This window comes from Streptomyces sp. NPDC090445, assembly GCF_044769385.1.
Classification (GTDB): domain Bacteria; phylum Actinomycetota; class Actinomycetes; order Streptomycetales; family Streptomycetaceae; genus Streptomyces.
Genome location: NZ_JBIVXV010000019.1, coordinates 56,451 through 111,856 on the forward strand (window position 1 = coordinate 56,451; position 55,406 = coordinate 111,856).

A 55,406-nucleotide genomic window follows, 5' to 3' on the forward strand; every position below is an offset into this window, starting at 1 on the left:
GCCGCCCGCCGGCTCCACCCACTCGCCGCCGATGAACAGCCGCTGCTCCTGCTGCCCGCCGGTCACCTGCTGCCCGCCGGTCACCTGCTGCTCACCGGTCACCTGGTGCTCACCGTCCTCGTGTCCCGGCCCGACCGGAGCACGGTCCCCGGGACCGCGCCCGTCACCCGGTCGTCCCGTACCGTCTCGACCCCGTTGACCCGCACCGACACGATCCCGACCGCCCGCGCGTCCAGCCGCGGGCTGTCCCCCGGCAGGTCGTGGACCAGGGTCGCCGGCCCGGCCTCGATCCGCTCCGGGTCGAACAGCACCAGGTCCGCATGCCAGCCCTCGGCGATCCGGCCGCGCTCGCGCAGCCCGAACAGCCGCGCCGGGTCGTCGGTCAGCATCCGTACCGCCTGCTCCAGCGGCACCAGCCGGCGGCCGCGCAGGCAGTCCCCGAGGAACCGGGTCGTGTACGGGGCCCCGCACATCCGGTCCAGGTGGGCGCCCGCGTCCGAACCGCCCAGCATGACGTCCTCGTGCTGCCAGGTCTCGGCGCGCAGCGCCCAGCTCGCCGGGTCGTTGTCGGTCGGCATCGGCCACAGCACCGTACGCAGGTCGTCGTTGGCGCAGATCTCCACCAGGCACTGGAAGGGCTCCTGGCCGCGCTCGGCCGCGATGTCGCGGACGACCCGGCCGGTGAGCCCCTCGTTCTCCCTGCTGTATGTGTCCCCGATGACGTACCGCCCGAAGTCGGCCAGGCGCCGGAACACCCCGGCCTCCCTGCTGTCGGCGCGGCGCAGCAACTCGGCCCGTACGCCGGGGTCGCGCAGCCGGGTGATCCGCTCGGGCACGGGCAGGCCGAGGACCTCGCCCCAGCCGGGGATCAGGTTGAGCGCGCAGAAGGTGCCGAGGGACATGTTCATGGGGGTGAGGATCGGCATCGTCAGTGCGACGACGCGGCCGCCGGCCTTGCGGGCACGCTCGCTGGGGACCAGCTGGCGCGGCACGCGTTCGGGGACGGCGGCGTCGACGGTGAGCACGTTCCAGTTGAGGGGGCGGCCGGCGGCGGCACTCATCTCGACGAGCAGGTCGATCTCGGCGTCGGCGAACCGGTCGAGGCAGCCGGCGACGATGGCCTCCAGCTGGGTGCCCTCGTGTTCGCCGACCGCCCGGGACAGGGCGATGAGCTCGGCGGGCCCGGCGTGCCGGGAGGCGACGGGCGCGCCGTCCCCGTCGGAGTGGGTGGCGGACTGGGTGGTGGACAGGCCCCAGGCGCCCGCGTCCATGGCCTCGTGGAGGAGGGCGACCATCTGCTCCAGCTGGGCGGGGGTCGGCCGGCCGCCGGTCGCATCCTCGCCCATGACGTGGCGGCGCAGCGCGCAGTGGCCGACCATGAAGCCCGCGTTGACGGCGATCCGCCCTTCGAGGGCGTCGAGGTACTCGCCGAAGGAGGACCAGGTCCAGTCGACGCCCTCCTCCAGGGCGGCGAGGGCCATGCCCTCGACCTTGCTCATCATGCGGCGCGTGTAGTCGGCGTCCTCGGGGCGGGCCGGGTTCAGCGGGGCGAGGGTGAAACCGCAGTTGCCGCCGGCGACGGTGGTCACGCCGTGGTTCATGGAGGGGGTGGCGTACGGGTCCCAGAACAGCTGGGCGTCGTAGTGGGTGTGCGGGTCGACGAAGCCGGGGCAGAGGACGAGGCCGGTGGCGTCCTCGCCGGTGCGGGCCTCTTCGGTGACGGTGCCGGGGGCGCCGATGACGGCGATGCGGCCGCCGCGTATGCCGACATCGGCGGTGTAGCGGGGGGATCCGGTGCCGTCGACGACGGTGGCTCCCCTGATGAGGTGGTCGAGCATGGCGGGTGACGTCCCTTCTCCTCTTCCCTGCTTCCCGGCTTCCCGATCGGGGATCCGGCTTCCGATTCCGTTGCCGGCCGGGGCGGGGGCAGGCCGCTGCCCGCGCGCCCCGGCCGGCTCCGCGGGGCCGGGGCCCCCGGGACGGCGGTCCGGGAAACCGCCGTCCCCGCTGCACCGCCGGTCAGGCGCCCGCGTCGGCGCCCTGGCGGAAGCGGGTGGTGCGGTGCACCGGGTCGGTGTCGATCTTCGGGATCACGTGCTCGCCGATCAGCTTGATCGTCGTCATCGTGTCCTCGTACGAGACCCCGGTCGGCAGGCCGAAGGAGAGCTGGTCGGCGCCCGCCTGCTCCCAGCGCTTGCACTGGGCGAGGACCTCGGACGGGTCCCCGCAGATCAGCAGCTCCTCGGCGATGAGCAGCTCGATGATCTCCGCGTTGTACTCGGGCAGGATCTCGGGCCACTGCGGGATCGCCTCGGGCCGCGGGAAGGTGTCGTGGTAGCGGAAGACCAGCGACTGGAAGCGGTTCATGTTCGCGTTGACCGCGATCTCGACCGCCTTGTCGTGGGTCTCGGCGCAGATCGCCGTCGAGGTGACCATCACGTTGTCGTTGACGAAGGCGCCGATGGCCTTCGCCTCCCGGATCGCCGTCTTGTACTGCTCCAGCACCCACTCCATGTCGGAGACCTTCTGGACGCTGAACCCGAGCACCCCGAGGCCCTTCTTCGCCGCCATCGCGTACGAGGACGGGGACCCGGCGGCGTACCACATGGCCGGGTGGGCCTTGCCGTACGGCTTGGGGAAGACCTTGCGCGGGGGCAGCGACCAGTGCTTGCCCTGGAACCCCTCGTATTCCTCCTGGAGGAACATCTTGGGGAACTCCGCGATGGTCTCCTCCCATATCTCCTTGGTGTGGTTCATGTCCGTCACGCCGGGCAGGAAGCCGAGGATCTCGTGGCTGCCGGCGCCGCGGCCGGTGCCGAACTCGAAGCGACCCTTGGAGAGGTGGTCGAGCATGGCGACCTTCTCGGCCACCTTCACCGGGTGGTTGACGGGCGCCAGGGGGTTGAAGATGCCGGAGCCGAGGTGGATGCGCTCGGTGGCGTGGGCGAGGTAGGCGAGGAAGACCTCGTTCGCCGACAGGTGCGAGTACTCCTCCAGGAAGTGGTGCTCGGAGGCCCAGGCGTACTTGAAGCCGGACTTGTCGGCCTGGATGACGTACTCGGTCTCCTCGATCAGCGCCTTGTGCTCCGCCTCGGGGTCGACCCTGGACCGCGCCTCAGGCACGTATCCCTGCACGAAGAGCCCGAATTCCAAGGGGGTTCACCGTCCTCGGTTTCTCTGATTCCCGACGGGGGTCTCCGATTCTGACGGACCGTCAGATTGGATGGGTCGACTCTTCCACCGCGCGGGTGGAGCGTCAATACTTGATGAGGCGTCAGGTGGGGCATGTCGGGTGCGGGACGTCGGGTGCGGGACGTCAGGTGCGGTGCACGCTCACGCCCGCCATCCAGCCCCCGTCGATGACGAACGGCTGCCCGGTGATGTACGAGGAGTCCTCGCTCGTCAGGAACAGCGCCAGCCGGGCGATCTCCTCCGGCCGCCCCACCCGCCCCAGCGGCACCACCCGCCGGTACAGCTCCGCCATCGCCCCGCGCGCCTCGTCACTCACGCCCGCCGGGTCCAGCAGGCGCGGATCGGTCATCGGAGTGTCCACCGCCCCCGGGCACATCGCGTTGACCCGGATGTTCTTCGCCGCCAGCTCCAGCGCCGCCACCCGCGTCAGCCCTACGATCGCCGCCTTGGTCGCCGCGTACGCACCCACGTACGCCATGCCCGCCAGGCCCGTGTACGAGGAGGTGTTCACGATCGTCCCGCCGTCCGCCGCCTCGATCTCCGGGGCCAGCGCCTTGATCCCGAGGAAGGCGCCGACCTGGTTGACCTGCACCAACTCCTGGAACTCCGCCAGCGGCGTCGCGGTCAGCGCGTTGAACCGCAGGATGCCCGCGTTGTTGACCAGGCCGTCCACCCGGCCGAAGGCCTCCCTGGCGGCCGCCACCGCGGCAGCCCAGTCCTCCTCCCGGCTCACGTCCAGCCGGACGTAGCGGACCCGGTCTTTCCCGACCGCCTCGCCGATCTCCTTGGCCACGGCGGCGCCCTGCTCGTCCAGCACGTCACCGAGGAGCACCCTGGCCCCCTCGGCGGCGAACAGCCGGGCCTCCTGCTCGCCCTGGCCGCGGGCGGCGCCGGTGATGAGGACGACGCGCCCGTGAAGTCTGCCGACGGCGGCGCCGGCGGCGGCGCCGGCTCCATCGCCCGCACCCATGCCCATGCCCATGCCCTTGCCCGTACCCATGCCGGTACCCATGCCCACGCCTGTGCCTGCGCCTGTGCCCATGCCTGCGCTCCTGGTCGCCGGTCAGTCGTTGAGGAGGGGCGCCACCTCGGCCCCGAACGCGGTGATCTGGTCGGCCAGCTCGGCCCGGTCGCGGCTGCGGAAGCGGACCTGGATCTGGTCGACGCCCAGCGCCCGGTACGCGCGCAGCGACTCGGCGAGCACCTCCGGCTTGCCGGCCAGGGTGCGGCGGCCGGTGTCCCAGGCGGGCTCGCCGACGTACAGCGCCTCGGTGATCGCACCGAACTCGAACGGCTCGGCCACCCCGGCCTCCTCCCGGAGCTCCCTGATCCGGGCGATCTGCGCGGGCAGCCGGTCCCGTGGATCGCCCTGCGGAAGCCAGCCGTCGCCGCGGACGGCCGCCCGCCGCACGGCGGCCGGCGAGGAGCCGCCGACCCAGACGGGGATCCGCTCCTGGGCCGGGCGGGGGCGCTGCCCGAGGTCCCGGAAGGAGAACCGCTCCCCCTCGAAGGCCGGGAACTCCTCGGGCCCGAGGGCCGCCCGCAGCGCGTCCAGCGTCTCGTCGAGCAGGGCGCCGCGCCCGGCGAAGTCGACGCCGAGGATCTCGAACTCCTCCCGGACGTGGCCCGCACCGACGCCGAGGATGAGCCGGCCGCCCGAGAGGTGGTCGACCGTCGCGTACTGCTTGGCGCTCAGCAGCGGATGCCGCAGGCCCAGGATCGCGACGTGGCTGAGCAGCCGTACGCGCTCGGTGACCCCGGCGAGGAAGGCGAGGGTGGCCACCGGGTCGTACCAGACGGTGCTCATGGGGCCGGCGAGGCGGCGCGGTATGGCCACGTGGTCGCAGGTGGCGACGTACCCGAACCCGGCCCGGTCGGCCGCCCGGGCGACCTCGGCGAGGTCGGCGGGACCGGCCGAGGCCTCCCAGGCCTCGGCGTACAGGGTGCTCTGCGACTGGATCGGGAGCTGCATCCCGTACACCAGCCGGCCCTCCGGAAACACGCGCGCCATACCGTCCCCCGCCTCGATGCTCAGTCCGGCTCGTCCGGGCGTCGGGGGCCATCGTCTTATCTGACGATCCGTCAGGCAATAGGGTGTGAGGGGAGCGGCGAGAAGCGGTGAGATGCGGCGAGAAGCGGTGAGATGCGGCGAGAAGCGGTGAGCCTTCGCCGCCGGGCCTCAGAAGCCGTGCGGGCCCATGACGATGACCGGCTTGGCCGCCGGGTCGAGCGTCTCCAGCACCTTCTCCATCGCCTCCTTCGCGATCCCGACACAGCCCTGCGAGGGGCCGTCGTGGTCCACGTGCAACCAGATGTTGCCGCCCTTGCGGATACCCTCCGGCTTCGTCGGGTCCAGCGGCGACACCCCGCGCTTGCGGTTGAAGTCGATCGCGACGACGTAGTCGAAGGAGCCCTCCAGGGACTCCCCCTCCACACCGTGGCCGGAGGCCGTGAACGCTCGGCTGCGGTCGTACGGCATCCGCGTCCCCGGCGGCTTCGGCAGCAGGCCCCCGGCGTCACTCAGCGAGAACACCCCAACGGGGGACGTGAGATCCCCGTACCTGCGCTCCGTGGACCACCCCCGGGCACCGTTGCGAGCGGGCCAGCTCCCGGCCAGGGCCCAGCCGTCGGCGGCCGTCGGCCGGGTGTAGAGGGCGACGGTGGCGTACGAGGAGTTCTTCGCCCTGCCCGTGACCAGGACGACCTGAAGGGACTCCGCCGGGATCTGCGCGCGGGTCCGCTCACTGATGCCGGGCAGCCCCTGCAGACCGCTCCCCCTGCTCTCGCGGGCGACACGGCCGTCGGCGGCGGCGGCAACCGCCGCAGGACGGTCGTCAGTGGTGCTGTGGGCACGCGCCTCGGCGTTGCCGGGCGCGTCCTGGACGGCATGGAACCAGGCCGCCGTGCAGGCCAGCAGGCCGACGGCCGCAACGGCGCCGACCCCGGCCCCGGCACGCACGGCCGCACGGGGCCGGGGGAAGCCGACTCGGGCGAGCTTGCTCATTCTCCCGACCGTACACATCGGAGGCCCCCCAAGACGGGGACGTCAACCTCCCGGGGGGTGTCGGGATGCCGAGGGTGACGCCAGGGTGGACCACACGACCGGAAGTCGAATGCTTGAGCGAGGGGGGTGGGGGCGGGGGCGGGGGCGACGGAGGCGACGAGCCCCAACCTGCAGGAAAGGTTGACCAGAGCATCATCCGGGCCGGTCAGACGCCCCAGATCGCTACACGCTCCTCATTCTCGGCGACTGGCCCCCGTCCGGGGCCGGTGAGCGCGGCAGATCGCTACGCGCTCCTCTCATCTCGGCGACTGACCGCCGTCCGGGGCTGGTGAGCGGGGCAGATCGCCACGCGCTCGTCAGCCCCAGGCGGGGGCCAGATGCCGAGAGATGGGAGGGCGGTTCGTGAGTCTCCATGCCGCTTGCGGTCGCCTTGATCACCTGGCGACGGACATCACCTCACGAACCGCCCCCCTCCCAAGCGGTCAGGGCTTGTTCAGATCCTTCCGCACGTGGTCGTAGAGGCTCTGCGCGGCCGGATTGACGACATGCTCACCGACCTTTTTCCCCGCCTCGAAGGCGCGCTGCCGCGCCGCACCGTCATTGGGGTGGCTCTTGGCGTTCTGGTAGGCAGCGGCCGCGCTCACGGCCGCCAGGGCCGCCCGACCCTGCGGTGTCTTCTGCGTCCAGGTGTAAACGCTGTGCGCGATCTTCACGATCGCGCCAGCAGCGGCAAGTAGGGGAATCGCCATGGTCCCTCCTTTTCCTCACGAAGGTCATGCCACGTCGGTCGATGTCCCAACCCCCTAGGGGATACCCGGAGTTGTCCCTAAGGGACCGAGAGTGCGCGGTTCGCGCGGCGACGTCGGCCACGAAGCGCCCCACACTCAGTCAAGCGACTACAGAACGGCGTAAAGGCTTGTAAACCGCCCCCTGCGGAGCGCGTAGCGATCTGGGGCGCCTCCCGGCCCCAGACGGCGGCCAGCCGCCGAGCAGCCGCCAGTACGTAGCGATCTGCCGCGCTCATCAGCCCCGGACGGGGGCCAGCCGCCGAGAAAAGAGGAGCGCGTAGCGATCTGGGGCGTCTGCCGCGCCCCGATGACGCTCTGGTCAACCTTTCCTGCAGGTTGGGGGCTCGTCGCTCCCGAGCCGGCCCAGATATCGGCCCTGGGGGCCGTCTTTCGTGCCCGCGCCCCCGGCGCCGGGCACTCATGGTGGCCTTGGAGGCATGGAGACGCCGCGAGGCGGAGCGCCGGCCCTGCTGCTCTGACGAGACCCGTCCGTTGACTTGTCCCCCCGGACACTCCTCCGACGCCGGGTGTGTGCATCCCGCTCGCCGTCGCCCCCGTCGCCGCCGTCGCCGTCGCCCGCCGGCTGTACGGACCCGTCGTACTGGCTGCCGCCCCTTCCGTCTCCCGTCGCGCGGTTGCCTTCCCCTTCGCCCCGCGGAGTTGTCGTCCCGGCGTTCCCTCTTGCCTCACGCGCGCCACGACGTACGCTCAAGCCGTGAGAACTCCCAGGCACGCAGCGCGCATTGTTGTTCTGGATCCCGGCGGGTCGGTGTTCCTGTTCCGGGAGGACAACGTCGAGGTCGGCATTCACTGGCTGCCGCCCGGCGGTGGGATCGATCCCGGGGAGACGCCCGAGGAGTGTGTGCGGCGGGAGCTGCGGGAAGAGACGGGGTGGACCGACCTCCTGCCGCAGCGGCTGCTGTGTACGTGGGAGCACGACTTCACCCACCAGGGCGTGCCCGTGCGCCAGCACGAGCACATCTACGTCACCTCCGGCCCCCGCCGTGATCCTGTGCCGGAGGATCCCGGGGCGCACTGGCGGTGGTTGTCTCCTGAGGCGCTGGCCGGGCTCGGGGAGCCGTCGTGGCCGCCGCGGTTGGCGGAATTGCTGGCCGAGGGGGTCGGGGAGCCCGTGCATTTGGGGCTCATCGGCTGATTCCGCCCCGGAGCCCCGTCCCTTTTCCTTCGCTTTTCCTCCGAACCTCCGCCCCTCAGCCCCGCGTCCCCGCCGCCCCCGCCGTCCCCCCGCCTCCCGTGGCGCGGGTGTACAGCGTGGCCGCGTAGTCGCCGAGGATCGTGCTGGTCGAGACGTCGTCGGTGTCGCCGCCGGTCAGGATGCCGATGATCTTGCCGTCGCGGGCGAGCCAGGCGCTGCCGCTCGTGCCGTCCGGGAAGTCCGCGCAGTCGAAGCGCTGCTGGGTCGGGGTTTCGCGGACCGCCCTGGCGGTGCAGGTGCGTGCGACCTTGCGGTCGCCGGGGTAGCCGGTGACGGTGACCTCCTCGCCGGCGCGGCCCGTGGTGTCGAGGGGGGCGCCACCGGTGACGTCCTCGATGTTGCGGCCCGAGGCGTCGGGGGCGAGGCGGGCGAAGGCGAGGTCGTAGTCGTCGTCGGAGCCGTCGGACCAGCGGGTGTCCTCGAAGACCTCCTCGATCTTCCAGGCGCCGTACGGGGCGGCCCCGTTGGCGTACGCGGGTGCGAAGACGGCGCCGCGGTCGGTGGCGTTGCCGGAGAGGAGGCAGTGGCCGGCGGTGACGATGAGGTTCTTGCCGGGGCTGCGGACGACGGTGGCCGTGCAGAAGTGATCACCCTGCAGGCCGCCCTCGAACAGGGCTCCGGTGAAGGCGGCCGGGGTGCCCGGCTTGGGTGTGTCGGAGGTGGTCAGCTGAGGCTGCTTGGGGGATTGCGTTCGCGAAGTCGGGCTCGGTGAGGGCTGTGCCGGGGCCGCCGCCTTGACCCGGGTTTCCGGCTGGCTTCCCGGATCCGGCACCACCTTGGTCATGGCGGCGGACGCGCCGATCGCCGCTATCGTGCACAACACCCCGGTCACCACGGTGCGCTTGTCCATCACTGCCGCCCCTTCAGCTTTGCTCTGGCGAAGCATGCCCTGATGGTCCGGTTACTCGCAAGGGGAGGGCCGTTCACCGTCCGCTACGGCACTGCCCAGAGCCCCTCCGGGGTCAGGCCCAGCAGTTCGACAGCGTTGCCGCGGACGATGCGTTCGACCACGTCGGGGGCGAGGTGGCCCATCTGGGCCTCGCCGACCTCGCGGGACTTGGGCCAGGTGGAGTCGGAGTGCGGGTAGTCCGTCTCGTACAGGACGTTGCCGGCGCCGATGGCGTCGAGGTTGCGCAGGCCGAAGGCGTCGTCGAAGAAGCAGCCGTAGACGTGTTCGGCGAAGAGCTCGGAGGGCGGGCGCAGGACCTTGTCGGCGACTCCGCCCCAGCCGCGGTTCTCCTCCCACACCACGTCGGCGCGTTCGAGGATGTACGGAATCCAGCCGATCTGGCCCTCGGCGTACATGATGCGGAGGTTGGGGAAGCGTTCGAACTTGCCGCTCATCAGCCAGTCGACCATCGAGAAGCAGCAGTTGGCGAAGGTGATGGTGGATCCAACGGCGGGCGGGGCGTCGGCGGAGGTGGAGGGCATGCGGCTGGAGGAGCCGATGTGCATGGCGATGACGGTGCCGGTGTCGTGGCACGCCTGGAGGAAGGGGTCCCAGGCGTCGGTGTGGATCGAGGGCAGCCCGAGGTGCGGGGGTATTTCGGAGAAGGCGACGGCGCGTACGCCGCGGGCGGCGTTGCGGCGGACCTCGGCGGCGGCGAGGTCCGCGTCCCAGAGCGGGATGAGGGTGAGGGGGATGAGGCGGCCGTGGGCTTCGGGGCCGCACCACTCCTCGACCATCCAGTCGTTGTAGGCGCGTACGCCGAGGAGCCCCAGCTCGCGGTCCTTGGCCTCGGTGAAGGTCTGGCCGCAGAAGCGGGGGAAGGTGGGGAAGCAGAGTGCGGACTGGACGTGGTTGACGTCCATGTCGGCGAGGCGGTCGGGAACCGAGTGGGAGCCGGGGCGCATCTGCTCGTAGGTGATCACTTCGAGCCGGATCTCGTCGCGGTCGTAGCCGACGGCGGTGTCGAGGCGGGTGAGGGGGCGGTGCAGGTCCTCGTACACCCACCAGTCGCCGATGGGGCCGGGGTCGCCCTTGGCGCCCATGACGGGGGCGAACTTGCCGCCGAGGAAAGTCATTTCCTTGAGGGGGGCGCGGACGACCCGGGGCCCGGTGTCGCGGTAGCGGGACGGGAGCCGGTCCTGCCAGACGTGAGGAGGTTCCACCGTGTGGTCGTCCACCGAGATGATCTTCGGGAAGGTCTCCATGGCCCTCACGGTAGCGTCAATCTGACGAACCGTCAGCTGGTTGAGGAGTGATCGGTTCGACACGGGCTGACGGGTACGAGCAAGACAGGGCAGACTGGCCCCTACACCGACGGAAGGCAGGGGGACGACAGATGGACGGCATACCGGCCATCCCGGCCCAGCGGAACCACCCCGAGGCAGCCCGGCACGCCCCCCGGACCACCCAGGCCGCCCAGGCCGCCCCCGGGCCCGGAGCCGTGCCCGCAGCCCCGGAGCCCGGGCCGCCCGCCACCGCCCCTGCCCCCTCCCCCGGCTCCCGCTTCGCCGTCCTCGGGCCGATCCGCGCCTGGCGCGGCAGGGAGATGCTCCCGTCCGGCACCCCGCAGCAGCGCGCCCTGCTCGCCGTGCTGCTGCTGCGCGACGGCCGCACCGCCACCGCACCCGAACTGATCGACGCCATCTGGGGCGAGGACCCGCCGCAGCAGGCCCTCGCCACCATCCGTACGTACGCCTCCCGCCTGCGCAAGGTCCTCGACCCCGGCACCCTGGTCACCGACGCCGGCGGCTACGCCATCCGCACCCCCGCCGGCACCCTCGACCTCGGCGTCGCCCGCAGCCTCGCCTCCGACTCCGAGCAGGCCCGCACCGCAGGCGACCGCGCCCTCGCCCGCACCCTCCTGGCCCGCGCCCTCGACCTGTGGGACGGCGAACCCCTCGCCGGGGTCCCCGGCCCGCACGCCGAGACCGAGCGCTCCCGGCTCGTCGAATGGCGCCTGCAGCTGCTGGAGACCCGCCTCGACCTCGACCTGGAGGTCGGCCACCACGCCGAGGCCGTCTCCGAGCTGACCGCGCTGACCGCCGCCCACCCCCTGCGGGAACGCCTGCGCGAGCTGCTGATGCTCGCCCTGTACCGCAGCGGCCGGCAGGCCGAGGCCCTCGCCGTGTACGCCGACACCCGCCGCCTCCTCGCCGACGAGCTCGGCGTCGACCCGCGGCCCGAGCTGGCCGCCCTCCAGCAGCGCATCCTGCGCGCCGACGCCGAACTGGCCTGCGCCGAGGCCCCGCCCCCCGCGGCGGCGCCCGCCCACGTGCGGCCCGCGCAGCTGCCCGCCACCGTGCCCGACTTCACCGGCCGCGCCACCTTCGTCAGCGAGCTCGGCGCCATCCTGTCCGCCGCCGACGGCCAGGTCATGGCCGTCTCCGCGCTCGCCGGCATCGGCGGCGTCGGCAAGACCACCCTCGCCGTGCACGTCGCGCACGCCGCCCGCCCGCACTTCCCCGACGGCCAGCTGTACGTCGACCTCCAGGGCACCGAGCCGCGCCCCGCCGAGCCCGTCGCCGTCCTCGGCTCCTTCCTGCGGGCCCTCGGCACCCCCGACACCGCCATCCCGGACACCGCCGACGAGCGGGCCGCGCTCTACCGCTCCGCCCTCGACGGCCGCCGCGTCCTGGTCCTCCTCGACAACGCCCGCGACGCCGCCCAGGTCCGGCCGCTGCTGCCGGGCACCGCCGGCTGCGCCGCCCTCGTCACCAGCCGGGTCCGCATGGCGGGCCTCGCCGGGGCCCATCTCGTCGACCTCGACGTGATGAGCCCCGAGGAGGCCCTCCAGCTGTTCACCCGGATCGTCGGCGCCGAACGCGTCGCCTCGGAACGCCAGGCCGCCCTCGACGTCGTCGGCGCCTGCGGCTTCCTCCCCCTCGCCATCCGCATCGCCGCCTCCCGCCTGGCCGCCCGCCGCACCTGGACCGTCTCCGTCCTCGCCGCCAAGCTCGCCGACGAGCGCCGCCGCCTCGACGAGCTCCAGACCGGCGACCTCGCCGTCAAGGCCACCTTCGAGCTGGGCTACGGCCAGCTGGAGCCGGCCCAGCAGCGCGCGTTCCGCCTCCTCGGCCTCGCCGACGGCCCCGACATCTCGCTGGCCGCCGCGGCCGCCGTCCTGGACCGGCCCGAGCACGACACCGAGGACCTCCTGGAGGCTTTAGTCGACTGCTCCCTCCTGGAATCCGCCGCCCCCGGCCGCTACCGCTTCCACGACCTCGTACGCCTCTACGCGCGTGCCTGCGCCGAACGCGACGAGCAGCCCCCGACCGAGCGGGACGCCGCCCTCGACCGGCTCCTCGACTTCTACCTGGCCACCGCCTCCGCCGTGTACGCGGTCGAGCGGCCCGGCGACCGGCTGCCCGCCCACCTCGCCGCCACCCACCACCCCGGCCTGCGCTTCGGCGAGCCCCGCGCCGCCCTGGACTGGCTGTACGCCGAGGCCGACCCGCTGCTCGCCTGCGTCCGCCAGTCCTCCGTACGCACCACCGGGCGCGCCGACGTGCTCCGCCGGGCCGTGGACCTGCTGTGGGCGGCCAAGGACCTCGCCGAGTCCGGCGCCAACTCCAAGCAGTACGAGTCCGCCGCCGCCGCCCTGCGCGACGCGGCCCGCGCCGCGAAGGACCCGCACACCGAGGGCCGCGCCCGCACCGCCCTGACCAACGTCCACCTCGTCGCCGGCCGCTTCGCCGAGGCCGACGACGAGGCCCGGCAGGCCATGGTCCTGGCCCGCGAGGCCGACGACCCGCTGCCCAGCTGCTGGGCGCCCAACGACCGCGGGATCATCGCCCTCTACCAGGCCCGCTACGCCGACGGCGAGCGCTACCTGCTGGAGGCCATCGAGAACTTCCGCGCCGACGGCAACCACATCGGCGAGGCCAGCGCCCTGTGCAACCTCTCCCGCATCCACGTGGAGCTGGGCAGGCTGGCCAGCGCGATCGAGCTGGCCGAGCAGGGCATCGCCATATACGACCGGATGGGCCTGACCCTGCGCCTGGCCAACGGCCGGTACGCCCTCGGCATCGCCCTCACCCAGGCCGGGCGGCTCGCCGAGGCGCAGACGCAGCTGACCGAGGCGCTGTCCCTCTTCCACGACAACCGGCAACCCCTGTGGGAGGGCGTGACGCACTTCCGGCTGGCCGAGGCCCACCTGGCCGCGCACCGGCCGACGCTGGCCGCCGCCCACGCCGAGCAGGCCATCGCGCTGCGCGGGATCGGCGGCGAGTGGCGCCGGGCCACCGTGCTGACCGTGCTGGGCAAGGCCCTGCAGCGGCTGGGGCAGCGGGACCGGGCGCGGGTGTGCTGGCGGGATGCGGAGGCCGTCTTCGAGGGCCTCGGGTCTCCGGAACTGGCCGAGGTACGGGCCCTGCTGGCCCCGGAGATCGCGGCCTGATCCCGCGGCGGCGATCGCCCGCCTCCCGCACCGGCGGGAGTTGAACGGAGGCGTTCATCGTTCGTTTATCGCCTTCCGCCACCATGGATGCATCGACTCAACCGCGTCGGGGGCGCGGGGAGTCCGCTGGAGGACCGCCCGTTCGGCGGTCCGCGGGGGAATCGCCGAACGGGCCCTAGCCATCCATCAGGAGATCCGATGACGACGAACGAGAACATCCTGCAGAACGAGAGCGACATCATCCCGCTCGACAACCACGCGTCGGGGATCGAGATCAAGCCGGTCGACGGCCCCGCCGCGGCGGACGCCGACATCACTCCGATGGACAACCACGCCTCCGGCATCGCCATCAAGCCGGCCGACAAGCCGGCTGCGGACGAGGAGATCGTCTCGCTGGACAACCACGCGTCCGGTCCGCGTCCGTAACCGAGCGGTCTCCGGTGCCGGCCGTCCCACGGGGGACACGAGGGACGGCCGGCACCGGGAACACGGGGGAACCACGGGGGAACACGGGGAATCAGGGGGGTGCGTCGGGGTCACGGGGGCCGCGGCGCCACCGCGGGGGAACACACGGGGGATCACGGGTGGCGCGCCGCCACGGGGGAAACGGGCGGCGCACCACCACGGGGGAGCAAGGCAACGGGGGAGCACAACGCAGGAACGGCGGCCGCGGTGGCCCGGAGGGGGAGCCACCGCGGCCGCCGCGTGCGTGCCTACCGCGCAGGTGCGTACGTACGGCGCAGGTGGGTGCGTACCGCGCAGGTGCGTGCGCGGCCGGAAGCGGCCGGCCTGCCCGGGGGCCCCGGTCCGTGGATACGCTGGGACCGTGTTCACCTCCCAGGGGCCGAGCCTGCGCGAGCTCGCCGTGCAGGCCTTCTCGTCGGTCGAGCGCGGCTACGACCTGCTCGCGCCGAAGTTCGACCACACGCCGTTCCGCACCCCGGACCGCATGCTCGACGCCGTCGAGGAGGCGCTCGCCCGGCACGAGGGCTCCTTCGGCTCCGGCCTGGACGTCTGCTGCGGCACGGGCGCGGCCCTCGGGATGCTCGGCCGGCTGTGCCGGGACCGGGTGACCGGCGTGGACCTGAGCGCGGGCATGCTCGCCGAGGCCGAGCGGCTGTACGGCGGAGACCGCGTCGACCTGCTGCGGGCCGACGCGCGGGCGCTGCCGCCCGGGCTCGCGGACACGTACGACCTGGCGGTCAGCTTCGGGGCGTTCGGGCACTTCCTGCCGGCCGAGCGGCCCGCCCTCTTCGGCAGTGTCCACCGCGCGCTGCGCCCGGGCGGCGTGTTCGCCTTCCCGATCGGGGCGCCGATCCCGCCGACCTCCCCGCTGTGGTGGGCGGTGGCGGGCTTCGACGCGGCGATGCGCGTCCGCAACGCGGTGTGGCGGCCGCCGTTCGTCATGTACTACCGGACGTTCCCGTGGGGCGGGGCCCGCGCGGACCTGCGGGCGGCCGGCTTCACGGTGGAGACCGTGCCGCTGGAGCCCTTCGGGCGCCGCCCGGACGGCAGCCCGCGCTGGCGGCTCGTCCTCGCCCGGAAGAACGAGCAGCAGCCTTAGCCGCGGACGGGCCGACGGGTCAGCGGGCCGACGGGCCGACGGGCCGACGGGCCGACGGGCCGACGGGCCGACGGGCCGACGGGCCGACGGGTCAGCGGGTCGACAGGTCGACAGGTCAGCAGGTCGACGGGTCAGCGGGCGCGGAGCTCCCGTTTGAGGACCTTGCCGCTCGCGTTGCGCGGGAGCTCGGTGACGAACTCCACGGCGCGCGGGACCTTGTAGTTGGCCATCTCCCGCCGGGACCAGGCGATCAGGTCGTCGGCGGTGAGGGTGGAGCCGGGGCGGCGCACCGCGTACGCCTTGCCGACCTCGCCGAGGCGGGGGTCGGGGATGCCGACGACCGCGACGTCGGCGATGTCCGGGTGCAGGCCGAGGAGTTGTTCTATCTCGGCGGGGTAGGCGTTGAAGCCGCCGACGATGAACATGTCCTTGATCCGGTCGGTGATGCGCAGGTTGCCGCCGCCGTCGAGGACTCCGACGTCGCCGGTGCGCAGCCAGCCGTCGGGGGTGACGGTGCGGGCGGTCTCCTCCGGGTCCTCGAAGTAGCCCTGCATGACGTGGTGGCCGCGTACCCACACCTCGCCCGCCGCGCCCGCGGGCAGGGGCCGGCCGTCGCCGTCGGCGATGCGGATCTCGGTGCCGGGGACGGCCCGTCCGGAGGTGGCGGCGATGACCTCGGCCGGGTCGCCGCGGCGGCACATGGAGACGATGCCGCCGGCCTCGGAGAGCCCGTAGGCGGTGAGGACGGTGCCGATGCGCAGTTCGCCGCGGAGCCGCTCGACGAGGCGGAGCGGGACGACGGCGGCGCCGGTGACGACGAGGCGGAGGGTGGAGAGGTCGTGGTGGGCGCGCTGGGGGTGGTCGAGGAGGGACTGGTGGAGGGTGGGCGGGCCGGGGAGGACGGAGATCCGCTCGGCGGCGATGTTGGCGAGGGCGGTGTCCACGTTGAAGACGGGCTGGGGGACCATCGTGGCGCCGCGCATCAGGCAGGCGAGGATGCCGGCCTTGTAGCCGAAGGTGTGGAAGAAGGGGTTCACGATCAGGTAGCGGTCGCCCTCGCGGAGTCCGGCGAGCTCGCTCCACACCTCGTAGCAGCGCAGGGACTGGGCGTGGGTGATGACGGCGCCCTTGGGACTGCCGGTGGTGCCCGAGGTGAAGATGATGTCGGAGGGGGCTTCGGGGCCGATCGATTCGGCCCGCCGGCGGACGGCCGCGGCGGGCACGGTGTCACCGCCGGCCAGGAAGTCCTTCCAGGTGCGGAAGTCCTCGGGGGCGTCGTCGGCGAGGACGACGACCTGTTCCAGGTGCGGCAGGCCGGGCAGCGGGCCGCGGCCGCCGGCGGGGCCCTGTGCGGCGGCCCGGCGCAGGGAGGCGACGTAGGAGGTGCCGAGGAAGGTGCCGGTGACGAAGAGCAGCCGGGCCCGGCTGCGCTGGAGGACGTACGCCGCTTCCGTGCCCTTGAACCGCGTGTTGAGGGGGACGAGGACGGCGCCCGCGGAGACGGCGCCGAGGGCGGAGACGATCCAGTCGGCGGTGTTGGGCGCCCAGACGGCGACCCGGTCGCCCGGTTCGATGCCGGCGGCGAGGGTGGCGGCCGCGGCGCGTTCGACGCGCTCGCCGAGCTGCGCGTAGGTCAGCCGGGTGCGGCCGTCGACCACGGCCTCGCGGTCGGCGTGGCGGGCGGCGGCCGCGCGGACCAGCCCGGCGATGCTGCCCCAGCGCAGGTCGCCCCGTACGTCCTCGCCCGTGGCTTCGGGGCCTGTCCCGTTGGCTGCCCCGCGCCCCGGTTCGCGCCCGGTTTCGCGTACGCCCTCGCCCATCGTCCGCCCTCCCACGACACCAGTAGCTGACTATCCGTCAGATTAGCTGTAGCCTTCGCGGCTGTCAGCACTGGCGCGGGCCGCGGAGGTGGCGGATGGCGGCAACACTCAAGGACGCTACGGCGATCGTCGGAATCGGCCAGACCCCCTTCGCCAGACACCTGCCCGAGTCCGAGAAGGAACTCGCCTGCCGGGCGGTCCTCGCCGCCCTCGCGGACGCCGGCATCGCCCCCTCCGAGGTCGACGCCTTCGCCTCGTACACGATGGAGGAGACCGACGAGGTCGAGGTCGCCAAGTCCATCGGCGCAGGCGACGTCACCTTCTTCTCCAAGGTCGGCTACGGCGGCGGCGGCTCCTGCGCCACCGTCGCCCACCTCGCCGCCGCCGTCGCCACCGGCCAGGCCACCGTCGGCGTCGCCTGGCGCTCCCGCAAACGCGGCTCCGGGCCGCGCCCCTGGACCAGCACCGCCGTCCAGCTGCCCACCCCCGGACAGTGGACCCGCCCCTTCGGCCTGCTCCGGCCCGCCGACGAGATCGCCATGCTGGCCCGCCGCTACATGCACGAGTACGGAGCCACCCGCGACCACCTCTTCAACGTGGCCATGGCCTGCCGCAACCGGGCCAACGAGAACCCCGCCGCGATCATGTACGACCGGCCGCTGACCCGCGAGATGTACATGACCTCCCGCATGATCAGCGAACCGCTCTGCCTGTTCGACAACTGCCTGGAGACCGACGGCGCGCTGGCCTGCGTCATCGTCTCCGCCGAGCGCGCCCGCGACTGCCGGCAGCGCCCCGTGTACGTGCACTCCGTCGCCCAGGGCCTGCCCGCCCAGCACCACGGCATGGTCAACTACTGGAACGACGACCCGCTCACCGGCCCCGCCTGGACCGCCGCCCGCCACCTGTGGAAGCACGCCGACTTCGGCCCGCAGGACATCGACGTCGCCCAGATCTACGACGCCTTCACCCCGCTGATCCTGCTGTCCCTGGAGGGCTACGGCTTCTGCGCGCGCGGCGAGGGCGCCGCCTACACCGAGGGCGGAGCCCTGGAGACCGGCGGCCGGCTCCCGCTCAACACCGGCGGCGGCGGACTGTCCGAGGCCTACGTCCACGGCTTCAACCTGATCAACGAGGGCGTCAAACAGCTGCGCGGCAGCTCGACCGCCCAGGTGCCCGGCGCCGCGACCTGCCTGGTCACGGCCGGCGAGGGCGTCCCGACGTCGGCGCTCCTGCTGCGCGCCTGAACCACACCCGAGCCACACCCCGAGCCGCACCCCGAGCCACACCCGAGCCACACCCGAGCCACCCCGAGCCACACCGCCGTCCGGGACACGAGGAGACGAGGGACCACCGTGACCGCAGCCGCCGAAGCACTGCTCCTGCCCGTCCCGGACGCCGACGGCGCCCCCTTCTGGGAGTACGCCGCCCGGGGCGAGCTCCGCGTCCAGGCCTGCACCGCCTGCGGCAGGCTCCGCTTCCCGCCGCGCCCCTGCTGCCCGCACTGCCAGTCGTTCGACTCCGAGTGGCGCCCCACCAGCGGCCGGGGCCGCATCTGGTCGTACGTCCGGCCGCACCCGCCGCTGCTTCCCGCCTACGCGGTGCAGGCCCCGTACAACGTCGTCCTCGTCGAGCTCGCCGACGCGCCGCACATCCGGCTCGCCGGGAACCTCGTCGCCTCGGCCGACGCCCCGCTGAACTCGGTGGACCCGGCCCGGCTGCGCATCGGCGCCCGGGTCCAGGCGGTGTTCGCCGACGCGGGCGGGATCACCGTGCCGCGCTGGATCCTGGAGAAGGCATGACGCTGCGGGTGGAGCGGGACGAGGCCGACGGGGTCGCGGTCGTCACCCTGGACCGGGAGCACCGGCACAACGCGATCGACCTGGAGACCGCCGCCGGACTGGCCGCGGTGTGGCGGGAGTTCCGCCACGACGACACGGTCCGGGCGGTGGTGCTGACCGGGGCGGGCGGGGCCGCGTTCTGCACCGGCATCGACCGGGACACCGCCGTCCCGCAGCCGGGCTCCCCGTACTCGGTCGACGACCCGCTGGCGGCGATCGGCCCGAAGGCGGCCGACCTGTGGAAGCCGGTGATCGCCGCCGTCAACGGCATGGCCTGCGGCGGGGCGTTCTACCTGCTGGGCGAGGCCGAGTTCATCGTCGCCTCCGACACGGCGACCTTCTTCGACCCGCACACCTCGTACGGGATGGTCAGCGCCTACGAGGCCGTGTACATGGCCCAGCGGATGCCCTTCGGCGAAGCCGCCCGGATGTCCCTGATGGGCACGGCCGAACGGCTGTCGGCGCGGCGGGCGTACGAGATCGGGCTGGTCTCGGAACTGGCCGCGCCCGCGGAACTGCCCGAGGCGGCCCTGCGGGCGGCGCGGACGCTGGCCGGCTTCCCGACGGAGGCCGTGCAGGGCACCGTACGGGCCCTGTGGTCGGCGAAGCAGGCGGCCCTGCAGCAGGCGCTGGCGCAGGCCCCGGCGCTGATCGCACTGGGCAACCTGCCGCCGGACCGGCAGGCGGCCCTCTTCGCAAACCGACGGACGACACCACAGCCCCGGGTGCGGTGACGCCGGCGCCCGGGACTGCCCTGACGCCGGCGGCCCCGGCCGCCTCCGCCGCGGCCGGTTCAGAACGGGCTGTCGAGGGCGGCGTGTGAGATGGCGGGGTAACAGTCCGAATCCAGGGCGAAGTTGAGCCGGCCGGCCCGTCCTGTCCCCCGGTCCCGCGTTTCAGGCCGACGATCTGCGGGGTCTGCGCCCTGCACCCCGGTCAGCCGCGTGAGTTTCCGGGCCACCGCCTTGCTCTGTTCCCGCGCCGGATGGGGGTCCATCCGCAGCGGTGCGTAGGCGAGTTCCTTGCCACTCGAACAGGCCGTGGGCAGTGCTGCCATCACCAGCACAGCAGCCGCGGCGACCCCTGTCCTCGTGCCTGCGGACCGGCGGAAACCCGCAGCTCGTCCGGTATCTGCCAGGTCTTTCACCCCTCCGTGCAGCCCGTCCTGTCCGGCTCCCGACGGCCGCCGAGGCGTCCGCCTGCGCTCCCCCGCGTACGCAGGCCGCTTGGCCGGTTCACAGTTGTCGTGCATATGATCGGCGCCACCCGACGGGGAGGCGCGAACATGTCAGATGAACTCGTTCCGGACCAACAGGTGGGCATGCGGCTGAACGGCGAGGGGCCGCTGGCCCCGGGCGCCACCGCGCCACCGCCACCGCTGCTGCAGTCTCCGAGCCTCACGCCACCGCCGCTGCTGAAGGCGCCGGGCGGGCAGGACTTCGCCTCGACGCCTGCCGAGAAGCAGGCCGCGGCCAACACGATCCAGACCGAACTCCAGCCGAACACGAAGACGGCCGCGGACCACGCGGACGACTCGACCGGCGCCGCCCAGAAGGGCTTCGACGGCTGGGAGACCGCCGCCGGCCTGAAGACGGTCGCGGAGACCTGGGACCAGCAGGTGAAGAACCTGATCGCCCGGCTCGAAGCGGAGAAGAACGCCCTGCGCGGCGCCTCGGGCCTCTTCGCCCGCAACGACGTCGGGCTGGGCAACAACTTCCTCGCCACGAAGTCGAAGCTGCACGGCCTGTAGGGGGATCCGAGCTGTGGCACTGAACTACCACGAGGTCCTGACCACGAACTTCGGCCTGCTCGGAACGGCCGCCGGCAAGTGGGAGACGATGGCGGGCGAGCTGAAGAAGGTCGAGACCCGCTACGGCGACACCGTCCAGAAGATCACCATGACCGAGAACTGGGCCGGCTTCAGCTCCGTGAGCGCCGAGAAGGGCTTCGCGGCCACCCGCTACGAGTACGCGGCGGCCCAGGTCCAGGCGAAGGCGATCGCAAGCCTGCTGCGCGATGCCCAGGAGAAGTTCACCGACCTGAAGAACAAGCTGGAGAGCGCCCGCGACGACGCGATAGCCGCCGGCATGACCGTCTCCGCGGAGGGGCGCGTCGCCTTCGACTACTCCAAGCTCACCCCGGGCGAGCGCAGCGCCTACCACCACGACCCCGACGGCCAGAAGACGGTCGCCGAAGCCGTCGGCAAGTGGCAGAAGCACATCGACGACCGGGTGAAGGTCGTCACCGAACTCGACCAGAACATCAAGGCCGTCCTCCAGACCGCCGTCACCGACAGCAACAAGGACGCCTTCGGCAAGGGCGCCGACATGTCGCTCAGCGGGTTCAACGCCGGTGCCACGGGCGATCTGAACCAGGCCCTGAAGGACGAGAAGGCCGCACAGGAGCAGGCGGCCAAGGAGGCGGAGGCGGCCAAGAACGGGCCGAAGTCCGAGGGCGGCCTCAAGATCACCGGCCCCGCCGTCGGCGCCTCGGCCAGCGGCCAGAAGTACGGCAAGGAGGGCTCGGCCAAGGCGTACGCCGACCTCTTCCACATGACCGCGGACGGCAAATACCAGAACGGGAACCTGACGCTCTCCGGTGTCGACGACATCACCCTCGGAGCCAGGGCCAGCGCGAACTACGGCATGACCCACGACGGCCTCGCCGGCAAGGCCGAGGTGTCCGCGGGCATCCGGACCCTGGTGGAGGGACGCGCCGACTACAGCCACTGGGGCGGGGCCTACGCGCGCAGCGAGGGGTTCGCCGGTGGGGAGGCCGCGGTCAGCGGCACGGCGCGGTGGGACAACGTCAGCGCCGGCGCGAAGGCGTTCGCCGGCGGCAAGCTCGGTGTCGCGGGCGGCGGGGAGGTCGCCGGCATCGGCGCCGGCGGCACGGCCGAGGGATGGGCCGGCGCGGGCGCGGAGGCCAAGGTGACCTTCGGCAAGGGTGACGACGGCAAGTGGCACGTCGGCGGCAAGGTGGGCGTCGCCCTCGGGCTCGGCGGCGCCGTGGGCGGCGAGTTCACCATCGACACCGACAAGGTGACCAAGGCCGCCGGCGACACGGCCGACTGGGTGGGCGACACCGCCGGCGACATCAAGGACGGCTTCGTCGGACTGCTCCACTGATGCACTTCTCAGCGGAAGGAAGGAGGGCCTGACAACATGCCCACGACACTGCCGATTCCGATCGAGTTCAGCCTGCCGGAGGGCTGGCGGCCCGCCCCTCCGGACGAGGTCGGCGCCCCGGGCGTGGCGTTCGTCGCCCTGCATCCCGAGCCGGATGCCGGGTTCACCGCCAACATCACCGTCGACGGCGACTTCTGGACGGGCGGGGAAACCCTCGCCGACATCGCCGAGGGGGCGGTGGAGCGGCTGCGCCGGGCCGCCGGGCCGGTGGTGGTCGCCGACCGCCGCGAGCTCGGCTCCGCGGACTCCCCCGCCCTCGGGCAGCGGCTGACGTTCACCGCCGTCGTGGCCGGTGTGCCGCGCGAGCTCGTCCAGTCCCAGGTCTACCTGGCCATGCAGGACGTGGCGGACCCGCACCAGCGCGTGGTGATCCGGCTGATCCTGACCGTCACCGCGACCCAGGAGGACAGCGTGCGGGGGGACTTCCAGGAATTCCTCCGCTCGGTCGGCCCCGACACGGGGGCCGGCGGCCGGGACGCGGGGGCCGGCGGCCAGGGCGCGGCGGCCGGCGGCCAGGGCGCGGGAGCCGGCGGCCCGGACGCGGGAGCCGGCGGCCCGGACGCCGCGGCGGGGGCGGGGGCGTAGCCGTGGGCCTCAAGGACAGGCTGACCGGTACGCGGCGCCCCGACGGCGGCATCCCGCCCGAGCCGGCGGCGGAGGTCCGGGCGGCGCTGCTCGCGCTGGGCGGGCCGGACGTGCCCTACACCGTGCGCAACGCCCTGCCCACGGAGGACGCCGACCTGGTGGCGGAGTGGCGGCTGCGGGAACCCGCCTGGCACGACCACTTCCTCCGCCACCGGCTGGAGCGGCAGGTACAGATCCGGATGCGGATCGACCCGGCCAGGCACGAGGTGCGGACCGCCGACCGGATGTGGGAGGTCACGTGGGTCGGCGGCACGCCCCGGCTGGCGACGTCCGGCGAGCTCTCCCGGGGCCAGGTGACGACGGTGTCGAAGCAGTGGACCATCGGGCGCGGGAAGGACGGCGGCATCGAGGCGACCGGGTCGTTCCGCTTCGATGTGTCGGACATGAAGACGCCGCTGCAGAAGGCCGTCCTCGGCGCGGGCTGGACCTGGCGCGGAGTGCTGTTCGGGCGGCTCTGACCGGGGCGGCGCTGACCGACACGGCGGAGGCCCCGCCCCCTCGGAAGGGGAGCGGGGCCTCCGGCCGTATCGGGCTTGCCCGGGACGGAAGAGTCCGGTCCTCGGATCAGGCCTCGGATCAGGCCTCGGATCAGGCCTCGGATCAGGCCTCGACGACGCCCGAAGCGGCGATCTCGATCTTGGCGCGGGTGGAGCCGGACGACGAGCCCAGCTTCTCGATCGCGTCGACGATCTCGGTGCCCTGGACTACCTCGCCGAAGACGACGTGCTTGCCGTCGAGCCACGGGGTGACGACCGTGGTGATGAAGAACTGCGAGCCGTTGGTGTTGCGGCCGGCGTTCGCCATCGACAGCAGGTACGGGCGGTCGTGCTTCAGCTGGAAGTTCTCGTCGGCGAACTTCTCGCCGTAGATGCTCTTGCCGCCGGTGCCGTTCTGGTTGGTGAAGTCACCACCCTGCAGCATGAACTGCGGGATGACGCGGTGGAACGGCGAGCCCGCGTAGCCGAAGCCGTGCTCGCCGGTGGCCAGCTCGCGGAAGTTCTTCGTGGTCTTCGGGACGACCTCGTCGAAGAGACGGAAGACGATCCGGCCGGCGGCCTCGCCGTTGATGTTGATGTCGAAGTAGACGTTGCTCATGGGGTCCATCCTGTCACTCCCGGTGCCGTACGCGACCCGGCGGGGCCGGAACCCCGCCCCGACCCCGCCCGGCGGCCCGGCGTTCACCCGCCCGTACGGGTCCCCGTTCCCTTGACCGCGTCGAGCGCGTACACGCAGCGGTCCTTGCTGCACGCGTACACCACGCCACCCTCCGCGACCGGGGCCCCGGTGATCTCGCCGCCCGTGGCCAGCTTCCAGCGGAGCTGCCCGCCGGCCGCGTCGAGGGTGTACAGGCAGTGGTCGGCGGAGCCGAAGTGCACCCGGCCGTCGGCGACCGCCGGCGAGCCGGTGATCTCGCCGCCCGCCGCGAACCGCCACTTCGGGGTGCCGGTGACCGCGTCCAGCGTGTACACGGCGCTGCCCGCGCCCAGGTGGATGCTGCCCGACGCGATCAGCACCGGGTCCGAGGACGAGCGCGGCTCGGTGGCGATGCGCCAGCGGTCCTTGCCGGTGACCGCGTCCAGCGCGTACACGGTGCCCAGGTAGTCCACGAGGTACACGCCGCCGCCGGTGACGGCCGCGCCCGGCGCGAACGCCGGCGGGGCGAGGAACACGGCCGGCGCCTCGAAGTGCCAGCGGACCCGACCCGACGCCCGGTCCACGGACAGGACGCGGGTGCCGGCGGCGATGTACGTGTTGCCGTCGGGGGCCGGGGTGACCCGTACCGGCACGTTGCCGCAGGAGGCCGCGTCGCCGACCGGGTACGACCAGGCCTCCACGCCGCTGCGGGCGTCCAGGGCGCGCAGCCGCGCGTCCTGCCACACGTACACCGTGCCCTCGTGCAGGACGGGGGCCGCCTCGGGCGTCTCGAAGTCGCTCTGCGCCCCGGACAGCTCCCACAGCTTCTGGCCGCTGGAGGCCTCCCAGGCCTGGATGCCGCCGCCGCGGGTGGCGGTGACGACGGTGCCCCGGTCGGCGCGCAGGGCGTACACCCAGGCGTCGGTGGACAGCCGCCACCGCTCGGTGCCGTCGGAGGCGTCGAGGGCGAAGAGGGAGGGGCCGTCGGAGGCGTGGATGCGGCCGTCGGAGACGGCCATGGCCCAGGCGACGTCGCGGGTCTTGAACTGGCGGCGGCCGGTGGCCACGTCCAGGGCGTGCACCTCGAAGGAGGTGACGTAGAGCAGCTCGCCGGCGACGGTCGGGGTGCCCCACACCTCGTTGGACATGCGGAACCGCCAGGGGCGCCAGCGGCCGCTGTCGGGGGCCTGGCCCTGGTTCGGCACGGAGGTCGCCGCGGACGACGGCGACGCGGCGGGCACGGGGGCCGCGGAGGCGCCGGCCGGCGGGCGGACCCAGCCGGTCGCGGAGTCGGCGGATCCGGTGTGCGCGGCGGGCGCCGACGCGCTCGCCCGCGGCCCGGGCCCGATCGGCACCGGGGAGCCGCCGAGGCGCACCGGCTCGCCGGTGGGCGCGGGCACGGCGCCGGGCGCGGACGAGGGGGCCGACGAGGGCGCTGACGAGGCCGCCGATGAGGGCGCCGACGTCGGCCGGGGCGGGTGCTGGGGGCGCTGCGGGAGGGGGTGGCCGGTCCGCGGGTCGACGCCGGGTTCGGCGAGGCCGCGGGGCGCGTGGCGGTGCGTGGGCACGTCGGCGGGCCGCCCCTGGGCGCCGGGACCGGGACCGGGGCCGGGACCGGGGCCGCGGCCGCGGCCGGGCGCCGGGACCGGTGCGGCCACCGTGCGCTGGCCGGCGCGCCGGGTCTCGATCATCTCGACGGCCCGGCCGGGCAGCCAGGCGGACGCGGTGCCGCTGTCGTCGCCGCCGTCGAAGAGGTGCGGGGCGAGCTGGGCCTGGAGGTCGGCCGGGGTGGGGCGCTGGGCGGCCTCCATCTGCATGCAGGACTCGATGAGCGGGCGCAGCTCGTCGGGCAGCCCGTCGAGGTTGGGCTCGTCGCGCAGCAGCATGAACACCGTCTCCACCGGGTTCGCCCCGTGGTAGGGCGGGTGCCCGGTCGCGGCGAACACGAGCGTGGAGCCGAGCGAGAAGACGTCGCTGGCGCCCTTGACGCTGCGCGAGTCCTTCGCCTGCTCGGGCGACATGTAGGCGGGGGTGCCGACGGCGACGTTCGTCATGGTCAGGCGGGTGTTGGAGACACCGCTCGCGATACCGAAGTCGATCACGCGCGGGCCGTCCTCGACGACGAGCACGTTCGACGGCTTCAGGTCGCGGTGGACCAGGCCCGCCCCGTGGATGGACTGCAGCGCCTCGGCGATGCCGGCCGCGAGCCACCGTACGGCCTGCACGGGCATCGGCCCGCACTCGTTGACGATCTCCTCCAGGGAGGGCGCCGGGACGTACGCGGTCGCCAGCCACGGCACGGCCGCCCGCGGGTCGGCGTCGACCACGGCCGCGGTGTAGAAGCCGGACACGGCGCGCGCCGCCTCCACCTCGCGGGTGAAGCGCACCCGGAACAGCTGGTCCTCGGCGAGCTCGGTCCGCACTGTCTTGATCGCCACCCGGCGTCCGGACGCCGACCGTGCGAGATAGACCAGCCCCATGCCGCCGGCGCCGAGCCGTCCCAGCACCTCGAAGGGGCCGATCCGTCTCGGGTCGTGCTGCGTCAGCTGCTCCACCACTCGCCTCACACCTCCCCGTACGGGCCTTGGCCTGGCCCGTTTCCACCTGCACGCGCGCCCGCACGGTGGTCGGCCTCCGTGCAGCGTTGCTTTCCGGGCGTCGTCCGGAGTCGCGCAACCCCGATTCTGTCAGGCCCGCGCCCAGGGCGTGTCGTCACAGTCGGGGCCGTGCCGCGTCGCGTCGCTCCGAAGGGGCCGGGGCGGCCGGTCCGGGCGGCCCGGGCAGGGCACTTCGGGCCGGTCCGGGCGCGCCTGAGCGGGCGCTTCAGGCCGGTCCGGGCGGGCCGGGCGGGGCACTTCAGGCCGGTCCGGGCCGGTCGGCGGACTCGGAGAGGAGGGCGAAGACCGCGCCCTGGTTGTCCGCGACGACCGCGATCCGCCCGTAAGGCGTGTCGAAGGGATCGGCGGTGACACGGCCGCCCAGCCGCTTGACGATCTCGACGGACCGGTCGCAGTCCGGGACGGCGAAGTACGCGAGGAAGTGCGCCGGCATGATCTCCGGGAAGGCGTCGGTGATCAGGCTGCGCCCCAGGACGGCCGTCTCGGCCCCGGGCGCGCTGCCGGGCGGGGACCACAGCCGGTACTCGACGCCGGAGCCGTCGTCGTCCTGGTCCTCGGGGACGAAGCCGAAGACGTTGGCGTAGAAGACGTCGACGGCGTCGCGGGCCCGGGTGTAGAGCTCCGCCCAGCAGTAGGTGTACGGCTCCAGCCAGGCCTCGAAGCCGTGGTGGGTGCCGGGCTGCCACAGGCCGAAGACGGCCCCGCCGGGGTCGGCGGCCAGGGCCGCGGTGCCGTACGGGCCGACGGGCTGCGGGTCCATCACCATCTGGCCGCCGGAGGCGCGGATGCGGGCGGCGCAGGCGTAGGCATCGTTGGTGTAGAGGTAGATCCCCCAGACGGTGGGCATGCGGCCGTCGGGTTTCGGGGCGAGGGCGGCGACGTTGCGGCCGCGGCTGTAGGCCTGGGTGTAGCCGCCGTACGCGGCGCCGGCGCTCTCGCTGAAGGTCCACCCGAAGAGCTCGCCGTAGAAGCGCTTGCCCGCCTCGACGTCCGGAAGCGAGGCGTCCACCCAGCAGGGTGTGCCTTCCGCGAATGCGGCCATGGCCCGTTTCCTTCCGTTGTGCGGGGGTGTGTACCCTCCGTACGCTCCCGCGCAGCTCCCAGCGATGTCCCCTTCGGCCATGATCTGCCCGAAGACTTGTCCACAGCCTGTTGATAAGACTAATCGGGGGATACTGGAAGAAAGCGACCACCCCCCTCGGGCGGCCGGACCGGACCGCGCCCCGGGCTGTTCCCGGACGCATCCGCAGGCAGTACCGCGGATGCGCTGCGGGTGCACTGCGGGTGCGCTGCGGATGCACCGCGGATGCACGGCGGACGGCCCCCGGACCGCACGCGGGGCCGTGGCGGCGGCCGAAAACGGCCGGAAACCGCCCGCCGGAACCCTCGGGAGCGCCCATTGCCCAGGCCAGGTACCACGTAACCCCATTTGCAGGCGGCCGAATCGCGCCCAGATCACCCCTCGGTAAGCTGACGGCATGACAGGACAAGTACGCACCGTCGACGGCCGCGTTGCCGGCCGACGCGGTCAGGCGACGCGGCAGAAGCTGCTCGACTGCCTCGGCGAGATGCTCAGCTCCTCGCCGTACCGCGACGTCAAGGTCATCGACGTCGCCCGCAAGGCCGGAACCTCCCCCGCGACCTTCTACCAGTACTTCCCGGACGTCGAGGGCGCCGTCCTGGAGATCGCCGAGCAAATGGCCACCGAAGGTGCGCAGTTGACCTCGCTCGTCGAGGGGCGCAGCTGGGTCGGCAAGGCCGGCTGGCAGGCGGCCGAGGAGCTCGTCGAGGGCTTCCTGGACTTCTGGCGGCGCAACGACGCGATCCTGCGCGTCGTCGACCTCGGCGCAGCCGAGGGCGACAAGCGCTTCTACAAGATCCGCATGAAGATCCTGAACTCCGTCACCAACTCCCTTACGGAGTCGATCAAGGAGCTCCAGGCCAAGGGCAAGGTCGACAAGGAACTCAGCCCGGCGGCGATGGCGGGCTCGCTGGTCGCGATGCTGGCCGCGGTCGCCTCGCACCAGAAGGGCTTCCAGACCTGGGGCGTCAAGCAGGCCGAGCTCAAGCCGAACCTGGCGCTCCTCGTCCACCTGGGCATGACCGGCAAGAAGCCGACCAGGTAGCGGCGGACCTCCGGCGCCGGGGATCCGCCGCGATCAACGACGCTCCAGGCGGAACAACCGGATCTCCCGCTCGATGCGCGCCTGGTACGTCGCATACGGCGGCCAGAACCTCAACACGGCCCGCCACGCCGCGGCGCGCTCCGCGCCCTGCAGCAGCCGTGCCCGTACGGCGATGTCCCGGCCCTTCCAACTCACCTGTGCGTCGGGATGCTTGAGCAGGTTCGCGGTCCACGCCGGGTGCCCGGGGCGGCCGAAGTTGGAGCCGATCAGGATCCACCCGGCGCCGGACTCCTCCGGCATGCAGGCGAGCGGCGTGCTGCGCGGCTGCCCGGTCCTCGCACCCTTGGCGGTGAGGATCACCCCGGGGAGCATGCGGGCGCTGGGGATGACCCTGCCGCGGGTGAGGCGGTGCACGGCCCGGTCAAGGGCGGGGATGACGTGCGGTGCGATCCGGGCGAAGAGCACGGTCGAGGAGATCTTCTGGACGAACGTGACGCCGAGAGCCATCAGACGACCGCCTTCTCGCTCGGGTGGAGGGGGTGCGCGGAAACGGGTTCAGGTGCGGATGCGGACGCGGACGCGGATATGGGTGTGGATGCGGGCGCGGGCGCGGATGCGGGTACGGCTCCTCCGGGGGTGAACAGGCCCGCCTGGTGGGCCGCGTACGCCCGCAGCCGGTGGACCGGGCCGAAGAGCAGCTCGTCGGCCGCCGCCCGCTTGAAGTACAGGTGGGCGTCGTGCTCCCAGGTGAAGCCGATGCCGCCGTGCAGCTGGATCGCCTCGCCCGCCGTGAGCCGCAGGGCCTCCAGCGCCTGGGCGAGGGCGAGGCCGCCCTGCCCCGGGTCCCATGCGGCGTAGTACGCGGCCGAGCGGGCCGCCTGGACCTGCACGTACAGGTCGGCGAGCCGGTGCTTGACCGCCTGGAACGAGCCGACGGGCCGGCCGAACTGCTCCCGGGTCCGTACGTACTCCACCGTCTGGTCCAGCGCCCGGCCGGCCGCCCCGGCCGCCTCGGCGGCGAGCACGGCGGCGGCGGTGCGCCCGGTGGCGGCGAGCGCGCGGAGGGTGCGGTCTCCGGAGCCGCCGGAGCCGCCGGAGTCGCCGGAGTCGCCGGAGTCGCCGGAGTTGCTGTCGATGCCGGAGTTGCTGTCGCCGGCGCCGTCCTCGCCCAGCAACTCGGATTCGACGTCACGCAGTTGGACGCACGCCTGCGGCCGGGTCTCGTCCAGGACGGTCTGCCGCGACCGGACGAGCCCGGGCGCGTCCCCCCGCACCAGGAACAGCAGGGTCCGGCTCCGGGCGAACCCGCCCGTGTGCGCGGGGACCAGCAGCAGGCCCGCACTGTGCCCGTCGAGCACCTGCACGGCCTCCCCGTACAGCCGCCAGCCGCCCCCCTCGGCCCGGCGGGCCTGCACCCCGCCGGCCCGGCCGCCGCCCGCCCAGTCGCCCGGGGCGTTGTCGCCGGTCAGCCCGAGGGCCGTGGACAGGGCCGGGCCGGGGACCGCCAGCGCGGCGGTGAGCCCGCCGGAGGCGAGCTCCGGCAGCAGCGCGGAGCGCTGGGCGGCGCTGCCGAGGGCGGTGACCAGCGGCGCGGCCAGTGCGGCGGTGGCGAACAGCGGCGAGGGCAGCAGCGCCCGCCCGGTCTCCTCGCAGGCCAGCGCCAGGTCGCCGGGGGTGCAGCCCACACCCCCGTACTCCTCGGCCACCGCGATGCCGGGCAGGCCGACCTGCCGTGCCAGCTGCCCCCACAGCTCCCGGTCGTAGCCGTCGGGGGTGCGGACGGCGGCCTTGACCTCGTCGGGGCCGCAGCGTTTGGCCAGGATCTCGCGCAGGGTGCGGCGCATGCCGTCCTGCTCCGCGGTGAAGGCGGCATCCATCATCGGGCTCCTCCCCGTATCTGACGGCGCGTCATATTAGGGCGGGCGCTTGCAGATGCCCAGAGGCGCAACACCACGGGAAGCGGGGGCCGGGGTGGCCGCCTCCCGCGGAGCGACCCTAGAAACTGACGGACAGTCAGCTGTACGGTCCTCCCATGCCTGGACCCCTGTCTGGACCCGTGCCTGGCCCCCGCCCTGGACCCGCGCCCGAGCCGTCGCCCGGGCCGTCGCCCGAGCCCCTGGGCGGCCCCGCCCCCTCCCCCGCCGCACCGCGCCGCAGGGTCGCGGTCGTCGGCGTCGCCCTCTCGGACTGCGGCCGCGTCGACGGCCCCACCCCGTACGCCCTGCACGCGCAGGCCGCCCGGCGCGCCCTCGCCGACTCCGGCCTGGACCGCTCCGTCATCGACGGCTTCGCCTCGGCCGGCCTCGGCACGCTCGCCCCGGTCGAGGTGGCCGAATACCTGGGCCTGCGCCCCTCCTGGGTCGACTCCACCTCGGTCGGCGGCTCGACCTGGGAGGTCATGGCCGCGCACGCCGCCGACGCCATCGCCGCAGGCCACGCCCGCGCCGTCCTGCTGGTCTACGGGTCCACCGCCCGGGCCGACATCAAGGCCCGGCGCCGCACCTCGAACCTCTCCTTCGGCGCGCGCGGGCCGCTGCAGTTCGAGGTCCCGTACGGGCACACGCTCGTCGCCAAGTACGCGATGGCCGCCCGCCGCCACATGCACCGGTACGGGACCACGCTGGAACAGCTCGCCTCGGTCGCCGTACAGGCCCGCGCGAACGCGGCCGGCAACCCGGACGCGATGTTCCGCGACCCGATCACGGTCGACGACGTCCTGTCCGGCGAGATGATCGCCGACCCCTTCACGAAGCTGCACTGCTGCATCCGCTCCGACGGCGGCTGCGCGGTCCTGCTGGCCGCCGAGGACTGCGTACCGGACACCGCCAAGAGGCCGGTCTGGATCCTGGGGACGGGTACCGCCGTGTCCCACACCACCATGTCGGAATGGGAGGACTTCACGGTCTCCCCGGCCGCCGTCTCCGGCCGCCTGGCCTTCCGGCGAGCCGGGCTCACCCCGGCGGACGTGGACGTCGCCGAGCTGTACGACGCCTTCACGTACATGACCCTGGTGACGCTGGAGGACCTCGGCTTCTGCGCGAAGGGGGAAGGCGGAGCCTTCGTGGAGAAGGGCCGCCTGCTGCGGGACGGCGAGTTGCCGGTCAACACCGACGGCGGCGGCCTCTCGGCCTGCCACCCCGGCATGCGAGGCCTGTTCCTGCTGGTCGAGGCGGTCCGGCAACTCCGCGGCGAACGCGGCCCGGGCCAGGTCACCCGTCGCGACGGCACCCTCCCGGAAGTGGCCCTGGCCTCGGGCACGGGAGGCTGGTTCTGCTCGTCGGGGACGGTGATCCTGGGACGGGGGTGAAGGGGTGAGGGGGTGAGGGGGCCGAGGGGCCGGGGCAGGGGGCGGTCGGCGGGTGAGGGAGGGGCGCCCGCGGCCCACCGGCCGTCCCCGCCCGGCCGCCGCCTACGCTGGCCCCATGCCCGCTGCGACCGACAAGCCCGACGAGTTCCACAGCACCCTGCACTCGCTCCGCGTGTGGGACACCCGGCTCCCCGCCTTCGACCCCGAAGCCGCGCCCGACGCGCCGGTGCCGCTGTTCCGGGAGTGGTTCGTGCACGCCGCCCGGGCGGGGCAGGTCGAGCCGCACACGATGAGCCTGGCCACCGTGGACGCGGAGGGGCGGCCCGACGTCCGGATCCTGATGCTGCACGACGCCGACTCCCGCGGCTGGCACTTCGCCTCGCACGCCACCAGCGCCAAGGGCCGCCAGCTGGCCGGGCAGCCGGATGCGGCGCTGGTGTTCTACTGGGCCGCGGTCGGCCGCCAGGTCCGGATCCGGGGCCGGGTCACCGCGTGCGGCCCGCAGGAGAGCCGGGCGGACCTGGCGGTCCGCTCGCAGGGCGCGCTCGCCGCGGCGCTCACCGGCCGGCAGAGCGAGGTGCTCGGCTCCGTGCGGGAGCTGGCCGAGGCCTCGGCCGCAGCCTGGGAGCGGGCCGGTGCGGAACCGGACGCTCCTGCCCCGACCTGGACGCGGTACGTCCTCGACCCCGCCGAGGTCGAGTTCTTCCAGGGCGACGCCGCCCGCCGGCACGTCCGCCTGCGCTACCGCCGCACGCCGGACGCCTCCGCGTGGGTCCGCGAGCTGCTCTGGCCCTGACCTCCCCACACCACCCCGGCCCCACGGACCACCTCGGTCCCACAGATCACCCCGGCTCCACGGACCACCCCGGCCCCACGGACCACCCCGGCCCCACGGCTCACCGCGGGCGGAACACCGGCACCCACACGCCCTCCGCCGCCTCGCGGAACGCCACCTCCAGCGGCATCCCGACGCGGAGGTCCGCCGGGTCGCAGTCGACGACCTCCGTCATCATCCGCGGCCCCTCGGCCAGGTCGACGACCGCGGCCGTGTACGGGACGCGCTGCCCGAACGGCGGCAGGTCGTTGCGGTGGACCACGGACCAGGTGTAGAGGGTGGCGCTTCCGCCGGCCTGCTCCCAGGCGACCTGCTCCTCCCCCGCCCAGCAGAAGGGGCAGAACTCCCGCGGGTAGTGGTGCGCCCGCCCGCACTGCGCGCAGCGGCGCAGCAGGAGCCGGCCTTCGGCGGCCGCCTCCCAGTAGGGGCGGGTGAACGCGTCGGCGTCCGGCAGGTCGTACCGTGCGGCGCTCACCGGAACAGTCCCAGTGCCGAGTCGAGGGACCAGGCCTGCCAGCCCATGGCGAAGAGCGCGACGAGGGAGACGAGCATCATCATCGCGTTCTGCCCCTGCTCCGCCCAGTCGTGGATCATCAGCAGCAGGTAGAGCAGGTTCAGCAGCAGCCCGCCCACCAGCGCGACCGGTGTGAGGAACCCGAGCACGAGGCCCAGGCCGAGTGCGAGTTCCGCGTAGACGACGACGTACGCCATCAGCCGCTGCCTGGGCTGGACGACCTTCTCGAAGCCGCGCTTGACGAACGGCCAGCGGTGCTTGCCCGCGACGTCGGCGGCCCAGGCGATGCCGGTGCCGCGCTCGAACCAGCCCTTCTTGTCCTTGTGCCGCCAGCTCTCCAGCCACCACAGGCCGAGGCCTATCCGGAGTACGGCGAGCCACTCGGCCCCACTGAGCCAGACGGTCCGCATGGGCAGTCCCCGCCTTCCCTCTCCACCCGATCTGACGGTACGTCAGTTGAGCGGATCCGCGCCGATCCCGCAAGGCCCCCGCCGCACCCCCGTACGCCCGCCCGCTCCACACCCGCCGTGACCGATCCGCAATCGATTCCCTCCTTCTCCGAGACCCAACAACGCTGTGTGTCGATACGATCACTCTTCATGCCCGGAGTCCCCGCCACCCCAGACATGACCACCCAGCCCCGCCCCGTGTACGTGATAGGCGCCGGGCCCGGCGGGCTCGCCGCGGCCGCCGCGCTGCGCGCCCGCGGAATCCGGGCGGTGGTCGTCGAGAAGGCCGACACGGTCGGGCCCTCCTGGCGCGGCCACTACGACCGCCTCCACCTGCACACCACCCGCCGGCTCTCCGCCCTGCCGGGCCTGGCCATGCCCCGCCGGTTCGGCCGGTGGGTGTCCCGCGACAACGTGGTGCGCTACCTGGAGAAGTACGCCGAGTTCCACGAGCTGGAGCTCGTCACCGGCGTCGAGGTGACCCGCATCGAACGCGCCCCGCACACCGACAGCACCGACGGCACCGACGGCACCGAAGACGCCGCCGACTCCGACCCCACCGCCAAGGGCAAGCCCAAGACCGGCCGCAAGAGCGGCCGCAAGACGAAGCGCAAGGCCGGCAGCCGCCCCGAATCCGACACCTGGCTCCTGCACGCCACCGGCGGGCGCGTGCTCACCGGCCGTGCCGTGGTCGTCGCCACCGGGTTCAACCACACGCCCGCGGTCCCCGACTGGCCGGGCCGCGACACGTACGGCGGGCAGCTGCTGCACGCCCGCGACTACCGGAACCCGGAGCCGTACACCGGCCTGGACGTCCTCGTGGTCGGCGTCGGCAACACCGGCGCCGAGATAGCCGTCGACCTCGCCGAGGGCGGCGCCGCACGGGTGCGGCTCGCCGTGCGGACCGCCCCGCACATCGTGCGCCGCTCCACCGCCGGCTGGCCCGCCCAGCGCAGCGCGATCCTGGTGCGGCGGCTGCCCGTACCGGTCGTGAACGGGCTGTCCGCACTCATCTCCAGGGCGTCCGTCCCGGACCTTTCGGCGTACGGGCTCCCCCGCCCCGCCACCGGCCTGTACAGCAGGGTCAAGCAGGGGGCGATCCCGGTGCAGGACGTCGGCCTGATCGACGCGGTCCGCGCCGGCCGGGTCGAGCCCGTCGCCGCGGTGGACTCCTTCGACGGCCCGGACGTCGTACTCGCCGACGGCTCGCGGATCACCCCGGACGTGGTGATAGCCGCCACCGGCTACCGGCGCGCCCTGGAGGGCCTGGTCGGGCACCTGGACGTACTCGACGAGCGCGGCCGGCCCCGCGCGCACGGCGCACGCACCCTGCCCCACGCACCGGGCCTGCACTTCACCGGCTTCGGCAACCCCATCAGCGGCATGTTCCGCGAGATGGCCCTGGACGCCGAGAAGATCGCCAAGGCCCTGACCCGCCGCCTCGGCGCCCGGCCCGGAGCCCGAACCGGAGCCCGAACCGGGAACGAGCCTCTCCCGGACACCGGCCTCCGCCCGGTCGACCCCCTCGCCTGACCGCATCCCCCTCACCCCTGCCCGGCCCGCGCCGGCCCCTCTCACCCCCGCCCCGGCCAGGCCTGCCCCAAGCTCGTCCGAATCCGCCCCTGGACCCGCCCCTCCTGCATCTGTCACCGTTCCCTTCCACACATCTCCTCCACCACCTTTCCTGCGCAGCACTGTTCCTGACGGCATGTCAGTTAAGTACTCTGGGTCTGGCCGAGAATCTGACGACACGTCAGTAATGGCCACTGAGGCTGATCGTCCATCGAGCAGGGAGCGGGCGAAGCGATGCTTGGATCTACTCACGGCACCCTGACCACCGACTTCCGCGCGCGTGTCGAGGCCTGCGGGGAGACCCCCCGGGAGGCCGTCCACTCCACCGCACCGGCCTCCGCCGAGGACGCGATCGCCCTGGACGTGAGCGGGCGGCCCCTGGACGCCGAGGTACCGGACCTGGACCGGTTCTTCCGGCCCGAATCCGTCGCCGTCATCGGTGCCTCCGACGCCGAGGGCAGGCCCAACACCGGCATCACCCGGCAGCTCATCGCCTGGGCGGAGCGCGTCGGCGCCCGGATCCACCCCGTGCACCCGACCCGCACCACCGTCTTCGGGCTGCCCTGCCACCCCTCCGTGGCCGCACTGCCCGAGCGGGTGGACCTCGCCGTGCTGCTCGTCGGCGACCCCGTCCCGGTGATCGAGGAGCTGGCCGAGGCCAAGGTGAAGTTCGCCGTCGCCTTCGCCTCCGGCTTCGCCGAGACCGGCGAGACCGGGGCCGCCGCCCAGGCGCGGCTGGCCGCCGCGGTCCGGCGATCGGGCCTGCGCCTCCTCGGCCCCAACACCAACCTCAACGCCTTCCAGGAGTTCCGCGACGACCTCCAGGGCCCGGCCATCGCGCTGATCACCCAGTCCGGCCACCAGGGCCGGCCCGTGTACACCCTCCAGGAGCTGGGCATACGGCTCTCCCACTGGGCTCCCACGGGCAACGAGGCGGACCTCGAAACCGCCGACTTCATCTCCTACTTCGCCGAGCAGCCCGAGGTCGGCGCGATCGCCTGCTACGTGGAGGGCCTCAAGGACGGCCGGTCGTTCCTCCTGGCCGCCGACCGGGCCGCCCGCAACGGGGTCCCGGTCGTCGCCGTCAAGGTCGGCCGCACGGAGACCGGCGCCCGGACCGCCGCCTCCCACACCGGCAAGCTCACCGGTGCCGACGCCGTCGTCGACGCCGCGATGCGCCAGTTCGGCGTCATCCGCGTCGACGCCCTGGACGAGCTGCAGGACACCGCCGCGCTGCTCGCCCGGGCCCGCCGGCCCCGGGCCGACGGGGTCGTCGTCTACTCCATCTCCGGCGGCACCGGAGCCCACTTCTCCGACCTCGCCACCGAGGCCGGACTCCGCCTGCCCGCGCTCTCGCAGGCCAAGCAGGACGAGCTGCACCAGTGGATCCCGGACTATCTGAACGTCGCCAATCCCGTCGACAACGGCGGCCACCCGGTCGGCGACTGGCGCGGCCGGAAGATCATCGACGCGATCCTCGCCGACCCCTCCGTGGGCGCGCTGATCTGTCCGATCACCGGCCCCTTCCCGCCCATGAGCGACCGGCTCGCCCAGGACCTGGCGGACGCCGCCGAGGAGACCGACAAGCTGATCTGCGTGGTCTGGGGCTCGCCCGTCGGCACCGAGGACGCCTACCGCACCACCCTGCTCGGCTCCTCCCGCGTGGCCACCTTCCGCACCTTCGGCAACTGCATCACCGCCGTACGCGCCTACCTCGACCACCACCGCTTCACCACCGGCTACCGGTCCCCCTTCGCCGACGCCCCGCGGACCCCGTCCCCCTCGTACCGCAAGGCGCAGGCGCTGATGCGCCCGGGCCAGCAGCTCAGCGAGCACGCGGCGAAACAGCTGCTGCGGGCGTACGGGATCCGGGTCCCGCGCGAGCAGCTCGTCACCAGCGCGGCGGCCGCGGTCCGCGCGGCGGGCCTGGTCGGCTACCCGGTGGTGATGAAGGCCTCGGGCCCGCAGCTCGCGCACAAGACGGAGCTGGGGCTGGTGAAGGTCGGGCTGACCTCGGCGAGCCAGATCCGGGACGCGTACCGGGAACTCACCGACATCGCGCGGTACGAGAACATCCCGCTGGACGGGATCCTCGTCTGCCAGATGGTGCGGCGCGGGGTCGAGATGTTCGTCGGCGTCACGCAGGACGAGCTCTTCGGCCCGACCGTGACGGTGGGGCTCGGCGGGGTCCTGGTCGAAGTGCTGCACGACGCGGCGGTACGGGTGCCGCCGTTCGGCGAGGACCAGGCCCGGGCAATGCTGGCCGAGCTGCGCGGCCGGGCCCTGCTGGACGGGGTCCGGGGGGCGCCCCCGGCGGACGCCGACGCGCTGGTCGAGGTCGTGCTGCGGGTGCAGCGGATGGCGCTGGAGCTGGGCGGTGTCCTGTCGGAGCTCGACATCAACCCGCTGATGGTGCTCCCGCGCGGGCAGGGAGCGGTGGCACTGGACGCCCTGGCCATCTGCCGCTGACACCGCCGCCGTCGGCGCTGCCGCTGTCGCTGTCGCCACCACCGCTGTCGCCACTGCCGGCGGCGAAGCCCCTGCGGGCGGGTCCGGGGCGCGGGCCGGCGCCCACGCCCCGCGGGCCGGGAGCCCCCGCAAGCCCGGCACGTCCCGCAAGGCCCGTGAGGCCCGTAAGGCCCATGAGGCAGGCAGTCCGCATGCCGCCCGTGCGGCGCGTACAGCCCGCGCGACCCGTTCCGCCCTCACCCCGAATCGGAGCAGCTCGCCCATGACCGACTCCCCCCAAGTCGAACCCTCCGCGGCAACAGAACCCCTCGACACATTGGTACTGCACCGCACTGACAACGGGGTGTCGTGGATCACCCTCAACCGCCCCGAGGCCATGAACGCCGTGACCTGGGACCAGCGCGAACGCGTCATCACGCTGCTCGCCGGGGCCGCCGCGGACCCCGCCGTCCGGGCCGTCGTCATCACCGCCACCGGCAGGGGTTTCTGCGCGGGCGCCGACCTGCGCGGCGCGCCCGCGACCGGCACCGCGACCGGCACCGCAGCCGGCACCGCAACCGGCGGCCCGACGGGCGGCCCGACCGGCGGCGAGCGCGTCGCCGGCGACGTGGCCCGGATGATCCGGCTCGGGGCGCAGCGCCTGATCACCGCCGTGCTCGACTGCGAGAAACCGGTCATCGCCGCCGTCAACGGCACCGCGGCCGGTATCGGCGCGCATCTCGCGCTCGCCTGCGACCTGGTCGTGGCGGCCGAGTCGGCCCGTTTCGTCGAGGTGTTCGTCCGCCGCGGCCTCGTCCCCGACGGCGGTGGCGCCTACCTGCTCCCGCGGCTGGTCGGCCCGCAGCGCGCCAAGGAACTGATCTTCTTCGGGGATGCGGTCCCGGCCGCGGAGGCCCAGCGGCTCGGGCTCGTCAACCGGGTCGTCCCCGACGGGGAGCTGGAGGCCGCCGCGCGGGAGTGGGCCGAGCGCCTGGCGCAGGGGCCGACACGGGCGATCGCCCTGGCCAAGCAGCTGGTCAACGCCTCCCTGGACGGTGACCGGGCCGCGGCCCTGGCCGCGGAGGCCGCCGCTCAGGAGATCAACATGACGACGGCCGACGCGGCGGAGGGCGTGGCGAGCTTCGTGGAGCGCCGCACGCCGAAGTACCGGGGCCGCTGACCCCGGCCGCGCCCGTGGTCGGCAGCACGAGCGGCTACATCCGGGGATTGGGCTTCAGCAGGGCGAACACCGCGCCGAAGGGGTCCGCCAGCCAGGCGATCCGGCCGACGTCCGGCACGTCCGTCGAGGGCATCAGCACGGTCCCGCCCGCGTTCACCGCGGCCGCCTCGGTCGCGTCGGCGTCCGCCACGTTGAAGTACGGCACCCAGCGCGGCCGCTCCCCGCCGCTCTCGCCGCCCGCCCCGTCGCCCATCGGGGCGATCCCGCCGAACGAGCCCTGCTGCTGGTCGCCCTCCTCGATGCTCAGCACCTGGTACGTCATCCCGGGCGCCTGCATCTCCTCGCGGCGCCAGCCGAAGACCCCGTTGTAGAACGTGAAGGCGGCGGCCGGGTCCGGTACGTGGAGCTCGGCCCACAGCAGCGTGTTCTCGGCGGACGCCACCTCGAAGCCGGCGGTCTTCCCGGGCTGCCAGAGCGCGAACTGCGCCCCCTGCGGGTCGGTGGCCTGCGCGAGCCAGCCCTCGGCCATGGCGTCTTCCGGCTCCATGCGGATCGTCCCGCCGCCGTCCTTGACCGCCGTGACGGTGGCCTGGATGTCCGGGGTCATGAAGTAGACCATCCAGGCCGACTTCGCGCCCTCCTCGGTCAGCTGCCCGAGCCCGGCGACGGTCTTGCCGTCGCGCTGCAGGAACCCGTACCCGCCGGCGTCGGGCCCGGCGGAGGCGTGGCTCCAGCCGAAGACCGCGCCGTAGAAGGCGGCGGCCGCGGCGGTGTCGGGGCTGCCGAGGTCGAGCCAGTTGGGCGAGCCCTTGCTGAAATCGGTTCCGAGCACGGTTCCTCCGGCGGATCGGCGGTACGGGTCCGGGGACACCTTGCCGAGCCGCCGCGCGCGCCCGTCCCACCAGCGCGCACCATCCCGGTCGATTCACCCGGTCGGCGGACTCGGCGCCCGCGGCGGACTCGGCGGACTCGCCGCCCGTCACACCTTGCTCAGCCCGGCGTTCGCGGCGCGCGGATGCCTCCAGCGGATGCCGGCCGACAGCGACGGCCCTTCCTCCCGGAAGTGGTACTCGGCCCGCATGTCGCGGCGGCAGTCCGGGGTTTCGACGGCCAGCATCCACCAGTGCTCGCCCATCTCCCGTGCGGGCTGTTCGAGCGTCCAGGTGCCCCTTCCGCTGCATCCGGTCACGACCCCCGTGCCGCCCACCCAGGGAATGTTCTCGGCGACGGCCTCGCCGTTCTCCCGCAGGACGAGCCGCGCACCGCGCTCTCCGCGCCATTCGCCGATGTAGTCGCGGGTCTCGGAGCCCAGCGGGCCCCGGTCCGGGCGGAGGAGGCCCGGGCCGATGTGCACGGTCAGGAAGAAGAGCGCCACCGAGAGCCCGGCCGTCCACCGCACCATGCCCCACGGAGGCATCCCCCGGCGCCCCTGGCGCCCCCGGCGCCCGACGAGGTGCGCGGCGGCCGCGGGGAGCACCCCGGAGAGGGCGAGGCCGGCCCCCCACCGCCAGAACAGTCCGCTGTTCCAGCGGACGGGGAGGTACATGAAGGCGGCGTAGCCCGCGGCGAGGGCGACGACCGTGCACGCGGCCACGGCAGCCCTCTCGCGCCCCTGTCCGGTGACAGCGGACGTCAGGAGCACGGCGGGAACGCTGAACAGCAGTGCGTGCAGCAGCCCCGCGGCCAGGGCCAGCACGCCGTACAGCAGGACGTCGCCGATGTCCCGGACCGGTACCGACAGGACCAGGTCGTCGGTGTCGGGCCCGCTGAAGGGCACGAAGAACGCGCCTGCCACCACGACCGCCTGGACGACGGACATCGACGCCGCGGCCTTTGCCCGGACCAGGACTCCGGGCCCGTTCGCGCCGACCGCTCCGCTCATCCCCACCACACCCATCGATTGAACGCGTTCAACACTTCCGGGAGGGCAACCTACACGCCCCTTCACATCTGACGAACCGTCAGCTTCAATCGGCAGTGTGATGGGACACGCAGGGATGGCGGCCACCGTCGTCCGATACCTCAGGTCAGTCGGCGGCTCACCGGGTTCCGGCCCCGGCTCCGCCGTGCACGAGCCGGAGTCCGACGTTCTGCCCCGGCCCGACCTGCGGGCCGTCGGCGAGGATGAGCGCGCCCCCGTCGGCCCCGGCGAGTTCCGGGCCGTGCTCGGGCACTTCGCCAGCGGTGTCACCGTCGTCACGGCCCCGCCCGGCGAGGGCGAGGGCGAGGACGGCCCGGCCGGCTTCGCCTGCCAGTCGTTCGCCTCGCTGTCGCTGGACCCGCCGCTGGTCGTCTTCATGGTGGGCCGTACGTCGACCAGCTGGCCGCGGATCGCCCGCGCGGGCGTGTTCTGCGTCAACATCCTGGGCGCCGGGCAGGGCGAGCTGTGCCGCCGGTTCGCCGTCAGCGGCGCCGACAAGTTCGCCGGGGTCGCCCACTCGCCCGCCCCCGCGACCGGATCCCCGCTGCTCGACGGGGTGTCCGCCTGGATCGACTGCCGCATCCACGCCGTGCACACCGGCGGCGACCACCTGATCGTGGTCGGCCGGGTGGAGGCCCTGGGCGCGGCCGGCGGCGAGGGTCCGCTGCTGTTCCACCGGGGGCGCTTCGGCCGGCTCGCGGAGGACGGCGGCTGAGCGCCCCCTCCCCCGCCGGCGCCCCGCGCCCCCGCCCGCGCCCGCACCCCGTGCCCGCGCCCCGCGCCCGCGCCCCGCGCCCGCGCCCCGCGCCCGCGCCCCGTCGGCCAGGCAGCCGTGCGTACGCCCCTCCGGTCGGCCGGAGGGGCGTACGGCGCGTGCTGCGCGGCGGGGAAACGGGCGGCACCGGGGCCCACCCGCCCCCGTTCAGAACGTGAGGACCCCGCGCGCCACCCGCCCGTGCTGCGCGTCGTCCACCGCCTTCGCGAAGTCCTCGACCGGGTAGACCTCGGTCACCAGCTCGTCGAGCAGCAGCTGTCCCTTCCGGTACAGCTCCGCGTACAGGGCGATGTCCCGCTGCGGCCGGGAGGACCCGTACCGGCAGCCCATCACGGTCTTGTCGAGGTACATCGACGACACCTTGAAGGAGGCCTCCTCGGCGAAGCCGGGCACGCCCAGCAGCACGGCCTGCCCGTGCCGGTCCAGCAGGTCGATCGCCTGGCGGATCAGCCGGACGTTGCCGACGCACTCGAAGGCGTGGTCCGTGCCCGTCGGGAGGATCTCCTTCACCGCGGCCGGCGCGTCCGCGACCGCCGAGGCGTCCACGAAGTGCGTGGCCCCGAACTGCCGGGCCACCGCCTCCTTGGCCGGGTTCGCGTCCACCGCCACGATGGTCGTGGCCCCCGCGATCCGGGCCCCCTGCAGCACGTTGAGCCCGATGCCGCCCGCGCCGATGACGACCACCGACTCGCCCCGGTCGACGCGGGCCCGGTTCAGCACCGCGCCGACGCCCGTCAGCACGCCACAGCCGATCAGGGCTGCCGATGCCATCGGGATGTCGTCGGGGATCTTCACCGCCTGCACGGCCTTGACGACCGTGCGCTCGGCGAAGGCGGAGTTCGAGGCGAACTGGAACAGCGGCTTCCCGCCGCGTGAGAACGGCTGCCCGGGCATGCCGATGGCCTTGCGGCACATGGTCGGCCGGCCCCGGTCGCAGTCGGCGCAGGCCCCGCAGTTGGCGAGGGTCGACAGCGACACATGGTCCCCGGGCGCCACATGCGTCACCCCCGCCCCCACCGCCTCGACGACCCCGGCCCCCTCGTGCCCCAGCACCACCGGCGGGGGGAACGGGATCGTGCCGTCGATCACCGACAGGTCGCTGTGGCACAGCCCGGCCGCCGCTATCGCGACGAGGACCTCCCCCGGCCCCGGACCGCGGACCTCCAGATCGTCCACCACCCGGGCCTGCTTGCCGTCGAACACGACGCCTCTCATGCCTTCACCTCGCCTCTCTGGGCAGGCCGAGCACCCGCTCGGCGATGATGTTCCGCTGGATCTCGTCCGAGCCGCCGTAGATCGTGTCGGCGCGGGTGAACAGGAACAGCCGCTGGTCCTCGTCGAGCCCGGGCCCGTACGGGAGGTCCGGCGCCCAGGCCGCGGGCCCGGCCACGGCCGCCGCGCCCCGGACCGCCACCGCCAGCTCGCCGAGCCGCCGGTGCCAGCCGCCCCACAGCAGTTTGGCCACGCTGGGCGCGCCGCCCGGATCGCTGCCCGCGCCATCCCCGCCGACCCCGCTGGCGGTGGCGGTGGCGGTGGCGAGCGTGCGCAGTGCGTTCCAGCGCATGGTGCGCAGCTCGGCCCACTGCCGTACGAGCCGGTCGCGCAGGACCGGGTCCCCGCCGCCCGGGTCCCCGCCGCCGGGCCCGCCCTGCGCGGCGGCGGCGTACGCGGCCAGCACGCGCTCCAGTTCCGCGGCGAAGCCGATCTGCTGGACCAGGGTGGAGACGCCGCGTTCCAGCGCGAGAAGGCCCATGGCCACGGTCCAGCCGTTGCCCTCCCCGCCGACGGCCTCGGCCGCGACCGCCCCGTCGAAGAAGACCTCGTTGAACTCCGAGGTCCCCGTCATCTGCCGGATCGGCCGCACCTCGATCCGGCCCGGCTGGTCCATCGGCACGAGGAGGAACGACAGCCCCCGGTGCCGCCGGGAGCCGGGCTCGGTGCGGGCGAGCACGAAGCACCAGTCGGCGTCCCGGGCCAGCGACGTCCACGTCTTCTGGCCGGTGACGCGGAACATCCCGTCGCCGGTGTCCCGTACGGCGGCCGTCCGTACGCCCGCGAGGTCGGAGCCGGCGCCGGGCTCGCTGTACCCCTGGCACCACAGCTCCTCGCCGCGGGCGATGCCGGGCAGGAAGCGGTCCTGCTGCTCGCGGCTGCCGTACGCGATGAGGGTGGGGGCGAGGAGGTTCTCGCCGATGTGGCCGACGCGGCCGGGGGCGCGCGAGGCGGCGTACTCCTCGGCCCACACCACCTGCCCGGTCGGGGAGAGGCGCTGCTGCCCGTACGCGCCGGGCGGCGCGTCCCAGCCCTGGCCGATCCAGCCGCCGCGGCCCAGTTCGCGTTCCCAGGCGCGGCGCGCCCCCACTCCCTCGTGTTCGCTGCCAGGCCCGCCGAGTCCGGCGGCCTGTGCGTACTGGCCCGTGAGGTGTGCGGTGAGCCAGGCCCGGGCACGGCCGCGCAGCTCCTCGTCCTCGGCGCCGAAGCTGAAGTCCACGGTGTGCCGCCCCTTCTAGGCGTTGGGGCGGTCCTTGGCGGCCGCCGCCTTGGCCATGGCCTCCAGCTGGGCGAGCATCGGCATCGGGTCGGTGCCGACGGTGCCGGGCAGGAAATCGGCGATCTTCTGGGGGGTCCAGGGGCCCTCGGTGTAGCCGGCGCGCAGCTCCCGCGGCTGGGCCCAGACGGCGATCTTCGGGCCGGCGATCGTGTAGACCTGCCCGGTGATGCGCTCGCCCCCGGGGGCGAGGGCCTTGTCGCTGAGCAGGTAGGTGACGAGGGCGGCGACGTCCTCGGGTTCGCCGATCTCCTTGAGCTCCATGGGGACGTTCGCCGACATGCGGGTGCGGGCGACCGGGGCGACGGCGTTGGCAGTGACCCCGTACTTGTGCAGGCCGAGGGCGGCGGAGCGGACGAGGGAGATGACGCCGCCCTTGGCGGCGCTGTAGTTGGCCTGGGAGACGGAGCCCTGGTGGTTGCCGCTGGTGAAGCCGATGAGGGTGCCGGAGCCCTGGCGGCGCATGACGGCGGAGGCGGCGCGGAAGACGGTGAAGGTGCCCTTGAGGTGGGTGGCGAGGACCGGGTCCCATTCCTCCTCGGACATGTTGAACAGCATCCGCTCGCGCAGGATGCCGGCGACGCAGACGACGCCGTCGATGCGGCCGTACCGGGTGAGCGCGGTGTCGACGACGCGCTGCCCGCCGTCCATGGTGGAGATGTCGTCGGCGACGGCGACGGCCTCGCCGCCCGCGGCCGCGATCTCCTTCACCACGGCCTCGGCTATCTCGCTGGTCGGTGCGCCGCCGTCGATGCCGACGCCGTAGTCGTTGACGACGACCCTGGCGCCCTCGGCTGCGGCGGCGAGGGCGACGGAGCGGCCGATGCCGCGCCCGGCGCCGGTGACCGCCACGACCTTGCCTGCCAAGAAGTTCCCCACTCCGACCCCTTCCCGCGGTTTCTGACGGACCGTTAGATTTTATGGGCAGCCCGACGCCGCCGCACAAGCCCGCCGCACAAGCCCGCCGCAACCGCACCCGCAGTCGCGGCCGAGGAGTTGATGGACCGTGGCCCTGCCCGCCGAGTTCCACGAGATCGCCAAGCGCGTCAACAACTGGGGGCGCTGGGGTGCCGACGACGAGACCGGAACCCTCAACCTGATCACCGACGAGGTGGTACGGGCCGCAGCCGCCGAGGTGCGCACGGGGCGCCGGATCCCGCTCGCGCTCCCGCTGAAGGAGGACGGCGTCCAGGCGGGGCTGATCCCGGGGCGGATCAACCCCCTGCACACGATGGTGCAGATCAACCAGGAGCTGTTCGGCCCGGGCACGGTGGCGTGCAGCGACGACGCCGTGACCATGGGACTCCAGGCGGGCACCCACTGGGACGCCCTGACCCACGTCTCGCACTCCGGCCGCATCTACAACGGCCGCCCCGCCGACAGCATCACCGCGCACGGGCGGGCGGCGTTCAGCGGGATCGACAAGGCGGCGCCCGTCGTCTCGCGCGGGATCCTGCTCGACGTGGCCCGCGCGAAGGGGCTGGACCGGCTGCCGGGCGGCCACGCGGTGACCCCGGAGGACCTGGCGGAGGCGGAGGAGTACGGCGGGGTGTCCGTGCGCGCCGGGGACATCGTCCTGGTCCGCACCGGCCAGATCCAGGTCTACCTGGCCGGCGACAGGCACGGCTACGGCTTCCCCTCCCCGGGGCTGTCCGTCCGCACCCCGGAGTGGTTCCACGCCCGGGACGTGGCGGCCGTCGCCAACGACACCCTGACCTTCGAGGTCTTCCCGCCGGAGATCGAGGACCTGTGGCTGCCGGTGCACGCGCTGCACCTGGTCGAGATGGGCATGCACCAGGGCCAGAACTGGAACCTGGAGACGTTGTCCACAGCCTGTGCAGAAACGCGCCGCTACGCCTTCCTCCTCTCCGCCATGCCGGAACCTTTCGTCGGCGCAGTCGGCACCCCGGTCGCCCCGGTGGCCGTCCTCTGAGGACCTCCGGCGGATCATGCGGCGCTTGGGGTTGGCGCCTCGTTGCTCGTGGCATGGCAGGGGGGAGATCCACAAACGCCGCAACGGAGTCGAGCGCACGATCAACCGGCTCAAGAACGCGCGGCCGCCGTCACCCGCTACGGCAAACGGGCCCACGCCTTCCACGGCACCGTCACAACCGATGCCGTCCGGCTACGGCTCGGGGACTGAGCCGGCCTGCAGCCTCAGTCCCCGAGGAACCACAGGTACAGGTGCTGTCCGTCGACAGTCAGCTGACCCAGCTCAATGAGCTCGCACGCGAACTCATCGGTCAGCACGCCCGGAGGCAGCCGCGAAATCTCCTCCAACAGGGTGGACACCTGCCTGCGGTTGAAACAGGTGTCCGCGTCAGGCAACAGGTGCCCCAGCATCGGAAACACCGACTGATCGAGACCAGCCAGCTCCGAACCCCAAACCACACCGTGCTTCGCCCGCGCTTCGATCGTGCCGTTCTCGCTTCGGACCTGGAGATTGATCACGGGCGGAGCCTACGGCCTCATGATCTGCCGGACAGCTCCAAGCAAGGGCGCTTCCGCGAGACCTGTAGCACCGTTCAGATCCAGGTCACCTGCCGGATGTAGACGCGTTCGTGGCGTGGCACGACGAGATATACGAAGAACCCGCCTCCGACGTGCGCAGTATCGCCACTCGGGCTCATCCCCTCGTACTTCGTTCCGTCGAGGCAGAAGGCCTCGGCTGCCCGCACCAGTTCGTCGGCCTTCCTCATGACCTCTATGACAAAGGCGGGTGGCGAATCACCGAGGACATATTCCTCGTCGGGGTCGTACTCCCACTTCCGGCTCACTCCGACACCGCCGGGCGGCCTCTTCCTCCACAGCCCGGAGCTCATCCATGCCCGATCTGAAAGCGGGGTCATTGCGGCTGGCGGTCCCCTGGATGGACGCCAGGGCGCGGCTGCGGCGTGCGGACAGGTCCGGTCGGCGCTCGATCTCCACCTCGGCAGCCCAATGGGTGAGCCAGTGCTGAAGGTGGCCGATCTTGTTGCTGCTGATGGCTGCGGCGAGAGCGCGGTTCTTGTGCCTCTCCATCTCGTCCAGGCGATGCGGGCCAAGGCGACGCGGACGGCGTCGGGCGTGCGCTCGGGACGCGGAACGAGTTCGCCCCGATGGTCGGGCTGCGTAGTCATTCTGTCCTCCAGGTAGCGCCCTGGCCAGCGTACCCAGCCGGGCGCTGCGGGGGCGGACCCAGCGGCGATCCCGGCCTGCGCATACGCGCAGGAACCGCCCCGGCCCCACCCGGCAACCGCGGCCGCTACGCATTCTTCCCATCTGCCATGCCGGAACGGTCGTCAGCGCGATGGGGCCACACCGGTGGCCCCGGCGGCCGTCCTCTGACCGGTGCGGACAGCGGAGATCGCGGCAACGGCCCAGGCCACCGCCCATACGGCGCCGACGAGCAGTGCCGCGAGCGCGGTGGGCAGGTGGGGCGGGGTGGGCCCCAGGCCCGGCGCCAGGCCGGCCGCGCGGGCGCCGAACCCGAGGACGCCCGCTCCCACCATCGCGATCCCCGCCCAGGAGACGGCGAGCGCCGGCCATCGGACGATCCGGGCCCGCGGGGGGCGGAGGAGGAGCAGCGCCACGACGGCCATGAGCAGGCCGAGGCCCGCGTTGGCCAGTTGGGCGGTCGGGACGTCGGCGACAGCCTCGTAGGCGTCAGCCGGCGCGGGGAAGCCCGGCATGCCGAGCTCGCCGTCCCCCGCCAGGTCCACCTTGCTGACGGTGTAGGCGAGGGCGCCGAGGCAGGCGGTGAGCGCGGCGACGGTGCGCGTCATGCGGGATCGGGGCATGGGGACATCCTGCGGCGCCCTGCCGCCGGGCCGCGTCCTCCGCCCGTACGGACTCCCTCCCCCGTGCGGGGGAGGAAACCGTCATGGCGCACGTCATCGTGGGCCCACATCCCACACCCACCGCCACAGGTCAGAGAACGTACTGATCAGAAGGGGTGTCCCAAGAACGGTGCACCCCGTCGTCATGGGCCTGTCCCACCCTGAACCGCCCGAGCCTCACGGAAGAGTCGGCCGCCCTCGGCGGTTCCGCGGCGCACGTGTCTGTGAAGGGATCGTGCACCTCAATCCCATACTCAGCGGCGAGCCGATTCTCTGTTGCAGCCGTGCGGCCGACGTACCGAGCCCCGGTCGGCAAGGCACGGTCCGCATGGCCCATGGTCAACGCGTCCACCGAGTACGCGGCCGAGCCGGCCGCCTCCCCTCGGACCCGTCCTCGCGTGCCCGACGGGTCGGCACAGTCCCCGCGACTCTCCCGGCCCCGCTCGCGCGGGAGCGCCCCGCGGCGCGTGGCTGCGGGGCGCCTTGCGGGGTTCAGTCGACCTGCTGCCCGTCGTACGTACCGCCCTTGCAGAGGTTCTCCGCCAGATCGGGCGTTCCGCCGCCCTGCTTGCACTCAGAAGGGGTGACGACGGATGGGGCACCCTGTGCGGTGGCGGCGGTGACGCCTGTGAGGCCGACTCCGGCGAGGGCTGCCGTGGCGATGACGGCAGCGAGGGTTCGTCGAATGCGCATGCGGTTCTCCTTTCACGGGTTGCCTCGGTTGGGCACTAGCCAGTTTGATCTTCGCCCATGTGGGTGGCACGCCATGTTGCGCCATTCGGGTGACAGCGCGCTCGGGTGACGGGTGGGTGACGCGACCCGTCGGACAGGCCCTGGCCAGGCGGCGCGCTGCTCCGCAAGGCCCAAACCAGATGTCGAGTCCGCTTCCTGACCGGCGACCCGAACGGTCCCGTCACGGTGATCCAGTAGGTGGCGGGAGGGCCCCGTGGACCAGGCGTGGACCGCCAGGAACCACAAGGCGGCCTGAAGATGGGGAACGAGCAGGTCAGCCACGTTGGAGACGCTTCCCCCGGCACCCTCTTGAAAGCCGCCCCCGGCGGCTCACGCCAGCCGGAACCACACCGCCTTGCGGTCCGGCCGGGCGCTAACGTCCCAGTCGTCGAAGAAGCGCCCCGCATGGGGCACTCCTTGATCGATTGGCTGTATTGCTGTTCGTCGGTCTCGGCGAGGGCCCGCTCGATCTGCTGGTTCGCGGGGTGTTGGTTCCAGCGGATCGCCTTGGTGCAGAAGCGGAACAGCACGGCGATGCTGTGGCCGGCGGGCGACCTCGGCCGGGGAGACGCCGGGCTCCAACCAGAGGGAGACGCACGCGGCGCGGAATCCGTATGGGAGTCGGCCATCCTCGGAGGTTCCCAACCCCTTGATGTGGTCGCGGATCAGGCGTACCAGTACCGGCGGGATCGGTACATTACGGGCGGCCTTCCGCCATGCCTCGAAAGGGAGTTGACGTTAGACGAACCCGGCGCGCGAGGGGTGCGCCGGGGTCGAGGAGTTGGGGGGTGAGATGCAGCGTCAGGCCGATTCGACAGTGCTCAGGAAGTCGTCAGCGGTGGCGTCCATCAGCAGCTCATCACACGGGCGGCCCAGCCAGTAGCCGGAGTGCCGGAGGCGGCCAGCAGGCTGGAAGCCTGCCTGCTCGTCTGATGGTCAAGCGGTTGGAGCCCTATCGCTCCCTCGCCCCGGTTGGCGCGCTCCTGGAGCGTGCGAAGGGCTAGCGGGTAGCCCGGGTGATCCAGTCCAGGTACTCGGCGCGGCCGGCGTCGATCGTGAACGCGATGACCTCAGGCGAGTCGTAGGGGTGGTTGTCCACCAGGTACTTCTCCAGCGCCTCGCGCCGGTCACCGGCCGTACGGAACGTCACCTGGTACTCGGTGCCTTCGGAGACCGCGCCGCGGTGTCGGTACGTCGTCTCGATGGGCCCGGTCACCTGCCCCGAAGCGGCTAGGCTCGCCTCCACCGCCGAGCGCGACAGCTTCCGCGCAGCGTCCTGATTGCCCACGGTCGTGATCACGATCAAGAAGTCGGCCATGGGGGCAACGTACCCGCCCCATGCATCGCACCGACATGGGGCCAGTGGACCAGGTGTGGACCGCCGGAGGCCCCGAGGGGCCCTGAGGGGTGGGAACAAGCAGGTCAGGCGCACTGAAACCCACCTCCCGGCAACAGCCACTCGGAAGCCGTGCCCGGTGGTTCATGCCAGCCGGAACCACACCGCCTTGCGGTCCGGCCGGGCGCTGACGTCCCAGTCGTCGGCGTACGCCGCCACGAGCGCCAGCCCGCGGCCGTGCGTGTCGAGCAGGCCCGGACGGCTGTCGCCGCCCCCGTCCGGCGGCCGGCGCTCGGCCGCGGAGTCGTACACGGAGACCGTGACGCGGCCGCCTGACAGCACCATCTCGACGGCGATCTCCCTTGTGTCCGTATGCCGGTGGGCGTTGGTCACCACCTCGGAGGTGCACAGCCGGGCCCCGTCCACGAGGTGGGCAAGTCCTGCCGCCTGAAGGATCAGGGCGACCCATTCACGGGCGAGCCGAGGGGTGTCTGCCAGGCTGGGCGCGGTGAAGCGGTAGGTGCGGTCCGCCGGTGTTGCGGCGATGTTCGTCGTTGCCATCGTGGTTCCCCCAACGCGGTACGAGTACGCGCTGCCGCCGCTCGCCCTGTGCCGTGGCTTTGGCCGCCCGGGTGACACGCGCCGTGTCAAGGCGCGTGTCAGCGGCTGCACTTCGACTTCCTGGCTCACGAAGCGGTGCACCACCGACTGTAGCGGTTCAAGCACAACGCGTTGTACGGCATTCCCTAACTCGGGGTGCAAGTGGACCTCGTGCTGACCTGAGGCCAGACTGAACCCCGACAGGAGGGGAGGCCGATGCCACCAAGGAAGGCCCCGACCGCGCGGCAGTGCCGGTTGGGTTCCGAGCTTCGGAAGATCCGCGAAAAGGCCGGGATTTCACTCACCGAGGCCGCAGCACAGCTCAGCACTGACCGCACGACGATGAGCAACGTCGAAGCCGGAAGATTCGGCGTCAGCAGCGAGCGCGTGCGGACGTGGGCGAACCACTACGGCTGCCCGGACGCAACGTACGTCGACGCCCTGGCCGCAATGGCCACGGAACGCGGACGCGGTTGGTGGGACGACTACCGTGACGATCTGCCGGCCGGGCTGCTCGATATCGCGGAACTCGAACACCACGCCGTCGCGTTCCGCCAGTCGCAGATCATGCACATCCCAGGACTCCTCCAGACCGAGGACTACGCACGTGCCGTCTTCGCAGAGGCCGTCCCCGCCTTGCCGCCGGCATACCTCCGCCGCCTGGTCTCCTTCCGGATGCGGCGCCGCGATGTCCTGGATCGCAAGGAGTTGCCGGAGTGCACTTTCCTCATCCACGAGGCCGCCCTGCGCGTCCACTTCGGCGGCCGGAAGGTTGCCGTCCATCAGCTCGGCTACCTACTGGAGCAGACCGAACGCGAGAACGTGACGGTCAGGGTGATCTCCTTCGAGGCCGGGGGATTTCCGAACGCCGGACTCTCGACCCTCTATGCGCACGGACGGGTCCCCCAGCTGGACACCGTGCAGACCGACACCGCCAGATCCTCGGAGCTTCTCGATGCCGAGCTGCCACTGGCCAACTGCAGTGCAGCGCTGGACCGGATGCAGGAGCGGTCGTACGACCCCGAACAGTCCCGCGAGTTCATTCGCAAGATGGCACAACGAGCGTGAGGCGTGAGAGCTGTGGACATCAAGTGGCGCAAGTCCTCCAAGTCGGACGACGTTGCCAACTGCCTTGAGGTGGCGGTGAAGGACGGCGAGGTCCTGATCCGTGAGAGTGACGACCCCGGCACCATCATCCGGACCACCCGGGCCAAACTCCGGGCGTTCATCGACGGAGCCGCGGCCGGCGAGTTCGACGACCTGGCCTGAACAGCGCGAGCAACCCCCGACCCCCTGCCCACCCAGGCCAGGGGGTCGGGCCTTTGCCCCTCCCGTCACCGCGGCATATGCCAGTCTCACTCGTTAGACGTCAAACGATTGATACCCACCTGTCGCCAGCGTTAGCGTCTGACGTGCGGCGCCCAGGCCGACTCGGAGCCGCACAACCATCCTCAGCCCTGCGCCAGTTGGGGAGGGCGCACCGTTGCCCCCTGCCTGCTGCTCGCACCAGCCCCGGAGGGGGCAACCCGCCGCACGGGCAGGAGCACCGCGCATGTGTTGCACCAGCCATGACCACTCGCTCCCACCCTCTCCCCGGACGCCCCGGGACTGCACGGTGGGGATCCGCACCGGGTACTGGTTCGAGGCCGTCTGCTACCGGGACAGCACTGACCGGTGTCCCGAGCTGCTGTACCGGACCGTGCTGGAGACCCCGGAGAGGGCGGTCCGGCTGGTCCGGATGCAGATCCGGACCACGCATCCGTTCGCCCTGTCCGCCGCCGAGGTCGACCGCGCGCTCGCCTGGGCCGACGGGGGCGGGCGAGTGCAGGCCCTCGCCGCACTGCACCGCGGTGAGGCCGCCGGGTTCAGCATCCTGTTGCGCGACGGGCGTCGGCCCGAGTGGCGCATTCTGCCTGTCGGCTGCCTCACGCTGGCCGTTCTCCAGCGCTGACCGGCGGTGACTCCGCCTCCGGGATGCAGCCTGCGGGCCGATGTCCCGGCTGTGCGGCGGTGGTTAAGGTCGCGCCATGGACACCTCATCAGGGAAAGCGGCGGGTGGTGCGCGCCGGGCCGGGACGGCGCACCGGTGGAAGACCGCGGCGCTCTGGGGCGGGGCGGGGCTGGTCACGCTCGTGCTCTCCAACCTCGTGGCCGGCGTGCCGCTCGGGTACGGCGACGAGTTGTTCACGCCGGGCCCGATCCTCGCCCTCCTCGGGATCGCGACCGCCGTGGTCCTCGTGCGGCGGGCGCCGCTCGTGACGCTCGGCCTGATGCTGTGCGTCGACGCCGCCCTGCTCTTCGTCACCGTCACCCCCGGGCTGACGATCGCCGCGGTGATGCCGGCCGCCGCCGCGCTCGGCACGGCTGCCGCGACCCGGCCCCGTCGGACCGCGGTGACCGCGCTCGCGATCACCGTGCTGCTCCTGGTCCTCGGCCAGTTCGGCGCACCCACGCCCCTCGACCCCACCCTCCTCGACCAGCACGGCATGCCCCTGCCCGGCGACCCGGCGCTTGCGGCGCGGACCGACCGATACCCGTTCGGCGGCGCGACCCTGCTGTCCCAGATCCAGCTGCCGATCGTCGTGGCCGCCTGGCTGATCGGAGACTCGGTGCGGCGCCGTCGCGAGTCCGCCGCGCAGGAACAGGCCCGAGCCACCGAGCAGGCCCTCGCCGAGGAGCGACTGCGCATCGCCCGCGAGCTGCACGACCTGGTCGCCCACAGCATCGGCATCATCGCCATCCAGGCCGGCGTCGGCAGCCGCGTCATCGACAGGCAGCCCGCGCAGGCCCGCGAAGCCCTGCAGGCCATCGAGGCCACGAGCCGGGAGACCCTGGCGAGCCTGCGCCGCACGCTGGTGGCGCTGCGCCGCAGCGAACCCGCCCCGCTGGCCCCCACGCCCGGACTCGACGGGCTGGAGCAGCTCGCCGCCGCGACCGCGAGCGACACCCGGGTCAGGATCGAGGTCGTCCGGTCGGGGGAACGGCGGCCCCTGCCGCAGGACATCGAGCTGGCCGCGTACCGGATCGTGCAGGAGTCCCTGACCAACGTCGTCCGGCATGCCGGGGCGGCCACCTGCCGCGTGTCCGCCGGGTACGGGGACGGGGAACTGGCCCTGGAGATCACCGATGATGGGCGGGGGGCGGCGGTGGCGCGCTCCGGCGGCGGGTTCGGGATCACCGGGATGCGGGAGCGTGCCGCGCTGCTCGGCGGCCGGTTCGAGGCCGGGCCCGTATCCGGGGGCGGCTTCCGGGTGGCGGTCGGCCTGCCCGTCGAACCGGTCGGCCCGGCCGATCCCGGGGGCCGGGAGGACGAGCACGAGGGCGAGGACGAGGGCGTGAAGGAAGGGAAGCGATGAGCGGTGGCATCCGCGTTCTGCTGGCCGACGACCAGCCGCTGGTGCGGTCGGGGCTGCGGGTCCTGATGGCCGACACCCCGGACATGGAGGTCGTCGGCGAGGCCGCGAACGGCGCCGAGGCGGTCCGGCTCACCGCCGAACTCGACCCCGACGTGGTGGTGATGGACATCCGGATGCCGGAGATGGACGGCATCGAGGCCACCCGCCGGATCACCGCCGCCCGGACCGGCGGCGGCCCCGGCGTTGGCCCCGGCGGCCGTCCGGGCCGGGACGGCGCGGCGGCCGGCGCGCGGGTCCTGATCCTCACCACCTTCGACGAGGACGACCACGTCTACGGGGCGCTGCGCGCCGGCGCGAGCGGCTTCGCCGTGAAGGACATGGCGCTGGACGACATCCTGGCCGCCGTCCGCGTCGTCGCCTCCGGTGACTCCCTGCTCGCACCGGGCGTCACGCGTCGCCTGATAGCGGACTTCGCTGCGGCCCCGGCGCGCGCCCCGGAGCGGGTGCCGATCGTCACGGAGCGGGAGCAGGAGGTCCTGACGCTGGTGGGGCGCGGCCTGTCGAACAGCGAGATCGCGGAGAGCCTGTTCATCTCCATCGCCACCGCCAAATCGCATGTGGCGCGGCTGCTGACGAAGCTGGACGCCCGCGACCGGGTCCAACTGGTGATCAAGGCCTACGAGATGGGGCTGGTCGCACCGCCCAGGTGAGGGTGGGCCGGTAGTCCGCGCGCCTCGGTGAGGTACAGCGGGTGGCGGCGTACAGTCGCGCACGCCCCGAGCGCGGCACGGCAGCCGCCACCCCCGCGACCCGCACTCGTCAAGGCCTGCCCTTGGCGTCCCCTCGCGTCGAATCGCTCCACACCAGGGTGATCAACAGTTGACGAACCGTCAACACCTCGTTAGAGGTACACGCGCGGTTCCCGGATCGGCCCGAATTTTTCGCGCGGGCCGTCCGTGCAGGTCGTGGCGCGGTCGGCGGTCTCGTCCGCCCGGTCGACCTCGCACCAGATCCGCTTGCCCGCACCCTCGCGCTGCCAGCCCCACCGGTCGGCGAGCCCGTCGACCAGCTCCAGCCCGCGCCCGCCGGTGTCCTCCCCGCAGGCCTGCCGCCGGGACGGCGCCCGGTCGCTGGCGTCGGCGACCTCCACCCGCACGCCCGGCCCGCCGAACAGCATCCGCAGCACGGCCGGACAGCCGGTGTGCACGACGGCGTTGGTGACCAGCTCGGAGATCAGCAGGATCAGCGTCTCGGCGAGCGGCTCGTCGTCCTTTATCCCGCACCCCGCCAGCCGGGACCGGGCCCACCGGCGGGCCCGGCCGACCTCCGCCGGGTCCGGTCCTACCTCCAGCTGCACCTGAAGCACCTGCACCGTTCACACCATCCGAACCGGCGGACACGTCGCCTTGTGACAGGACGGGATCACCGAACGTGACCCCTCTGTGCAGCAGCATGGTTGACATACAGTCACCACGACAAGCGCTTCGGGCATATTCCAGCGCGAAGATGCAGGCGTGGTGCATACTGTGCGGCG

General features: G+C 73.1%; 53 protein-coding genes and 1 pseudogene (1 of these 54 only partly in view). 24 read left to right on the forward strand and 30 right to left on the reverse strand.

The genetic code is table 11. The features are described from left to right. The 7 genes from ACIQUT_RS28470 to ACIQUT_RS28500 all read right to left on the reverse strand — a co-directional run. On the reverse strand, positions 1-102 hold the beginning of the coding sequence (locus tag ACIQUT_RS28470; RefSeq protein ID WP_403566841.1) for an aldehyde dehydrogenase family protein. The gene continues 1,458 nt to the left of window position 1, outside the view; only the first 102 of its 1,560 coding nucleotides appear in the window; the start codon lies at positions 100-102; the stop codon falls past the left edge of the window. Beyond that, positions 99-1,838: an amidohydrolase family protein gene (locus tag ACIQUT_RS28475; protein WP_403566843.1), complete on the reverse strand. Its 1,740-nt coding sequence runs from the start codon at positions 1,836-1,838 to the stop codon at positions 99-101. The genes ACIQUT_RS28470 and ACIQUT_RS28475 overlap by 4 nt, the downstream gene beginning before the upstream one ends. A 181-nt stretch (positions 1,839-2,019) precedes the next feature. After that, positions 2,020-3,153 carry an LLM class flavin-dependent oxidoreductase gene (locus ACIQUT_RS28480; RefSeq protein ID WP_403566844.1) on the reverse strand — a complete coding sequence of 378 codons (1,134 nt, stop codon included), beginning with the start codon at positions 3,151-3,153 and terminating at the stop codon, positions 2,020-2,022. Between the two features lie 163 nt (positions 3,154-3,316). Continuing rightward, entirely contained in the window at positions 3,317-4,162 is an 846-nt protein-coding gene (locus ACIQUT_RS28485; protein ID WP_403566969.1) for an SDR family NAD(P)-dependent oxidoreductase, read from the reverse strand. 93 nt (positions 4,163-4,255) lie between these two features. Then, entirely contained in the window at positions 4,256-5,203 is a 948-nt protein-coding gene (locus tag ACIQUT_RS28490; RefSeq protein ID WP_403566846.1) for an LLM class F420-dependent oxidoreductase, read from the reverse strand. 168 nt (positions 5,204-5,371) lie between these two features. Beyond that, on the reverse strand, positions 5,372-6,196 hold the full coding sequence (locus tag ACIQUT_RS28495) for a L,D-transpeptidase family protein (protein WP_403566848.1): 825 nt from the start codon (positions 6,194-6,196) through the stop codon (positions 5,372-5,374). A gap of 482 nt (positions 6,197-6,678) precedes the next feature. Then, positions 6,679-6,945 (reverse strand): hypothetical protein, encoded by a 267-nt coding sequence (locus tag ACIQUT_RS28500; protein WP_403566849.1) that lies wholly within the window; start codon positions 6,943-6,945, stop codon positions 6,679-6,681. A 754-nt stretch (positions 6,946-7,699) separates the two neighbouring features. Here ACIQUT_RS28500 and ACIQUT_RS28505 point away from each other — a divergent pair. Next, positions 7,700-8,140 carry an NUDIX hydrolase gene (locus ACIQUT_RS28505; protein ID WP_403566850.1) on the forward strand — a complete coding sequence of 147 codons (441 nt, stop codon included), beginning with the start codon at positions 7,700-7,702 and terminating at the stop codon, positions 8,138-8,140. Positions 8,141-8,195: 55 nt separating this feature from the next. On the opposite strand, the gene ACIQUT_RS28510 is transcribed toward ACIQUT_RS28505, so the two are convergent. Continuing rightward, positions 8,196-9,050, reverse strand: a complete 855-nt coding sequence (locus ACIQUT_RS28510) for a trypsin-like peptidase domain-containing protein (protein WP_403566852.1) — start codon at positions 9,048-9,050, stop codon at positions 8,196-8,198. An 83-nt stretch (positions 9,051-9,133) separates the two neighbouring features. After that, complete coding sequence (locus ACIQUT_RS28515) at positions 9,134-10,354, reverse strand: amidohydrolase family protein (RefSeq protein ID WP_403566854.1); 1,221 nt, start codon at positions 10,352-10,354, stop codon at positions 9,134-9,136. A gap of 131 nt (positions 10,355-10,485) precedes the next feature. Here ACIQUT_RS28515 and ACIQUT_RS28520 point away from each other — a divergent pair, with 131 nt between their 5' ends. The 3 genes from ACIQUT_RS28520 to ACIQUT_RS28530 all read left to right on the forward strand — a co-directional run bounded on the left by ACIQUT_RS28520 (position 10,486) and on the right by ACIQUT_RS28530 (position 15,109). Then, a complete protein-coding gene (locus ACIQUT_RS28520; RefSeq protein WP_403566855.1) occupies positions 10,486-13,545 on the forward strand; it encodes a BTAD domain-containing putative transcriptional regulator in 3,060 nt (1,019 codons plus the stop codon). A 198-nt stretch (positions 13,546-13,743) separates the two neighbouring features. Continuing rightward, positions 13,744-13,971 (forward strand): hypothetical protein, encoded by a 228-nt coding sequence (locus ACIQUT_RS28525; protein ID WP_403566857.1) that lies wholly within the window; start codon positions 13,744-13,746, stop codon positions 13,969-13,971. Between the two features lie 400 nt (positions 13,972-14,371). Further along, the gene (locus ACIQUT_RS28530) at positions 14,372-15,109 is read left to right on the forward strand and encodes a class I SAM-dependent methyltransferase (protein ID WP_403566858.1); all 738 of its coding nucleotides are present in this window, start codon (positions 14,372-14,374) and stop codon (positions 15,107-15,109) included. Between the two features lie 131 nt (positions 15,110-15,240). Here the strand turns inward: ACIQUT_RS28530 and ACIQUT_RS28535 are convergent, their stop codons facing one another. After that, entirely contained in the window at positions 15,241-16,929 is a 1,689-nt protein-coding gene (locus ACIQUT_RS28535) for a FadD3 family acyl-CoA ligase (RefSeq protein WP_403566860.1), read from the reverse strand. A gap of 95 nt (positions 16,930-17,024) precedes the next feature. On the opposite strand from ACIQUT_RS28535, the gene ACIQUT_RS28540 reads away from it, so the two are divergent. From ACIQUT_RS28540 to ACIQUT_RS28570, 7 genes are all read left to right on the forward strand, one after another. Continuing rightward, entirely contained in the window at positions 17,025-18,176 is a 1,152-nt protein-coding gene (locus ACIQUT_RS28540; protein WP_403566862.1) for a lipid-transfer protein, read from the forward strand. Between the two features lie 108 nt (positions 18,177-18,284). After that, on the forward strand, positions 18,285-18,731 hold the full coding sequence (locus ACIQUT_RS28545; protein WP_403566863.1) for a Zn-ribbon domain-containing OB-fold protein: 447 nt from the start codon (positions 18,285-18,287) through the stop codon (positions 18,729-18,731). Then, a complete protein-coding gene (locus tag ACIQUT_RS28550; protein WP_403566865.1) occupies positions 18,728-19,504 on the forward strand; it encodes an enoyl-CoA hydratase/isomerase family protein in 777 nt (258 codons plus the stop codon). Before ACIQUT_RS28545 ends, ACIQUT_RS28550 begins: the two co-directional genes overlap by 4 nt. Before the next feature lie 551 nt (positions 19,505-20,055). Beyond that, complete coding sequence (locus ACIQUT_RS28555) at positions 20,056-20,520, forward strand: hypothetical protein (RefSeq protein ID WP_403566867.1); 465 nt, start codon at positions 20,056-20,058, stop codon at positions 20,518-20,520. 13 nt (positions 20,521-20,533) lie between these two features. Then, a complete protein-coding gene (locus ACIQUT_RS28560; RefSeq protein WP_403566868.1) occupies positions 20,534-21,898 on the forward strand; it encodes a hypothetical protein in 1,365 nt (454 codons plus the stop codon). A 36-nt stretch (positions 21,899-21,934) separates the two neighbouring features. Then, on the forward strand, positions 21,935-22,543 hold the full coding sequence (locus ACIQUT_RS28565) for a hypothetical protein (protein WP_403566870.1): 609 nt from the start codon (positions 21,935-21,937) through the stop codon (positions 22,541-22,543). A 2-nt stretch (positions 22,544-22,545) separates the two neighbouring features. Then, positions 22,546-23,061 carry a hypothetical protein gene (locus ACIQUT_RS28570; RefSeq protein ID WP_403566872.1) on the forward strand — a complete coding sequence of 172 codons (516 nt, stop codon included), beginning with the start codon at positions 22,546-22,548 and terminating at the stop codon, positions 23,059-23,061. A gap of 142 nt (positions 23,062-23,203) precedes the next feature. On the opposite strand, the gene ACIQUT_RS28575 is transcribed toward ACIQUT_RS28570, so the two are convergent. From ACIQUT_RS28575 to ACIQUT_RS28585, 3 genes are all read right to left on the reverse strand, one after another. Further along, on the reverse strand, positions 23,204-23,698 hold the full coding sequence (locus ACIQUT_RS28575; protein WP_403566874.1) for a peptidylprolyl isomerase: 495 nt from the start codon (positions 23,696-23,698) through the stop codon (positions 23,204-23,206). Positions 23,699-23,781: 83 nt separating this feature from the next. Then, positions 23,782-26,292: a serine/threonine-protein kinase gene (locus ACIQUT_RS28580; RefSeq protein WP_403566970.1), complete on the reverse strand. Its 2,511-nt coding sequence runs from the start codon at positions 26,290-26,292 to the stop codon at positions 23,782-23,784. Between the two features lie 301 nt (positions 26,293-26,593). After that, the gene (locus ACIQUT_RS28585) at positions 26,594-27,397 is read right to left on the reverse strand and encodes a VOC family protein (RefSeq protein WP_403566876.1); all 804 of its coding nucleotides are present in this window, start codon (positions 27,395-27,397) and stop codon (positions 26,594-26,596) included. A 436-nt stretch (positions 27,398-27,833) separates the two neighbouring features. Between ACIQUT_RS28585 and ACIQUT_RS28590 the strand changes: the two genes are divergently transcribed. Further along, on the forward strand, positions 27,834-28,481 hold the full coding sequence (locus ACIQUT_RS28590; protein ID WP_179176458.1) for a TetR family transcriptional regulator: 648 nt from the start codon (positions 27,834-27,836) through the stop codon (positions 28,479-28,481). A 33-nt stretch (positions 28,482-28,514) separates the two neighbouring features. Here the strand turns inward: ACIQUT_RS28590 and ACIQUT_RS28595 are convergent, their stop codons facing one another. Both ACIQUT_RS28595 and ACIQUT_RS28600 read right to left on the reverse strand, forming a co-directional pair. Continuing rightward, complete coding sequence (locus tag ACIQUT_RS28595) at positions 28,515-28,988, reverse strand: nitroreductase family deazaflavin-dependent oxidoreductase (protein WP_403566877.1); 474 nt, start codon at positions 28,986-28,988, stop codon at positions 28,515-28,517. Then, positions 28,988-30,358: an acyl-CoA dehydrogenase family protein gene (locus ACIQUT_RS28600; RefSeq protein ID WP_403566972.1), complete on the reverse strand. Its 1,371-nt coding sequence runs from the start codon at positions 30,356-30,358 to the stop codon at positions 28,988-28,990. Before ACIQUT_RS28600 ends, ACIQUT_RS28595 begins: the two co-directional genes overlap by 1 nt. A gap of 155 nt (positions 30,359-30,513) precedes the next feature. Between ACIQUT_RS28600 and ACIQUT_RS28605 the strand changes: the two genes are divergently transcribed. Together ACIQUT_RS28605 and ACIQUT_RS28610 are read left to right on the forward strand one after the other, a co-directional pair. Beyond that, positions 30,514-31,788 (forward strand): thiolase C-terminal domain-containing protein, encoded by a 1,275-nt coding sequence (locus ACIQUT_RS28605; RefSeq protein ID WP_403566879.1) that lies wholly within the window; start codon positions 30,514-30,516, stop codon positions 31,786-31,788. A gap of 115 nt (positions 31,789-31,903) precedes the next feature. Next, positions 31,904-32,584, forward strand: coding sequence for a pyridoxal 5'-phosphate synthase (locus ACIQUT_RS28610; RefSeq protein WP_403566881.1), 681 nt, complete (start codon positions 31,904-31,906; stop codon positions 32,582-32,584). 100 nt (positions 32,585-32,684) lie between these two features. Here the strand turns inward: ACIQUT_RS28610 and ACIQUT_RS28615 are convergent, their stop codons facing one another. Together ACIQUT_RS28615 and ACIQUT_RS28620 are read right to left on the reverse strand one after the other, a co-directional pair. Further along, entirely contained in the window at positions 32,685-33,098 is a 414-nt protein-coding gene (locus ACIQUT_RS28615) for a Zn-ribbon domain-containing OB-fold protein (RefSeq protein ID WP_403566882.1), read from the reverse strand. Next, positions 33,095-33,547, reverse strand: a complete 453-nt coding sequence (locus ACIQUT_RS28620) for a DoxX family protein (RefSeq protein ID WP_403566883.1) — start codon at positions 33,545-33,547, stop codon at positions 33,095-33,097. Before ACIQUT_RS28620 ends, ACIQUT_RS28615 begins: the two co-directional genes overlap by 4 nt. Before the next feature lie 189 nt (positions 33,548-33,736). Between ACIQUT_RS28620 and ACIQUT_RS28625 the strand changes: the two genes are divergently transcribed. From ACIQUT_RS28625 to ACIQUT_RS28635, 3 genes are all read left to right on the forward strand, one after another. Further along, a complete protein-coding gene (locus ACIQUT_RS28625) occupies positions 33,737-35,119 on the forward strand; it encodes a flavin-containing monooxygenase (RefSeq protein WP_403566884.1) in 1,383 nt (460 codons plus the stop codon). Positions 35,120-35,392: 273 nt separating this feature from the next. Continuing rightward, positions 35,393-37,627 carry an acetate--CoA ligase family protein gene (locus tag ACIQUT_RS28630; protein ID WP_403566886.1) on the forward strand — a complete coding sequence of 745 codons (2,235 nt, stop codon included), beginning with the start codon at positions 35,393-35,395 and terminating at the stop codon, positions 37,625-37,627. A 262-nt stretch (positions 37,628-37,889) separates the two neighbouring features. Then, positions 37,890-38,786, forward strand: a complete 897-nt coding sequence (locus tag ACIQUT_RS28635; protein ID WP_403566888.1) for an enoyl-CoA hydratase/isomerase family protein — start codon at positions 37,890-37,892, stop codon at positions 38,784-38,786. A 34-nt stretch (positions 38,787-38,820) separates the two neighbouring features. On the opposite strand, the gene ACIQUT_RS28640 is transcribed toward ACIQUT_RS28635, so the two are convergent. Further along, positions 38,821-39,618 (reverse strand): VOC family protein, encoded by a 798-nt coding sequence (locus tag ACIQUT_RS28640; protein ID WP_403566890.1) that lies wholly within the window; start codon positions 39,616-39,618, stop codon positions 38,821-38,823. Between the two features lie 147 nt (positions 39,619-39,765). Further along, a complete protein-coding gene (locus ACIQUT_RS28645) occupies positions 39,766-40,668 on the reverse strand; it encodes a hypothetical protein (RefSeq protein WP_403566892.1) in 903 nt (300 codons plus the stop codon). 115 nt (positions 40,669-40,783) lie between these two features. Between ACIQUT_RS28645 and ACIQUT_RS28650 the strand changes: the two genes are divergently transcribed. Continuing rightward, positions 40,784-41,422, forward strand: a complete 639-nt coding sequence (locus ACIQUT_RS28650) for a flavin reductase family protein (protein ID WP_403566974.1) — start codon at positions 40,784-40,786, stop codon at positions 41,420-41,422. A gap of 207 nt (positions 41,423-41,629) precedes the next feature. Here ACIQUT_RS28650 and ACIQUT_RS28655 read toward each other — a convergent pair whose 3' ends face one another. From ACIQUT_RS28655 to ACIQUT_RS28665, 3 genes are read right to left on the reverse strand one after another with little or no spacing between them, the layout of a single operon-like run. Beyond that, on the reverse strand, positions 41,630-42,697 hold the full coding sequence (locus ACIQUT_RS28655; protein WP_403566894.1) for a Zn-dependent alcohol dehydrogenase: 1,068 nt from the start codon (positions 42,695-42,697) through the stop codon (positions 41,630-41,632). A gap of 4 nt (positions 42,698-42,701) precedes the next feature. Next, on the reverse strand, positions 42,702-43,973 hold the full coding sequence (locus ACIQUT_RS28660; RefSeq protein ID WP_403566896.1) for an acyl-CoA dehydrogenase family protein: 1,272 nt from the start codon (positions 43,971-43,973) through the stop codon (positions 42,702-42,704). A gap of 15 nt (positions 43,974-43,988) precedes the next feature. Continuing rightward, the gene (locus ACIQUT_RS28665) at positions 43,989-44,909 is read right to left on the reverse strand and encodes an SDR family NAD(P)-dependent oxidoreductase (RefSeq protein WP_403566898.1); all 921 of its coding nucleotides are present in this window, start codon (positions 44,907-44,909) and stop codon (positions 43,989-43,991) included. 127 nt (positions 44,910-45,036) lie between these two features. Here ACIQUT_RS28665 and ACIQUT_RS28670 point away from each other — a divergent pair, with 127 nt between their 5' ends. Next, positions 45,037-45,963 (forward strand): cyclase family protein, encoded by a 927-nt coding sequence (locus ACIQUT_RS28670; protein ID WP_403566899.1) that lies wholly within the window; start codon positions 45,037-45,039, stop codon positions 45,961-45,963. A 224-nt stretch (positions 45,964-46,187) separates the two neighbouring features. Here ACIQUT_RS28670 and ACIQUT_RS28675 read toward each other — a convergent pair whose 3' ends face one another. From ACIQUT_RS28675 to ACIQUT_RS28705, 7 genes and pseudogenes are all read right to left on the reverse strand, one after another. Further along, positions 46,188-46,481, reverse strand: coding sequence for a hypothetical protein (locus tag ACIQUT_RS28675; RefSeq protein WP_403566901.1), 294 nt, complete (start codon positions 46,479-46,481; stop codon positions 46,188-46,190). Between the two features lie 74 nt (positions 46,482-46,555). Beyond that, a complete protein-coding gene (locus tag ACIQUT_RS28680) occupies positions 46,556-46,852 on the reverse strand; it encodes a hypothetical protein (protein WP_403566903.1) in 297 nt (98 codons plus the stop codon). A gap of 459 nt (positions 46,853-47,311) precedes the next feature. Continuing rightward, complete coding sequence (locus ACIQUT_RS28685; RefSeq protein ID WP_403566904.1) at positions 47,312-47,809, reverse strand: hypothetical protein; 498 nt, start codon at positions 47,807-47,809, stop codon at positions 47,312-47,314. Positions 47,810-48,340: 531 nt separating this feature from the next. Then, positions 48,341-48,541: a hypothetical protein gene (locus ACIQUT_RS28690; protein ID WP_403566906.1), complete on the reverse strand. Its 201-nt coding sequence runs from the start codon at positions 48,539-48,541 to the stop codon at positions 48,341-48,343. Positions 48,542-49,381: 840 nt separating this feature from the next. Then, positions 49,382-49,507: pseudogene (locus ACIQUT_RS28695) on the reverse strand (GNAT family N-acetyltransferase); the annotation flags it as partial. Positions 49,508-49,580: 73 nt separating this feature from the next. Then, the gene (cutA, locus tag ACIQUT_RS28700) at positions 49,581-49,898 is read right to left on the reverse strand and encodes a divalent-cation tolerance protein CutA (protein ID WP_403566908.1); all 318 of its coding nucleotides are present in this window, start codon (positions 49,896-49,898) and stop codon (positions 49,581-49,583) included. Between the two features lie 162 nt (positions 49,899-50,060). Further along, entirely contained in the window at positions 50,061-50,477 is a 417-nt protein-coding gene (locus ACIQUT_RS28705) for an ATP-binding protein (protein ID WP_403566909.1), read from the reverse strand. Between the two features lie 255 nt (positions 50,478-50,732). Between ACIQUT_RS28705 and ACIQUT_RS28710 the strand changes: the two genes are divergently transcribed. The 5 genes from ACIQUT_RS28710 (at position 50,733) to ACIQUT_RS28730 (ending at position 54,582) form a co-directional block, all read left to right on the forward strand. Beyond that, a complete protein-coding gene (locus tag ACIQUT_RS28710) occupies positions 50,733-51,584 on the forward strand; it encodes a Scr1 family TA system antitoxin-like transcriptional regulator (RefSeq protein WP_403566911.1) in 852 nt (283 codons plus the stop codon). Between the two features lie 3 nt (positions 51,585-51,587). Further along, positions 51,588-51,785, forward strand: a complete 198-nt coding sequence (locus ACIQUT_RS28715; RefSeq protein ID WP_403566912.1) for a DUF397 domain-containing protein — start codon at positions 51,588-51,590, stop codon at positions 51,783-51,785. A gap of 346 nt (positions 51,786-52,131) precedes the next feature. Continuing rightward, entirely contained in the window at positions 52,132-52,467 is a 336-nt protein-coding gene (locus tag ACIQUT_RS28720) for a hypothetical protein (protein ID WP_403566914.1), read from the forward strand. 76 nt (positions 52,468-52,543) lie between these two features. Continuing rightward, positions 52,544-53,872: a sensor histidine kinase gene (locus tag ACIQUT_RS28725; RefSeq protein ID WP_403566916.1), complete on the forward strand. Its 1,329-nt coding sequence runs from the start codon at positions 52,544-52,546 to the stop codon at positions 53,870-53,872. Then, positions 53,869-54,582 carry a response regulator gene (locus ACIQUT_RS28730; protein ID WP_403566918.1) on the forward strand — a complete coding sequence of 238 codons (714 nt, stop codon included), beginning with the start codon at positions 53,869-53,871 and terminating at the stop codon, positions 54,580-54,582. The genes ACIQUT_RS28725 and ACIQUT_RS28730 overlap by 4 nt, the downstream gene beginning before the upstream one ends. Before the next feature lie 191 nt (positions 54,583-54,773). On the opposite strand, the gene ACIQUT_RS28735 is transcribed toward ACIQUT_RS28730, so the two are convergent. Further along, on the reverse strand, positions 54,774-55,244 hold the full coding sequence (locus ACIQUT_RS28735; RefSeq protein ID WP_403566920.1) for an ATP-binding protein: 471 nt from the start codon (positions 55,242-55,244) through the stop codon (positions 54,774-54,776). Positions 55,245-55,406 lie beyond the last annotated feature (162 nt).

Excerpts from the sequence above, each read along its gene's own strand:
- ACIQUT_RS28475 (WP_403566843.1), bottom strand. The coding sequence starts at position 1,838 with ATGCTCGACCACCTCATCAGGGGAGCCACCGTCGTCGACGGCACCGGA.
- ACIQUT_RS28485 (WP_403566969.1), bottom strand. The coding sequence starts at position 4,162 with ATGGGTGCGGGCGATGGAGCCGGCGCCGCCGCCGGCGCCGCCGTCGGC.
- ACIQUT_RS28490 (WP_403566846.1), bottom strand. The coding sequence starts at position 5,203 with ATGGCGCGCGTGTTTCCGGAGGGCCGGCTGGTGTACGGGATGCAGCTC.
- ACIQUT_RS28495 (WP_403566848.1), bottom strand. The coding sequence starts at position 6,196 with ATGAGCAAGCTCGCCCGAGTCGGCTTCCCCCGGCCCCGTGCGGCCGTG.
- ACIQUT_RS28500 (WP_403566849.1), bottom strand. The coding sequence starts at position 6,945 with ATGGCGATTCCCCTACTTGCCGCTGCTGGCGCGATCGTGAAGATCGCG.
- ACIQUT_RS28510 (WP_403566852.1), bottom strand. The coding sequence starts at position 9,050 with ATGGACAAGCGCACCGTGGTGACCGGGGTGTTGTGCACGATAGCGGCG.
- ACIQUT_RS28515 (WP_403566854.1), bottom strand. The coding sequence starts at position 10,354 with ATGGAGACCTTCCCGAAGATCATCTCGGTGGACGACCACACGGTGGAA.
- ACIQUT_RS28520 (WP_403566855.1), top strand. The coding sequence starts at position 10,486 with ATGGACGGCATACCGGCCATCCCGGCCCAGCGGAACCACCCCGAGGCA.
- ACIQUT_RS28525 (WP_403566857.1), top strand. The coding sequence starts at position 13,744 with ATGACGACGAACGAGAACATCCTGCAGAACGAGAGCGACATCATCCCG.
- ACIQUT_RS28535 (WP_403566860.1), bottom strand. The coding sequence starts at position 16,929 with ATGGGCGAGGGCGTACGCGAAACCGGGCGCGAACCGGGGCGCGGGGCA.
- ACIQUT_RS28540 (WP_403566862.1), top strand. The coding sequence starts at position 17,025 with ATGGCGGCAACACTCAAGGACGCTACGGCGATCGTCGGAATCGGCCAG.
- ACIQUT_RS28550 (WP_403566865.1), top strand. The coding sequence starts at position 18,728 with ATGACGCTGCGGGTGGAGCGGGACGAGGCCGACGGGGTCGCGGTCGTC.
- ACIQUT_RS28555 (WP_403566867.1), top strand. The coding sequence starts at position 20,056 with ATGTCAGATGAACTCGTTCCGGACCAACAGGTGGGCATGCGGCTGAAC.
- ACIQUT_RS28565 (WP_403566870.1), top strand. The coding sequence starts at position 21,935 with ATGCCCACGACACTGCCGATTCCGATCGAGTTCAGCCTGCCGGAGGGC.
- ACIQUT_RS28575 (WP_403566874.1), bottom strand. The coding sequence starts at position 23,698 with ATGAGCAACGTCTACTTCGACATCAACATCAACGGCGAGGCCGCCGGC.
- ACIQUT_RS28585 (WP_403566876.1), bottom strand. The coding sequence starts at position 27,397 with ATGGCCGCATTCGCGGAAGGCACACCCTGCTGGGTGGACGCCTCGCTT.
- ACIQUT_RS28590 (WP_179176458.1), top strand. The coding sequence starts at position 27,834 with ATGACAGGACAAGTACGCACCGTCGACGGCCGCGTTGCCGGCCGACGC.
- ACIQUT_RS28595 (WP_403566877.1), bottom strand. The coding sequence starts at position 28,988 with ATGGCTCTCGGCGTCACGTTCGTCCAGAAGATCTCCTCGACCGTGCTC.
- ACIQUT_RS28600 (WP_403566972.1), bottom strand. The coding sequence starts at position 30,358 with ATGGATGCCGCCTTCACCGCGGAGCAGGACGGCATGCGCCGCACCCTG.
- ACIQUT_RS28605 (WP_403566879.1), top strand. The coding sequence starts at position 30,514 with ATGCCTGGACCCCTGTCTGGACCCGTGCCTGGCCCCCGCCCTGGACCC.
- ACIQUT_RS28610 (WP_403566881.1), top strand. The coding sequence starts at position 31,904 with ATGCCCGCTGCGACCGACAAGCCCGACGAGTTCCACAGCACCCTGCAC.
- ACIQUT_RS28620 (WP_403566883.1), bottom strand. The coding sequence starts at position 33,547 with ATGCGGACCGTCTGGCTCAGTGGGGCCGAGTGGCTCGCCGTACTCCGG.
- ACIQUT_RS28625 (WP_403566884.1), top strand. The coding sequence starts at position 33,737 with ATGCCCGGAGTCCCCGCCACCCCAGACATGACCACCCAGCCCCGCCCC.
- ACIQUT_RS28630 (WP_403566886.1), top strand. The coding sequence starts at position 35,393 with ATGCTTGGATCTACTCACGGCACCCTGACCACCGACTTCCGCGCGCGT.
- ACIQUT_RS28635 (WP_403566888.1), top strand. The coding sequence starts at position 37,890 with ATGACCGACTCCCCCCAAGTCGAACCCTCCGCGGCAACAGAACCCCTC.
- ACIQUT_RS28645 (WP_403566892.1), bottom strand. The coding sequence starts at position 40,668 with ATGAGCGGAGCGGTCGGCGCGAACGGGCCCGGAGTCCTGGTCCGGGCA.
- ACIQUT_RS28650 (WP_403566974.1), top strand. The coding sequence starts at position 40,784 with ATGGCGGCCACCGTCGTCCGATACCTCAGGTCAGTCGGCGGCTCACCG.
- ACIQUT_RS28655 (WP_403566894.1), bottom strand. The coding sequence starts at position 42,697 with ATGAGAGGCGTCGTGTTCGACGGCAAGCAGGCCCGGGTGGTGGACGAT.
- ACIQUT_RS28680 (WP_403566903.1), bottom strand. The coding sequence starts at position 46,852 with ATGAGCTCCGGGCTGTGGAGGAAGAGGCCGCCCGGCGGTGTCGGAGTG.
- ACIQUT_RS28685 (WP_403566904.1), bottom strand. The coding sequence starts at position 47,809 with ATGCCCCGATCCCGCATGACGCGCACCGTCGCCGCGCTCACCGCCTGC.
- ACIQUT_RS28690 (WP_403566906.1), bottom strand. The coding sequence starts at position 48,541 with ATGCGCATTCGACGAACCCTCGCTGCCGTCATCGCCACGGCAGCCCTC.
- cutA (WP_403566908.1), bottom strand. The coding sequence starts at position 49,898 with ATGGCCGACTTCTTGATCGTGATCACGACCGTGGGCAATCAGGACGCT.
- ACIQUT_RS28705 (WP_403566909.1), bottom strand. The coding sequence starts at position 50,477 with ATGGCAACGACGAACATCGCCGCAACACCGGCGGACCGCACCTACCGC.
- ACIQUT_RS28710 (WP_403566911.1), top strand. The coding sequence starts at position 50,733 with ATGCCACCAAGGAAGGCCCCGACCGCGCGGCAGTGCCGGTTGGGTTCC.
- ACIQUT_RS28725 (WP_403566916.1), top strand. The coding sequence starts at position 52,544 with ATGGACACCTCATCAGGGAAAGCGGCGGGTGGTGCGCGCCGGGCCGGG.
- ACIQUT_RS28730 (WP_403566918.1), top strand. The coding sequence starts at position 53,869 with ATGAGCGGTGGCATCCGCGTTCTGCTGGCCGACGACCAGCCGCTGGTG.